Annotated in this window: 38 protein-coding genes, 2 pseudogenes and 1 riboswitch; of the genes and pseudogenes, 26 read left to right on the top strand and 14 right to left on the bottom strand. The window is 74.0% G+C overall.

Going from position 1 to position 48,185, the window contains the following annotated elements; translation table 11 throughout:
• Positions 1–169: 169 nt before the first annotated feature.
• Positions 170–1,111: an RNA polymerase sigma-70 factor gene (locus I3F58_RS22425; protein WP_308355051.1), complete on the bottom strand. Its 942-nt coding sequence runs from the start codon at positions 1,109–1,111 to the stop codon at positions 170–172.
• Positions 1,112–1,217: 106 nt separating this feature from the next.
• Positions 1,218–3,575: a chitinase C-terminal domain-containing protein gene (locus tag I3F58_RS22420; protein WP_240110455.1), complete on the bottom strand. Its 2,358-nt coding sequence runs from the start codon at positions 3,573–3,575 to the stop codon at positions 1,218–1,220.
• Between the two features lie 288 nt (positions 3,576–3,863).
• A riboswitch (FMN riboswitch) is annotated at positions 3,864–3,994 on the top strand.
• 170 nt (positions 3,995–4,164) lie between these two features.
• Here I3F58_RS22420 and ribD point away from each other — a divergent pair.
• From ribD to I3F58_RS22370, 10 genes are all read left to right on the top strand, one after another.
• Complete coding sequence (gene ribD / locus I3F58_RS22415; protein ID WP_240110454.1) at positions 4,165–5,265, top strand: bifunctional diaminohydroxyphosphoribosylaminopyrimidine deaminase/5-amino-6-(5-phosphoribosylamino)uracil reductase RibD; 1,101 nt, start codon at positions 4,165–4,167, stop codon at positions 5,263–5,265.
• Complete coding sequence (locus I3F58_RS22410; RefSeq protein WP_240110453.1) at positions 5,266–5,868, top strand: riboflavin synthase; 603 nt, start codon at positions 5,266–5,268, stop codon at positions 5,866–5,868.
• A 2-nt stretch (positions 5,869–5,870) separates the two neighbouring features.
• Positions 5,871–6,518, top strand: a complete 648-nt coding sequence (locus tag I3F58_RS22405) for a nicotinamide mononucleotide transporter family protein (protein WP_275678817.1) — start codon at positions 5,871–5,873, stop codon at positions 6,516–6,518.
• Complete coding sequence (locus tag I3F58_RS22400) at positions 6,515–7,861, top strand: bifunctional 3,4-dihydroxy-2-butanone-4-phosphate synthase/GTP cyclohydrolase II (RefSeq protein ID WP_240110451.1); 1,347 nt, start codon at positions 6,515–6,517, stop codon at positions 7,859–7,861. The genes I3F58_RS22405 and I3F58_RS22400 overlap by 4 nt, the downstream gene beginning before the upstream one ends.
• 52 nt (positions 7,862–7,913) lie before the next feature.
• Positions 7,914–8,399 (top strand): 6,7-dimethyl-8-ribityllumazine synthase, encoded by a 486-nt coding sequence (gene ribH, locus I3F58_RS22395; RefSeq protein WP_240110450.1) that lies wholly within the window; start codon positions 7,914–7,916, stop codon positions 8,397–8,399.
• Between the two features lie 101 nt (positions 8,400–8,500).
• Complete coding sequence (locus I3F58_RS22390; RefSeq protein WP_240110449.1) at positions 8,501–8,773, top strand: phosphoribosyl-ATP diphosphatase; 273 nt, start codon at positions 8,501–8,503, stop codon at positions 8,771–8,773.
• A 47-nt stretch (positions 8,774–8,820) separates the two neighbouring features.
• A complete protein-coding gene (gene hisG, locus I3F58_RS22385; protein ID WP_240110448.1) occupies positions 8,821–9,669 on the top strand; it encodes an ATP phosphoribosyltransferase in 849 nt (282 codons plus the stop codon).
• Positions 9,670–9,687: 18 nt separating this feature from the next.
• On the top strand, positions 9,688–10,158 hold the full coding sequence (locus tag I3F58_RS22380; RefSeq protein WP_240110447.1) for a PH domain-containing protein: 471 nt from the start codon (positions 9,688–9,690) through the stop codon (positions 10,156–10,158).
• A 275-nt stretch (positions 10,159–10,433) separates the two neighbouring features.
• Complete coding sequence (locus I3F58_RS22375) at positions 10,434–11,819, top strand: hemolysin family protein (RefSeq protein ID WP_240110446.1); 1,386 nt, start codon at positions 10,434–10,436, stop codon at positions 11,817–11,819.
• Positions 11,816–12,853 (top strand): hemolysin family protein, encoded by a 1,038-nt coding sequence (locus tag I3F58_RS22370; RefSeq protein WP_240110445.1) that lies wholly within the window; start codon positions 11,816–11,818, stop codon positions 12,851–12,853. Before I3F58_RS22375 ends, I3F58_RS22370 begins: the two co-directional genes overlap by 4 nt.
• 214 nt (positions 12,854–13,067) lie before the next feature.
• Here the strand turns inward: I3F58_RS22370 and I3F58_RS22365 are convergent, their stop codons facing one another.
• Entirely contained in the window at positions 13,068–15,023 is a 1,956-nt protein-coding gene (locus tag I3F58_RS22365; protein WP_240110444.1) for an AAA family ATPase, read from the bottom strand.
• Between the two features lie 433 nt (positions 15,024–15,456).
• The gene (locus I3F58_RS22360; protein ID WP_240110458.1) at positions 15,457–16,065 is read right to left on the bottom strand and encodes a uridine kinase; all 609 of its coding nucleotides are present in this window, start codon (positions 16,063–16,065) and stop codon (positions 15,457–15,459) included.
• A gap of 203 nt (positions 16,066–16,268) precedes the next feature.
• On the opposite strand from I3F58_RS22360, the gene I3F58_RS22355 reads away from it, so the two are divergent.
• On the top strand, positions 16,269–17,645 hold the full coding sequence (locus tag I3F58_RS22355) for a C39 family peptidase (RefSeq protein ID WP_240110443.1): 1,377 nt from the start codon (positions 16,269–16,271) through the stop codon (positions 17,643–17,645).
• 209 nt (positions 17,646–17,854) lie between these two features.
• On the top strand, positions 17,855–19,030 hold the full coding sequence (locus tag I3F58_RS22350) for an acyl-CoA dehydrogenase family protein (protein ID WP_240110442.1): 1,176 nt from the start codon (positions 17,855–17,857) through the stop codon (positions 19,028–19,030).
• A gap of 555 nt (positions 19,031–19,585) precedes the next feature.
• Here I3F58_RS22350 and I3F58_RS22345 read toward each other — a convergent pair.
• A complete protein-coding gene (locus tag I3F58_RS22345; RefSeq protein ID WP_240110441.1) occupies positions 19,586–19,969 on the bottom strand; it encodes a hypothetical protein in 384 nt (127 codons plus the stop codon).
• A gap of 202 nt (positions 19,970–20,171) precedes the next feature.
• Here I3F58_RS22345 and I3F58_RS22340 point away from each other — a divergent pair, with 202 nt between their 5' ends.
• The 4 genes from I3F58_RS22340 (at position 20,172) to fxsA (ending at position 24,248) form a co-directional block, all read left to right on the top strand.
• A complete protein-coding gene (locus I3F58_RS22340; RefSeq protein WP_240110440.1) occupies positions 20,172–20,612 on the top strand; it encodes an Lrp/AsnC family transcriptional regulator in 441 nt (146 codons plus the stop codon).
• 95 nt (positions 20,613–20,707) lie between these two features.
• Positions 20,708–22,339: an amidohydrolase gene (locus I3F58_RS22335; protein ID WP_240110439.1), complete on the top strand. Its 1,632-nt coding sequence runs from the start codon at positions 20,708–20,710 to the stop codon at positions 22,337–22,339.
• A gap of 555 nt (positions 22,340–22,894) precedes the next feature.
• On the top strand, positions 22,895–23,665 hold the full coding sequence (locus I3F58_RS22330) for a polyprenol monophosphomannose synthase (protein ID WP_240110438.1): 771 nt from the start codon (positions 22,895–22,897) through the stop codon (positions 23,663–23,665).
• A 46-nt stretch (positions 23,666–23,711) separates the two neighbouring features.
• The gene (fxsA, locus tag I3F58_RS22325) at positions 23,712–24,248 is read left to right on the top strand and encodes an FxsA family membrane protein (RefSeq protein WP_240110437.1); all 537 of its coding nucleotides are present in this window, start codon (positions 23,712–23,714) and stop codon (positions 24,246–24,248) included.
• Positions 24,249–24,440: 192 nt separating this feature from the next.
• On the opposite strand, the gene I3F58_RS22320 is transcribed toward fxsA, so the two are convergent.
• The 4 genes from I3F58_RS22320 to I3F58_RS22305 form a co-directional block, all read right to left on the bottom strand.
• The gene (locus tag I3F58_RS22320) at positions 24,441–24,815 is read right to left on the bottom strand and encodes an RNA polymerase-binding protein RbpA (RefSeq protein WP_030677841.1); all 375 of its coding nucleotides are present in this window, start codon (positions 24,813–24,815) and stop codon (positions 24,441–24,443) included.
• A 319-nt stretch (positions 24,816–25,134) separates the two neighbouring features.
• A complete protein-coding gene (locus I3F58_RS22315) occupies positions 25,135–26,502 on the bottom strand; it encodes an MFS transporter (RefSeq protein ID WP_240110436.1) in 1,368 nt (455 codons plus the stop codon).
• A 40-nt stretch (positions 26,503–26,542) separates the two neighbouring features.
• Positions 26,543–27,334 (bottom strand): glycerophosphodiester phosphodiesterase family protein, encoded by a 792-nt coding sequence (locus I3F58_RS22310; protein WP_240110435.1) that lies wholly within the window; start codon positions 27,332–27,334, stop codon positions 26,543–26,545.
• A complete protein-coding gene (locus tag I3F58_RS22305; RefSeq protein WP_240110434.1) occupies positions 27,331–28,008 on the bottom strand; it encodes a YitT family protein in 678 nt (225 codons plus the stop codon). Before I3F58_RS22305 ends, I3F58_RS22310 begins: the two co-directional genes overlap by 4 nt.
• 101 nt (positions 28,009–28,109) lie before the next feature.
• Between I3F58_RS22305 and I3F58_RS22300 the strand changes: the two genes are divergently transcribed.
• Positions 28,110–29,615 (top strand): PLP-dependent aminotransferase family protein, encoded by a 1,506-nt coding sequence (locus I3F58_RS22300; RefSeq protein ID WP_240110433.1) that lies wholly within the window; start codon positions 28,110–28,112, stop codon positions 29,613–29,615.
• A gap of 136 nt (positions 29,616–29,751) precedes the next feature.
• On the opposite strand, the gene I3F58_RS22295 is transcribed toward I3F58_RS22300, so the two are convergent.
• Together I3F58_RS22295 and I3F58_RS22290 are read right to left on the bottom strand one after the other, a co-directional pair.
• Positions 29,752–31,329, bottom strand: coding sequence for an ATP-binding protein (locus I3F58_RS22295; protein ID WP_240110432.1), 1,578 nt, complete (start codon positions 31,327–31,329; stop codon positions 29,752–29,754).
• A gap of 76 nt (positions 31,330–31,405) precedes the next feature.
• Positions 31,406–31,600, bottom strand: coding sequence for a hypothetical protein (locus tag I3F58_RS22290; RefSeq protein ID WP_240110431.1), 195 nt, complete (start codon positions 31,598–31,600; stop codon positions 31,406–31,408).
• 296 nt (positions 31,601–31,896) lie between these two features.
• Between I3F58_RS22290 and I3F58_RS22285 the strand changes: the two genes are divergently transcribed.
• The 6 genes and pseudogenes from I3F58_RS22285 (at position 31,897) to I3F58_RS22260 (ending at position 41,200) form a co-directional block, all read left to right on the top strand.
• Positions 31,897–32,301: an ankyrin repeat domain-containing protein gene (locus tag I3F58_RS22285; RefSeq protein WP_240110430.1), complete on the top strand. Its 405-nt coding sequence runs from the start codon at positions 31,897–31,899 to the stop codon at positions 32,299–32,301.
• Positions 32,302–32,567: 266 nt separating this feature from the next.
• On the top strand, positions 32,568–33,989 hold the full coding sequence (locus I3F58_RS22280) for a HEAT repeat domain-containing protein (protein WP_240110429.1): 1,422 nt from the start codon (positions 32,568–32,570) through the stop codon (positions 33,987–33,989).
• Between the two features lie 311 nt (positions 33,990–34,300).
• Entirely contained in the window at positions 34,301–35,428 is a 1,128-nt protein-coding gene (locus tag I3F58_RS22275) for a glycosyltransferase family 1 protein (protein ID WP_240110428.1), read from the top strand.
• A pseudogene (locus I3F58_RS22270) lies at positions 35,425–36,558 on the top strand (glycosyltransferase); the annotation flags it as partial. The gene I3F58_RS22275 and the pseudogene I3F58_RS22270, both read left to right, overlap by 4 nt.
• Positions 36,550–37,575, top strand: coding sequence for a GDSL-type esterase/lipase family protein (locus I3F58_RS22265; RefSeq protein ID WP_308355053.1), 1,026 nt, complete (start codon positions 36,550–36,552; stop codon positions 37,573–37,575). The pseudogene I3F58_RS22270 and the gene I3F58_RS22265, both read left to right, overlap by 9 nt.
• 16 nt (positions 37,576–37,591) lie before the next feature.
• Entirely contained in the window at positions 37,592–41,200 is a 3,609-nt protein-coding gene (locus I3F58_RS22260; protein ID WP_240110427.1) for a hydantoinase B/oxoprolinase family protein, read from the top strand.
• A 57-nt stretch (positions 41,201–41,257) separates the two neighbouring features.
• On the opposite strand, the gene I3F58_RS22255 is transcribed toward I3F58_RS22260, so the two are convergent.
• The 3 genes from I3F58_RS22255 to I3F58_RS22245 all read right to left on the bottom strand — a co-directional run bounded on the left by I3F58_RS22255 (position 41,258) and on the right by I3F58_RS22245 (position 43,579).
• Positions 41,258–42,121, bottom strand: a complete 864-nt coding sequence (locus I3F58_RS22255) for a biotin-dependent carboxyltransferase family protein (protein ID WP_240110426.1) — start codon at positions 42,119–42,121, stop codon at positions 41,258–41,260.
• 73 nt (positions 42,122–42,194) lie between these two features.
• On the bottom strand, positions 42,195–42,812 hold the full coding sequence (gene pxpB / locus I3F58_RS22250; protein ID WP_240110425.1) for a 5-oxoprolinase subunit PxpB: 618 nt from the start codon (positions 42,810–42,812) through the stop codon (positions 42,195–42,197).
• Positions 42,809–43,579, bottom strand: a complete 771-nt coding sequence (locus tag I3F58_RS22245) for a LamB/YcsF family protein (RefSeq protein ID WP_240110456.1) — start codon at positions 43,577–43,579, stop codon at positions 42,809–42,811. Before I3F58_RS22245 ends, pxpB begins: the two co-directional genes overlap by 4 nt.
• Before the next feature lie 137 nt (positions 43,580–43,716).
• On the opposite strand from I3F58_RS22245, the gene I3F58_RS22240 reads away from it, so the two are divergent.
• The 3 genes and pseudogenes from I3F58_RS22240 to I3F58_RS22230 form a co-directional block, all read left to right on the top strand.
• A complete protein-coding gene (locus tag I3F58_RS22240) occupies positions 43,717–45,270 on the top strand; it encodes a hypothetical protein (protein ID WP_240110424.1) in 1,554 nt (517 codons plus the stop codon).
• A gap of 214 nt (positions 45,271–45,484) precedes the next feature.
• Positions 45,485–46,423, top strand: coding sequence for a hypothetical protein (locus I3F58_RS22235; RefSeq protein ID WP_240110423.1), 939 nt, complete (start codon positions 45,485–45,487; stop codon positions 46,421–46,423).
• A gap of 65 nt (positions 46,424–46,488) precedes the next feature.
• Positions 46,489–48,185: pseudogene (locus I3F58_RS22230) on the top strand (hypothetical protein); the annotation flags it as partial.

Genomic DNA, 48,185 nt, shown 5'->3' with positions numbered 1-48,185 from the left:
GTCGCCGCGAAGGGGACGTATCCGCGGGCGGCGAGGCCCACTGCGGCGGCGACGAGCTGCTGTTCCGACGTGCCGCCCGGGCGTGCCCGCGCCGCCCGTCACCGGTGCCGCGCCCACAGTCCGCTCCCTCCGCCACGTCCGGGTGCCCCCGGCGGGCGCCCGCCACCGGTTACGGGCCGACGGGTGCCCCCGAAGGTGACCACCCCTGCCCGCCCTCTGTGAGCTGCCGTTCCACGAACGCCAGCTTGGCCGGGCTCAGGACCGACCGGATCACCGCGATGGCCCCGCCCCGTACCTCGAAGGACGCGGTCGCGACCAGTGTGTCGCCCGCCCGGGCGACCAGCGCCGGAGCGCCGTTGATCTCCACGACGTCGAGCCGCATCGAGGCCACGGCCCGCACCGAGGGGCCCGTGAGGAACCGCAGCACCTTGTCCCGGCCCTCGATGGGCCGCAGGGCCGCCCGGACGGCGCCCCCGCCGTCGCTGCAGAAGGTCACGTCGGCGGTCAGCAGCTTCTCCAGGCCGGCCAGATCGCCCTCCTGGGACGCCGTGATGAAGGACTTGACCAGCTCCCGCAGCCGCGCCTCCTCCACCTCCGCCCGCAGCCGGTTCTCCGGCGCCGCGATCCGCGCGGCGGCCCGGCGGTACAGCTGGCGGCTGTTGGCCTCGCTGACGTCCAGTACCCCGGCGATCTCCCGGTGGCTGTACGCGAAGGCCTCGCGCAGCACGTACACCGCCCGCTCCGTCGGGGTGAGCCGCTCCAGCAGCACCAGCAGCGCGGTCGACACCGCGTCCCGCTGCTCGGCGGACTCCAGGGGGCCGAGCGCCCCGCTCTCCGTGACCACCGGCTCCGGCAGCCAGGGGCCCGTGTACCGCTCGCGCTGGGCGCGGGCCGAGGTGAGCCGGTTCAGGCAGAGGTTGGTGATCACCTTGGCCAGCCAGGCACCCGGGCGGTCGATGCCGTCCCGGTCGGCGCCGTTCCAGCGCAGGAAGGCGTCCTGCACCACGTCCTCGGCCTCCTCGGCCGAGCCCAGCATGCGGTAGGCCAGCCCGAACATGCGCGGGCGGTGGCTCTCGAACTCGTCGACGGTCTCGGTCGCTCTCGCTGTCACACCGTCAGCCTGCCACGGCCGCCCTCCCGGGCACGCGGGAGACCCGGTGGCGGGCAAGGGCCGTTCTTCACCGCCACCGGGTCTCGTCCTGAAGGTGCGTCAGATGTCAGCAGGCACCCAGATCCTGCCAGACACCCCACTCACCGGTCGTGCCGGGCTCGTCGCCCCGGGTCCACCACTTCGCCTTCCACTGGTGGGAGTTGTGGGAGACGGTGTCGCCGCCGTTGTAGACGTCGCCCGCGGCCCACGCGGGAGCGGTGCACGTCCCGGGCGTGTCCGTCTGGGTCGGCGTCGGGCTCGGAGTCGTACCGGTCTCGGTGGGCGTCGGCGTCGGGGTGGTCTGCGAGCCGGGATCCACCACCGTCGTCCCGCGCGCCAGGTCGCCGGCCAGGGCGTAGGTCCTGCCGCCGAAGCTCACCGTCCAGTTCGACGGGGTCGAGGTCGGCAGGTAGTACACGAAGTCCAGCTCCACCGAGGCGCCCGGCGCCAGCGTCTGCCAGGCCGGCAGCTTCAGCGAAACCCGGTGGTAGTCGCCCTTCAGGCCGCCGACGTTGTCGCCGGTGTGGTCGCTGCGGACGATCTTCGCGCCGAAGCCGGACTGGTCCTTGGCGTTGGCCGGAGCGGAGGTGCCGTAGTCGAACTGGAACTCCGTACCGCCCGGCAGGGTCGCCGTCGTGTTGTTGGTGATCTTCAGCTTGGGGCTGATCGGGTAGTTGGAGTCACCGAGGGGGAAGGCCCCGAAGTCCACGCCGATGTCGACCGCCTCGGACGGCAGGTCGGTGGTGGCACGCTCGGCGCCGTACGGGGCGGCCGACTTGAACGTGTCGTACATGACCGTGGTGAGCGTGTCGCCCTGCTCGTACTGGCCCTTGGCCGCGTTCCAGTCGTAGTCGCCCGCCAGCTCCCACACCATGGTGCCGCCGATGCCCCGGTCGGCGACGTAGTCGGCCTTGGCCTTCACCGACTGCTCGTCCTCGGTCGACAGGAAGACCTTCTTCTGGGCGTTCCACAGCCAGGGCGCGACCAGGGCGGAGCTGTACTTGCGCTCGTAGCTGCCGGTGAGCCGCGTGTCCGCCGGGAAGCCGTAGTCCGCGAGGTAGTCGCCGACGACGCCCTTCTCCAGGTTCTTGGCGTGCCACATCGGGTTGGAGCCCGCCGGGGACTCCTTGCCTTCGTCGTCCTTGTCGTGCCACAGGTTGTCGATGCCGACGGCGCCGTCACCGCACTTGGTCAGGCCGGACCCCGCCGGGCAGTCGGTGGTGGCCGCCTTGCCCCACAGGCCGTCGGTGCCGCCCTGCACGTTCTTGAAGCCGCGTGTGTAGTACGGCAGGCCGATGTTGATACGGCCGGCCGGCATCGAGGTGCGGAAGTAGTGGTACGCCCAGTCGGCGTTGAGGTAGCCGATCCCGCCGTACTGCGAGGTCGTGTAGACCCCGGCGGCGGCCAGCTCGCCGTCCTTGCCGTCGTCGAACAGCGAGGCGTTCGGGCCGACGTACTCGTTCCAGGCGCCGTGCAGGTCGTACGACATGATGTTGACGTAGTCCAGGTACTTCTGCTGCTGGTACGTCTCCATGCCGCGCAGGAGGTAGCCGGAGGAGGGGGCGGCGACGGTCAGCATGTAGTGCCTGCCGTCGGCGGCGCCCGCCCGGTCGAGCTTCTCGCGCAGGGTCTTCATCAGCGCCGAGTAGCCCTTGACCAGGCCCGCGCGGCGCGGGTTGGAGATCGACCAGTCGAGCGGGTTGCCCGCGTCCTTCATCGTCGTCGCGTACTCGTAGTCGATGTCGACGCCGTTGAAGCCGTACGTCCGGATGAACTCGACCGCCGAGTCGGCGAACGTGTCGATCCCGGCCTGGTTGACGGAGCCGTCCGCGTGGGTGGCCATGGAGTAGAAGCCGCCGGACGCGACCCGGTCGCCGTTGTCGTCGAAGTAGCCGCCGGTCTCGGCCCACCCGCCGACCGAGATCAGCGTCTTGACGTCGGGGTGCTGCTTCTTGAACTTGTTCAGCAGGTTGAAGTGGCCCTTGTAGGGGAGGGCCGGGTCCATCTCGGCGCCGGGGACGCCGGGCCAGGTCATCCCCGTGGCCGCGTTGTCCGGGCTGTCGGAGCCGACGGAGATCTTGTTGTTCCCGTCCACGTGCGCGAACGCGTAGTTGATGTGGGTGATCTTGTCCCACGGGATGTCGGAGGCGAGGTAGGCGGGCGTCCCGTCCTTGCCCGTCCGCCAGCCGGTGAAGTAGCCGATGACGCGGCGCTGGTGGTCGTCGCCCATCTTCTCGCGGCCCTCGGCGTCGTACACCGAGCAGTACGGGACGTCGACGCCGGGCGTCTTGTGGAGGCCGTCGGGGCGGCAGTTCTCATGATCGGCGGCGTGCGAGACGCCACCCGAGAGCGAGCTGAGCAGCAGTCCGGCGACGGCGGCGCCGGATGCGAGCAGCGAGGCTCTCGCACGGGGGGATGACAGCACGGTCGGCTCCTCCTGGTGGAGTCGGGCTTCACACAACATGCGGCTTCTGGCAGGGGGTTGGTGGTGCCGGGCCCGGGGTGTGCGCACACCGGAGGGCCGCCTCCGCGGAGAGGTGACGCAGACACTAAGAGGACTAGACCAGAGCGTCAATAGGTCTGGACCAATCGAATACGGTGATCGCTTCGAGGCCGGGCTCCGCCGCATTCCGGCTGTCGCTGTGAGTCACCCCACAGTGGATCACCCGTTTGGCCGGCGTGCCCTCATGGCACACTTGCCCTGTATCAGCAGCAGCGCACTCCGGGGTCGGTGCAATTCCGAACCGGCGGTTAAAGTCCGCGACCCGGCCGCAGCCAGTGGCCGGTTGACCAGGTGAAACTCCTGGACCGACGGTGAAAGTCCGGATGGGAGGCAGTGCGCGGCGGGCGAACCCCGGCAGGGTGCGTCGGCCGTCTGCCGGTCGCCGGGCACGCCTGCTCCGGCATCCGGCCGGACGTCTTACCGGCCATTCCTGTACGAAGGTGCCGTACCGCTTCTTCTGTCGTCATCGACAGTGCCCCGGAGTCCGTGCCCGATGAGGCAGGAGGACCCGGTGGCCACCGCAGCCGACGTGAACGCCATGCGCCGAGCCGTCATGCTCGCCGCCCGCGGACTCGGCTCCACCCGCCCCAACCCCGTCGTCGGCTGCGTGATCCTGGACGCCTCAGGACACGAGGTCGGCGCCGGACACCACGAGCGCGCCGGAGGCCCGCACGCCGAGGTGCACGCCCTGCGCCGGGCCGGTGTCCTGGCCCGCGGCGGCACCGCGTACGTCACCCTGGAACCCTGCAACCACACCGGCCGTACCGGGCCCTGCGCCCAGGCGCTCATCGAAGCCGGAGTCACCCGCGTGGTCTACGCCGTCGCGGACCCGAACCCGCAGGCCGAGGGCGGCGCCGACACCCTGCGCGCCGCCGGGGTGACCGTCGAGCGGGGACTCCTGGCCGAGGAGGCCGAGGCGGGCAACGCGGCCTGGCTCACCTCCGTACGGCTGCGGCGTCCCTGGGTCCGCTGGAAGTACGCGGCCACACTCGACGGCCGGACCGCCGCCGCCGACGGCACCAGCCGCTGGATCACCTCCGCCGAGTCCCGCGCGGACGTACACCGGCTGCGCGCCGAGGCCGACGCCGTGCTCGTCGGCTCCGGCACCGCACGCGCCGACGACCCCCATCTGGCGGTACGCGGCATCGAGGGGGCCCTTCAGCCGCTGCGGGTCGTCGTCGACACCGAGGCCGCCGCGGTGAAACCGGGCGCCCGGGTCCTCGACGGCACCGCGCCCACCCTGATCGCCGTGGCCGAGGACGCCGACGCCGGCCACCTGGACGGTCTGGACGTCGTACGGCTGCCCAGGGCGGACCGCGGGCGTGGCCTCGCCGTCCCGGCCCTGCTGGCCGCCCTGCACGCCCGGGACGTCCGCTCGGTGCTCCTCGAGGGCGGCGCCACCCTCGCCGGGGCCTTCGCCGCCGAGGGCGCGCTCGACGAGGTCGTCGGCTACCTCGCCCCCGTCCTCCTCGGCGCGGGACCCGCCGCCCTCGGGGACGCCGGGATCACCACCATCGGCGAGGCGCTCCGCCTCGACGTGACCGACACCACCCGCATCGGCCCGGACCTGCGGATCACGGCCCGGCCCACCACCACCCACAAGGAGCACTGAGTGTTCACCGGAATCGTCGAAGAACTGGGTGAGGTCACCGCCGTCGAGACCCTCGACGACGCCTGCCGCTTCCGCGTCCGCGGGCCCGTCGTCACCGAGGGCGCGCGGCACGGTGACTCCATCGCCGTCAACGGCGTCTGCCTCACCGTCGTCGAGCACGAGGGCGACGAGTTCACCGCCGATGTGATGGCCGAGACCCTCAAGCGCTCCAGCCTCGGCGCCCTCACCGTCGGCTCCCGCGTCAACCTGGAACGCCCGATGGCGGCGGACGGCCGCTTCGGCGGGCACATCGTCCAGGGCCATGTCGACGGCACCGGCGCCGTCGTCTCGCGGACGCCCTCCGAGAACTGGGAGATCGTCAAGGTCTCCCTGCCCGCCGGACTCGCCCGCTACGTCGTCGAGAAGGGCTCCATCACCGTCGACGGCGTCAGCCTCACCGTCGTCGAGGCGGGTGCCGACCACTTCACCGTCAGCCTCATCCCCACCACCCTCGCCCTCACCACCCTCGGCGTGAAGCAGCCCGGCGACCCGGTGAACCTGGAGGTCGACGTGATCGCCAAGTACGTCGAGCGGATGCTCGGCACCGGCGGGGAGACACGGTGAGCATGTTCGACTCCCTCAACTCCGTGGCCTTCACGGCCTTCGGGCAGGACATCAAGTGGTCCGACATGACCGGCAACGTCATCGGACTGCTCGCCCTCGCCCTCGGCTGGCGCCGCTCCCTGTGGACCTGGCCGGCCCAGCTCCTCTCCGGCGCCGTCCTCGTCGCCGCCTACGCCTCCGCCCAGCTCGGCGGCGGCGTCGGCAAGCAGCTCCTGGTCATCGCGGTCGCCGCCTGGGGCTGGCGCCAGTGGAGCCTCGGCAGGCGGCGGGCCCAGGACGGCTCGCTCGCCGTGCGGTTCGCCACCTGGAAGGAGCGCGGACTGCTGCTCGGCGGCGCCGCCCTCGGCACCCTGGCCGTCGGCGGGCTGTTCACCCTGTACCCGTCGCTGTCCTGGAGCCCGTGGGCCGACGCGTACATCTTCGTCGGCACCCTCGTCGCGATGGTCGCCCAGGCCCGCGGACTGGTCGAGTTCTGGTTCGCATGGCTGCTCGTCGACCTGGTCGGCGTGCCGCTCGCCTTCAACAGCGGCCTCGCCTTCTCCGGACTCGTCTACGTCATCTACGGCGCACTCGTCCTGTGGGGCATGCGCGACTGGTGGCTGCGCTCCCGCACCGCCCCCGCCCCGGCTCTGGAAGGAGCACCGGCATGACCACCGCCCCCGAGCTCACCGCCCTCCCCGCGTGGGAGCCGGCCGACCTCGCCCTCGACCCCGTCGAGCAGGCCATCCGCGACATCGCCGCCGGACGCCCCGTCGTGGTCGTCGACGACGAGGACCGGGAGAACGAGGGCGACCTCGTCGTCGCGGCCGAGAAGGCCACCCCCGAGATCGTCGCCTTCATGATGAGCGAGTGCCGCGGCCTCATCTGCGCCCCCATGGAGGGCGCCGAACTCGACCGCCTCCAGATGCCGCAGATGGTCGGAGAGAACACCGAGTCGATGAAGACCGCCTTCACCGTCTCCGTCGACGCGACGGCGGCCCACGGGGTCACCACAGGCATCTCGGGCCCCGACCGCGCCACCACCCTCCAGCTCCTGGCGAGCGGTACCGCCCAGCCCTCCGACTTCGTCCGCCCCGGCCACATCTTCCCGCTGCGCGCACGCCCCGGCGGCGTCCTCGTCCGAAACGGCCACACCGAGGCCGCCGTCGACCTGGCCCGCCTCGCGGGGCTGCGGCCGGCCGGCGCCATCGTCGAGATCGCCGGCGCCGACGGCATCATGCTGAGGCTGCCCGAGCTGGTCCCGTTCGCCCGCAAGCACGGGCTGACGATCATCTCCATCGAGGACCTCATCGCCTACCGCCGGGCCACGGAGGCCCCCGAGACCCCCGGGCAGGCCGACGAGGCGGGCCTGGACACCTCCGCCCCGGCCGTACGGCGGGAGGCGGAGGTCACGCTGCCCACCGCGCACGGCGACTTCACCGCGTACGGCTACCGCTCCGCCGACGGCGTCGAGCACATCGCACTCGTCCACGGCGACCTGGGCGACGGCCGGGACATCGTCGTCCGCGTCCACTCCGAGTGCCTCACCGGCGACGTCTTCCACTCCCTGCGCTGCGACTGCGGGCCTCAGCTGCACGCCGCCATGGACCGGATCACCCAGGCCGGGCGCGGTGTCGTCGTCTACCTGCGCGGGCACGAGGGGCGCGGCATCGGACTGCTGCCCAAACTCCGCGCGTACGAACTCCAGGAGCGCGGCCGGGACACCCTGGACGCCAACCTGGAACTCGGCCTCCCCGCCGACGCCCGCGACTACGCCGCCGGCGCCGAGATGCTCACGGATCTGGGTGTGCGCAGCGTCCGGCTGCTGACCAACAACCCGGACAAGACCTCGGCCCTCGCCCGGCACGGCATCACAGTGACCGGCCGCGAGCCGATGCCCGTCCAGGCCGGCGAGCACAACCTGCGCTATCTGCGCACCAAGCGCGACCGCATGGGACACGACCTGCCCTGGCTCGACGAGCAGGCCGGTGTCTCCCCCTGCGCCAGCCAGTAGGACCCGTCCCCCCCTCCCCCGACCCATCAGCAGCACAGCACCGAGGAGCAACGTGAGCGGCAAGGGCGCACCCGAACTGACCGTGAAGAACGCCGGAGACCTCCGGGTCGCCGTGATCGCGGCCCAGTGGCACGACACGATCATGGACGGCCTGGTCGGCGGGGCCCTGCGCGCCCTGCACGAGCTGGGCATCGACGAGCCGACCGTCCTGCGCGTCCCCGGGAGCTTCGAGCTTCCCGTCGTCGCCAAGACCCTCGCCGGGCGCGGCTACGACGCGGTGGTCGCCCTCGGCGTCGTCATCCGCGGCGGCACCCCGCACTTCGACTACGTGTGCCAGGGCGTCACCCAGGGCCTCGTCCAGGTCTCCGTCGACACGGGCGTCCCCGTCGGCTTCGGCGTCCTCACCTGCGACACCGAGGAGCAGGCCCTGGACCGCGCCGGACTCGACGGCTCCCACGAGGACAAGGGCCACGAGGCGGTCACCGCCGCGGTCGCCACCGCCATGACGCTGCGCACGGTCAGCGAACCCTGGCGCTGAGCCCCGTACGGGCGGGCCGGCCGCCGTGCGGGCCGGGCGGCGTCCCAACGGCCGGACGCGCTGCACGGGCGGCGCCGCCCACCCCGTACCCTTGGACCATCATGGCGAACAAAACCTTCGAAGAGCTCTTCACCGAGCTGGAGCTCAAGGCCAGGACCGGCGACCCCGCCACCTCCCGTACCGCCGAACTGGTGGACAAGGGGGTGCATGCCATCGGCAAGAAGGTCGTCGAAGAGGCCGCCGAAGTGTGGATGGCCGCCGAATACGAGGGCAAGGAAGCCGCAGCCGAGGAGATCTCGCAGCTGCTGTACCACGTACAGGTGATGATGGTCGCCCGCGGGATCTCCCTCGACGACGTCTACGCCCACCTCTGAGCCCCGCCCCCTCCCGCACCGTACTCCTAGCAAAGGAAGCCCATCCCATGCTGCGCATCGCCGTTCCCAACAAGGGTTCTCTGTCCGGACCTGCGTCGGCGATGCTCCATGAGGCCGGCTACAAGCAGCGCAAGGAGTCCAAGGAGCTGGTGCTGGTCGACCCGGACAACGAGGTCGAGTTCTTCTACCTCCGCCCCCGGGACATCGCGATCTACGTGGCCTCCGGCAAGCTCGACATCGGCATCACCGGCCGCGACCTGCTGCTGGACTCCGGCGCCAATGCCGAGGAGATCCTGGAGCTGGGCTTCGCCCGCTCCACCTTCCGCTACGCCACCCGGCCCGGCACGGCGAGCGGCCCCGCCGACTTCTCCGGCATGACCATCGCCACCTCGTACGAGGGCATCGTCGCCAAGCACCTGGCCGACCACGGGATCGACGCCTCCGTCGTGCACCTGGACGGCGCCGTCGAGACGGCCATCCAGCTCGGCGTCGCCCAGGTCATCGCGGACGTCGTCGAGACCGGCACCTCGCTGCGCAACGCGGGCCTGGAGGTCATCGGGGAGCCCATCCTCACCTCCGAGGCGGTCGTCGTCCGCCGCACCGGAGCCCCCGCCGGCGACCCCGAGGTGGAGCGCTTCCTTCGCCGCCTCCAGGGCGTCCTGGTGGCCCGCAGCTACGTGATGATGGACTACGACTGCCGCGCCGAGCACTTGGAGCAGGCCGTCGCCCTCACCCCCGGCCTCGAGTCGCCGACCATCTCCCCGCTGCACAACGAGGGCTGGGTCGCGGTGCGGGCCATGGTCCCCGCCAGGGACGCCCAGCGCATCATGGACGACCTCTACGCCCTGGGCGCCCGCGCCATCCTCACCACGGCCATCCACGCCTGCCGCCTCTGAACCGGAAGTGCATGTTCCATGACTGACGCGGCCCCCGCGACCCCCCACGCCCCGCCCGCTCTCCCGGTCACCTTCCGGCCACGGCGCTCCCGGGCGGTGCTGCTCACCACCGGCGCGGCCCTCTTCGCCGTCATCACGGTCATCGCGCTGATGCTGGAGCGGCTGAGCCCGGGGGAGCGGGTCAGCTTCGTCTTCACGGCTGCGCTGTTCGCCGGGGTGCTCGTCCTCCTCAGCCGCCCCAGGATCGTGGCGGACGAGGAGGGCGTGACGGTCGTGAACCTCACCCGGACCCGCCGTCTGGCCTGGCCGGAGATCCTCCGTGTCAACCTCCGGGTCGGGGACCCGTGGGTGTTCCTGGACCTCAGCGACGGCACCAGTCTGCCCGCGCTCGGCATCCAGCCGGGCATCGGCAAGGCCCAGGCCATCCGCGACGCGCAGGCCCTGCGCGTGCTGGCCGAGGCCCGGGGCACAGGCGCCGACGAGCACTGACGCGCCGGGGCGTTCCGGGCGGACTTCGACGCGGTCTCCCCGGGACCCTTGAGCCCTGTCGTCGCGTGGCTACTCTTGTCGCGGCGGCGCCGAGCGCGCCCCGCCCCGCACACACGGCGGCGGTCCGGCCCCTGCGGACCGGACCGCACCCGCCCGGAACCGTCCGGGCGGCAGCCGGCGGGGCACCTGCGACCCGAGGAGTGACTCCCTCCAGCAATGGACGGCTCGTCCTGTAGTACCTGCGCCGCCCCCTTGGCACCCGAGGAGGCGGCGGCATGACCATCGCTCTCCTGCTGCTCTGCGCGGCCTTCCTCCTGATCCTCGCCAACGGCTTTTTCGTGGCCGCCGAGTTCGGCCTCGTCACGGTCGAGCGGGCGGACGCCGAACGCGCCGCCGCGGAGGGCGACCGGCGCGCCCGCACCGTCGTGAAGTCCCTGCGCGAGCTGTCGTTCCAGCTCTCCGGCACCCAGCTGGGCATCACACTCACCTCGCTCGTCGTCGGCATGCTCGCGGAACCGGCCCTCGCCCGGCTGCTCAGCGCGCCGCTCTCCGCGACCGGCGTGCCCGCAGGAGCGGTGCCCGGCATCGCCGTGGTCACCGGCATGCTGGCCGCCTCCGCGCTCCAGATGGTGATCGGTGAACTGGTGCCGAAGAACTGGGCGGTGTCCCGGCCGCTCCAGGTGGCCCGGTTCGTCGCCGGCCCGCAGTACGCCTTCTCCGCCCTCTTCCGGCCGGTGATCGCCCTGCTGAACGGGGTGGCCAACCGGCTCGTACGGCTCTTCGGAGTCGAGCCCACCGAAGAACTGGCCTCCGCCCGAACCCCCGCCGAACTGGTCTCCCTCGTCCGGCACTCCGCCCGGGCCGGAGCCCTCGAACAGGACACCGCGGACCTGTTCGTGCGCACCCTCTCCCTCGGCGGGCTGACCGCGCAGCACGTGATGACCCCGCGGGTGAAGGTCAGCGCGCTCCAGGCCGACGCCACGGCGGCGGACGTCCTCAACCTCACCCGCGCCACCGGCCTGTCCCGCTTCCCCGTGTACCGCGAGCGCATCGACGAGATCGTCGGCATGGTCCACCTGAAGGACGCACTCGCGGTGCGCGCCGAGAAGCGCCTGCACACGCGCGTGGGCCGGATCGCGGTGCCGCCGCTGCTCGTCCCCGAGACCCTCCAGGCCCAGGAGCTGCTGGAACGGCTGCGCAGCGAGCAGCCGATAGCCGTGGTCGTCGACGAGTACGGCGGCACGGCGGGCGTGGTGACCCTGGAGGACATCGTCGAGGAACTGGTGGGCGAGGTGCGCGACGAGCACGACACGCCGACCGGGGAGCCCGCCGGACCGGCCGCGGTCGCCCCCGAGGACGGGCTCCCCGCCTGGGAGGCGGACGGCAGCTGCCGGGTCCACGAACTGAAGCGGATAGGCCTGGAGGTGCCCGAGGGCCCGTACGAGACGCTGGCCGGACTGGTCGCGGACCTCCTGGGCCGTATCCCGGCGGCGGGCGACCGCGCCGAACTGCCGGGCTGGCGGCTGTCCGTACGGCAGGTGGACCGCTACCGGGCGGAGCGGGTGCGGCTGGTGCGGATGACGGACCCGGCGGCCGCCGCGGAGCCGGATGCGGCGGGGGACCCGGCGGTGTCCGAGGTGGCGGAGGCGACGGCCCGGTGAGCGCGCTCCAACTTCTCTTCGCGGGCCTTCTCGTCCTCGGGAACGGCTTCTTCGTCGGCGCGGAGTTCGCCCTGGTGTCGGTGCGCCGCAGCCAGATCGAGCAGCAGGACTCCAAACGCGCCCGGAAGGTCCTGTACGGGCTGGAGAACCTGCCGCAGATGATGGCGGCGGCCCAGTTCGGCATCACGGTGTGCTCGCTGACGCTGGGGGCGGTGGCCGAGCCGACGGTGGCGCGGCTGCTGGAGCCGGTGTTCCACGCGATCCATGTGCCCGAGGGGCTCATCCACCCCCTCGGTTACGTCATCGCACTGGCCGCGGTCGTCTTCCTCCACCTGGTGGTGGGCGAGATGGTGCCCAAGAACCTCGCCATGGCGGCGCCCGAGAAGACCGCGCTGTGGCTCAGCCCCGCGCTGGTGGGCTTCGCGCGCCTGTGCCGTCCGGTGACCCGGGCGCTGGGTGCGGCGGCGCACACCGTGCTGAAGGGCTTCGGGGTGGAACCCAGGGACGAGGTCGAGGCGGTGTTCACCAGCGAGCAGCTCAACCGCCTGGTGGAGGACGCCGGCCAGGCCGGTCTGCTGGCCCCCGCCGAGCAGGAACGGCTGGAGGACGCGCTCGAACTGGGCACCCGGCCGGTACGGGACGTGGTGATCCCGTGCGGCGTGCTGGTGACGGTGGCGCCGTCGGTGACCCCGGCACAGGTCGAGGAGCTGACGGTGCGCACCGGCTACTCCCGCTTTCCCGTGCGGGCCGAGGGCGGGGGCACCTTTCTGGGCTTCCTGCATGTCAAGGACGTCCTGGACCTGGAGGACCCGGACCGGGCGGTGCCGCAGCACGTGTGGCGTCCCATGGCCACGCTGCGGGCGGAAACCCCCCTGGACGAAGCCCTCACGGTCCTGCGCCGCGCGGCCACGCACCTGGCCCAGGTGGCCGACGCGTCGGGCCGCGTGCTCGGCCTGGTGGCCCTGGAGGACGTCCTGGAGGTTCTGGTGGGCGAGGTCCGCGACCCGTCCCACCGGGGGGTGCCCGCGCGGTAGCGCAGGGGACCGGCCGCCGGGTCCTCCGGAGAAGCGGGTTCCCGGGCGGCACTCCCGCTGCCGGCGGTCGCCCCTGCCCAGGCCGAAGCCGGGAACTCGGGGGAGAAGCCGCGTACATGGGAGGGGGCACCGCAGGAGCGGTCCGGACGCCCGGCGCCCGGACCGCACGCCGTGTGCGCCGCGCCCCCGCTGCCGGGGTGACCGGTGCCCTCCCTCAGTACGCCGGCGGTGGGGGTTCCTGGGGCCCCGGTCCCGGGCCCTGGGGGGTGCTCGGTCCGCGGCCCGACAGGACCTCGCCGTAGGCCTGCATCAGGTCCGGGAGCCGGAGGGTCGCGAGGTCCTCGCGCGTGGGCGTGCCGGTGTACCCGGACAGCCGCAGGTCCCGGTACGCGCAGGACTTCTCGTACAGGGTGCGGAGGAACCGCCCGTTCCCCAGCTCGTCGATCCAGCCCTGGTCCACCACGTGACCGCTGATCGACCGCAGCTCCTCCAGCGCCTCGGCGTCCCACCCGTCCCCGTTCGCCCCTGCCAGGACCTCCCCGATCGCGGTGAGTTCGAGCGGCCGGTACGACGGGAAGTCCACCCGCGTCGTGAAGCGCGACGACAGCCCGGGGTTGGCCGCCAGCAGCCGGTCCATGCCCTCCGGGTACCCGGCGAGGATCACCACCAGGTGGTCACGGTTGTCCTCGGCCCGCTTGAGGAGGACCTGAAGCGCCTCGTCCCCGTACGCGTCACCCTTGCTGTAGCCGGAGTTGGACAGCGCGTACGCCTCGTCGACGAACAGCACCCCGCCCAGCGCCGAGTCGATCAGCTCGTTCGCCTTGACGGCCGTCTGGCCCAGGAACTCGCCGACCAGGTCGGCCCGTTGGGCCTCCACCAGATGATCGCCGCCGAGCAGTCCCAGGGCGTAGAAGACCCTGCCCAGAATGCGGGCGACCGTGGTCTTCCCGGTGCCCGAGGGGCCGGAGAAGACAAAGTGACGTTTCGGCGGCTGCACCGGCAGCCCCTGGCCCGCGCGGAGCCTCGCCATCTCCAACTGCGCCGACAGTGCCCTCACCTGACGCTTGACCGGCTCCAGGCCCACCATCCGCTCCAGCTCGGACAGCGCCTCCGCGAGCAGCGCCGGGTCGGTCGGGCTCGCCGGGAACGGAGGCGGCGCCGGGCGCCCGGGCCCGCTCTTCTCCCGCACCCCGCCCGCCGGGGGCGGCGGAACCGCGCCTGCGCCCCCGGATCCGGCGGGCGCCCCGGGCGCCCCCGCCCCGGGTGCGTCCCCGCCCGCACCCCCGCCGTCCTGCCCCTGGCTCTCCGCCCCGGGGTCCAGCAGATCCGACCCGGCGGCCTCCGCCCCCGCGCCCGCCAGGGACACCGCGGCCAGGTCGCCCACCTCTTCGGGTGAGCCCTCGAAACCGTCGTACTCCGCGATCGCCGCGAGCCGTGCCGCCGTGTCCATGAACGCCGGGTCCACCCGGTGCACCGCCCGGTACAGCGGCAGCGCCGCGGCCGTGCGGCCCGTGCCCTCGTGTGCCCGTGCCAGCCAGTAGCGCAGCTCCTTGCGCTGCGGCTGCTCGCTGCGGCACCGCATGAGCGCCGCCGACAGCAGCGGCTCGGCCTGCCCGTACATCTCCAGACGCACCCGCGCCATCCCGCCGAACAGGCCCGCCTCGATGCCCAGCAGCGGGTCGTCGACCAGCGGCTCTGTGTGCCGGACGAGCTGCTCCCAGTCCTTGACGAGGTACGCCCGGCACGCGTGCAGGAACCGCACCTGCGGGTCCGTGTCGACCGGCGGCAGCTCCGCGAGTGCCCGGTCCAGCTCCGGGACGTGCCGGCCGTCCAGCCAGTGCGAGGCGTGCGCCAGCAGCAGATCACGCGGGCTCTCCAGCACCGGCTGCACCCACCAGCCCAGCCAGTACCAGGAGTTGAGCGTCCGCCGGTGCCGGGTCCGCTGCTCGCCGAACCGGTCCCGGTGGTGGTACATCCGCAGGAGCGCCGTGGCGGTGTCGATCCGCAGCGCGTGCAGCCCGAGCCAGGCGTCGGCCATCCCGGGATCGACGCGCACGGCCGCACGGAACTCCTCCTCGGCCTGCGGATACGCCCCCATCGTGTAGGCGTCCACGCCGCGCAGCCAGGCGAGGTCGGCCGGGGCCTGTGTGCCCTGCGTGCCGAAATCCATCGGGTCCCCCACAAGCCGTGTGCCCGTAGCCGCCGGGCGGATGCCCGCCGGAAGCCGTCCCAGGCGTTCCCGATCGCCTTGCAGTGAACGGGTCTTGACCGCACCGGGGTGCATCGTACCCGCGCGGGAGGACAGCGACTAAGGGCGCACCGAGCGCCCCGGGCGCGCACGCGGGCGCGGGCGCATACGGGGGCACGGCGGTGACGCAGGGTGAGTGAGAGAGGTGCGAGCGGCGATCGCGAGGCGGTCGACGTGGGGTGAGAGGCAGAACGAAGCCCCCGATCACGGGGGAACAACCGGGGGCTTCGCGTCTGCGGCGGCTCCGAAAAGCCGCACATTGAGAACGTAAGACCTGTACGGCCCGCCGGTCAAGCGAAGTGGAGGCAGCCTGAGCGGCTGAATTCCGACTGTCCGGTACGAAAATCAAGCATCATCACAAAGAGTGATGATCCGGCTCCGGGTCGACGGCTGAGGGACGCCTCGGCAGCCACACGTACCCCTCATGGCACTCCCGTATCAGGGTGTCGGCGTGGGGGAACGACGGATCACGGGCGAAATGGCGGGTCTCCGCCACTGTCCATCCCTCCCAGAACGCCGCCTGTGCCACACCGTCCCGGTTCCGGCCGCGCCGCCAGGAGTCCTCCGGTGCCCGCTCCATCCAGAGCAGACGTGCCAGGTGGGGGCGGAGTGCCCGGCGTCCGGCGCCGACCCCCTCGACGAGCACGACCGGTGCGGGCGGCAGCCGCCTGGGTGGGCCGAAGCGGCGCGCGGTCCAGTCGTACGGGCGGTACCCGGCCACCTCGCCGCGGCTCAGCGGCCCGAGAACCTCCGCGCGCAGCCGGGCCGTCCAGGCGAACAGCTCCTCGTGGCAGGCGATGTCGTCGAGGTGCAGGACCGGTGCCCCGCCCAGGGTCTCCGCGAGCCGTGCGGCGAACGTGGACTTCCCGGAGCCCGCGTGCCCGTCCACGCCCACCAGCCTCACCGGGCCGCACGACGGTGCCGCGGCCCGCACCTCGTGCGCGAGGGCGGCAAGATCGTTCACCTGTGCGAAACGCCCCATGGGGTCACCCTACCGACCCGCCCGCGCCGGTCCCCACGGCAGCCAGGCGCCCCTGGGCCCGGCCCGCCCGGCCCGGCGTGTACACGCCGCTCCCCGGCGGTCCTACGGGGCGGCTCCGCTTCGTGGTCCACTCGTGCTGTCCGCCCCGTCGTCCGTCGATCGCCCGTCTCCACCGGGGGTTCCGCATGTCCCGTACGCCTCGCTCCGCGTCCCGGCGCACCGTCCTCGGCGCCGCCCTGGGCGCCGTCGGCACCGCCGCCCTCCCGGGGGCGCCGGCCGGCGCCGCCCCGCTCAAAGATCCGTCCGCCGGGGCGCCGGCCGACGCCGGCGCCCCGACCGTCGACAACCGGTTCTGGACCTCGGCCGCCGACTGGTGCTCCGGCACCGCCGTCGGAGTGCGGGCGGTCGCGGGGCTGCGCCCCGGGCTGGTCCTCGACACCCCTGCCGGGTGTGTCGACCGCGCCGACCCGCACACCGGGCGCACGGCGTCCTGGGAGTACGCCACCTGGACCTCGCCCCGGCACGTCCCCGTGGCCCCGGCCACCGAGCTGATCCCCTCCTGGAACGCCCACACGCCCCCCGGTACCTGGATCGCCGTCGAGCTGTCCGGCCGCTATTCCGACGGCACCGACACCCCCTGGTACGTGATGGGCCACTGGGCCTCGGGAGACGGCGACATCCGCCGCACCTCCGTGGACGGCCAGAGCGACGGCCGCAGCAGCGTCTGGACCGACACCCTGGGCGTCAGGGACCCGGCGAGCGGCCTGCGGATGACGTCTTACCGGCTGCGGCTCACCCTCCACCGGACGCCCGGCGCCACCCGCACGCCCACCGTGTGGCGGGTGGGTGCGATGTCCTCGGACCTCCCCGACCGCTTCGGCGTACCCGCGGCCCCGCACCGCGTCACCCGCGAACTGGAGGTGCCGCGCTACTCGCAGAACATCCACATCGGCCGCTATCCCGAGTACGACGACGGGGGAGAGGCCTGGTGCAGCCCCGCCTCCTCCCAGATGATCGTCGAGTACTGGGGCCGGCGCCCCACCCCCGCCCAACTCGCCTGGGTGCGGCCCGGGTACACCGACCCCCAGGTCTGCCACGCCGCCCGCTCCACCTACGACCACCAGTACAAGGGCTGTGGCAACTGGCCCTTCAACGCCGCCTATGCCGCCACGTACGAGGGTCTCCAGGGAGTCGTCACCCGGCTCCGCTCGCTGGCGGACGCGGAGACACTCGTCGAGTCCGGTATCCCGCTGATCACCTCGCAGTCGTTCCTGGAGGGGGAGCTCACCGGCGCGGGCTACGGCACCGCGGGGCACCTGATGACGGTCATCGGCTTCACCTCCGACGGCGACGTGATCGCCAATGACCCGAACGCCCCGGACAACGCCGCCGTCCGCCGGGTCTACCGCCGCCGCGAGTTCGAGAACGTCTGGCTGCGCACCAGGCGCCACAACGCCACGGGCGCCGTCATCTCCGGCACCGGCGGTGTCTGCTACCTGTTCTGGCCCGTGGACGCCACATCGGAGCAGCGCCGTGCGCTGGCCGGGGTGGGTGTCCGCTGAGCCCTCTCCGGGTCGCGGCGGCGAGCAGGTGAACGATCGTTATCGACGTACGCCACTCGATCGGGCATACTCATGCCGCCACAGCCGCTGATCTGCCGCTTTCCGTGATCCGGACCGGGCAGCATCGGCGCTTGCAGTGAGACCCGGCGGAGCCGCCCCGACCCTTGGGTGTTCCGTCGAAGCGCCCGAAATGGGAGGAGAGCGCCGATATGTCCGACCGTGCCCCGCAGCCGGTGGAACGACAGCTGCCCACCGAGGAGTCCAGGGACCTCATCAACCTGGTCCGTGACATCGTCCAGCGAGAGGTCACCCCCCGGGCCGCGGACGGGGAGGCGGAGAGCCGCTTCCCGCGGGAGACCTTCTCGCTGCTCTCCGAATCGGGTCTGCTCGGCCTGCCGTACGACTCCGCCCACGGCGGCGGAGACCAGCCCTACGAGGTGTACCTCCAGGTCCTGGAGGAGCTGGCCGCCGCCCGCCTCACGGTCGGCCTCGGTGTCAGCGTCCACAGTCTGGCCTGCCACGCCCTCGCCGGGTACGGCACCAAGGAGCAGCAGGCGGAGCACCTGCCCGCGATGCTCGGCGGAGGCCTGCTCGGCGGCTACTGCCTGTCGGAGCCCGCCGCCGGCTCGGACGCGGCCTCCCTCCGCACCAGGGCCGTGCGCGACGGCGACGACTGGATCATCACCGGAACCAAGGCCTGGATCACCCACGGCGGCATCGCTGACTTCTACACGGTCATGGCCAGGACCGGCGAGGAGGGACCGCGCGGCATCACCGCGTTCCTGGTGCCCGGCGACGCCGAGGGGCTGTCCGCCGCCGCGCCCGAGAAGAAGATGGGCATGAAGGGCTCTCCCACCGCCCAACTGCACTTCGACGGAGTCCGCGTCCCCGACTCCCGCCGCATCGGCGAGGAGGGCCAGGGCTTCTCCATCGCCCTGTCCGCCCTGGACGGCGGCCGTCTCGGTATCTCCGCCTGTGCCATCGGCGTCGCCCAGGCCGCCCTGGACGAGGCCACGGCCTACGCCCAGGACCGGCGTCAGTTCGGGCGGCCCGTCTCCGACTTCCAGGGGCTGCGCTTCATGCTGGCCGACATGGCCACCCAGGTCGAGGCCGGGCGGTCCCTCTATCTCGCCGCCGCCCGGCTGCGGGACGCGGGCCGGCCGTACTCACGCCAGGCGGCCATGGCCAAGCTGTTCTGCACGGACGCCGCGATGAAGGTCACCACGGACGCCGTCCAGGTCCTCGGCGGATACGGCTACACCGCCGACTTCCCCGTCGAGCGCTACATGCGTGAGGCGAAGGTGCTCCAGATCGTGGAGGGCACCAACCAGATCCAGCGCGTCGTCATCGCCCGTCACCTGGTCGGCCCGGAGAGCCGGGCCTGACCTCCCCCGGGCGTGTCCACACCGGGCCCGCCGTGAGCCGGGCCCACTCCTGGTCGCGGCGGCCCGGCAGGGTCCGGCCCGAGCTGGCCCAGTGCCGGAGCAGGTCGCGGTAGATCGGCGGATCGGCGGGCGGAGGCGATTCGGCACGCCCGGCGCCCGCGGCCGCGCCCGGAAGCATCAGCCGGCCCCGGACATAGCCGCTCGTCGCGGGCGACGGAGGCGCCGGGTGCGGTGCGTGCGGCGAGGTCATACCCGGCCAACGCGGAGGTGTGCGCCGGGTCACCGCCGACGGCGATAGGCCGCCAGTTCGCGCCCTGCCCGCCGACGCGTGTCCCGGGCGCCGCCGACGGCTGCTGATTCGGCGTCAGTGGACGTCAACGGCACCGGACGCCGTGTCCGGCCCGCCGCCCGCGCCGGGACGGGCCGGACGTGTGACGCCGGGCGGTATCACCCGTACGGCCGCGCCGGTAGGGATATCCGCGTATCCGCTCGTCAGGTCACGACCCGCCGTCCCGGACACGCGGAGGCGTGCCGGGGCGACGGGGGCGGTGGGGCTCAGGCCGCGCGGCGCAGCTCCGGAGAGCGGCGCATCCGCGGCACCTTGATCGGCCGGGAGCCGGGGCCGCCCACATGCGAGAACGGCTGCCTCCGCCAGTCGAGACTCTGAGGGAGCGTCAACAGCGTCGCCAGCTCCTGCTCCTGGGCGTCCGGCGCCTCGTCGGGGGTTCGCGCGTCGGAGAGCGGCCGGCCCGACCCGGCGCACACCGCCAGGACGAACGGGTTCCACGGCGTGGGACACAGCGCGTGCTCCGGGAGGGCCTCCTCGTCCGCGAGCAGCACGATCGACTGGGCGCAGTCCGGGCATACCACCCGGAACATGTCGAAAGCGTCGTAGGAGTCGAGCTCTTCGGGCTCGACGGAATCAACAGGCTCCTGCATGGAGAATCTCCCCCTTGGATGGGCCGATCAGGCTTACGGCCCCGACCACCCGAAGCAATTCCCAACCGGCTCCGCAGGTAACCGTCCGGTCTCGATCCCTGGCGACCATGCGCCTGTGGTCTTCGTCACATGCCGTCCACAGGTGCCCTCACGTTGTGCCTCCGACTGTTCCGGAGGCCGTCCGGGGCAATAGGTTGACCGCATGGAGGAGCTGGATCGTCAGATCGTCGAGTTGCTCGTCAGGGACGGGCGCATGAGCTACACCGACCTGGGCAAGGCCACCGGCCTGTCCACCTCGGCGGTGCATCAGCGCGTCCGCCGCCTCGAACAGCGCGGCGTCATCCGCGGCTACGCCGCCGTCGTCGACCCCGAGGCCGTCGGGCTGCCCCTGACCGCCTTCATCTCGGTCAAACCCTTCGATCCCAGCGCCCCGGACGACACCCCTGACCGGCTCGCGGACATCCCCGAGATCGAGGCCTGCCACAGCGTCGCGGGCGACGAGAACTACATCCTGAAGGTACGCGTCGCCACGCCGCTGGAGCTGGAGCACCTGCTCAGCCGCATCCGCTCCGCGTCAGGTGTCTCCACACGGACGACGGTCGTCCTGTCCACCCCGTACGAGGCCCGTCCGCCCCGCATCTGACGGGGACCGCCGCCCGGCGGAGGGCGGGCGCAGCCGACCGGCCCCCGGCAGGGTCCACCGCTCGGGCCGCCCGCCCCGCTGTCTACGCTGGTCACATGACCGAGCGAGAACCCCGCACCGCCCTCCTCCGCGGTGGAGACGTCCACACCCCCGCCGACCCCTTCGCCACTGCGATGGTCGTCGAGCGCGGTCACATCGCGTGGGTGGGATCCGAAGGCGCCGCCGACGCCTTCGCCTCCGGTGTGGACGAGGTGATCGACCTCGAAGGCGCCCTGGTCACCCCCGCGTTCACCGACGCCCATGTGCACACCACCGCCACCGGACTCGCCCTGACCGGCCTCGACCTGTCGCCCGCCGCCACCCTGGGCCAGGCGCTCGCGCTCGTACGGGACTTCGCCGCCGCGCGCCCTGCCGACCGGGTCCTGCTCGGCCACGGCTGGGACGCCGCCCGCTGGCCCGAGGGCCGCCCCCCGTCCCGTACCGAACTCGACGAGGCCACCGGCGGGCGTCCGCTGTACCTGCCCCGGGTCGACGTGCACTCGGCGGTCGTGACCACCGCGCTGCTCGACCTCGTCCCCGGCGTGACCGGCCTCGCCGGATACCGCCCCGACGCGCCCCTCACCGGCGCCGCCCACCACGCCGTACGGGCTGCCGCACATGCAGCGGTCACGCCCGCGCAGCGCGGCGAGGCGCAGCGTGCGGCTCTCCGCCGGGCGGCCTCGCTGGGTATCGGCACCGTCCACGAGTGCGCCGGGCCGGAGATCTCCGACGAGGAGGACTTCACGTCCCTGCTGGCCCTGGCCGCCGACGAGGAGCGGCCCGGACCCCGGGTCGTCGGCTACTGGGCCGAGCCGGTCACGGGTGAGCGGGACGCCCGCCGTGTCCGCGAGCTGGGCGCGCTCGGCGCCGCGGGAGACCTGTTCGTCGACGGTTCCCTCGGCTCCCACACCGCCTGCCTCCACGAGCCCTACGCCGACGCCCCGCACACGGGCACCGCCCACCTCGACAAGGCCGCCGTCGCCGCGCATGTCACGGCCTGCACCGAGGCCGGGCTCCAGGCCGGCTTCCACGCCATCGGGGACGCCGCCCTGAGCGCTGTGGCCGACGGCGTCCGCGCCGCCGCGGAGACCCTGGGGCCGCACCGTGTCCGCGCCGCCCGGCACCGCGTCGAGCATGCCGAGATGCTCACTCCCGAGACCATCGCCGCGTTCGCGGAACTCGGTCTCACCGCCTCCGTGCAGCCCGCCTTCGACGCGGCCTGGGGCGGCGAGGACGGCATGTACGCCCAGCGCCTCGGTACCGAGCGGGCCCGCACCCTCAATCCGTACGCGGCCCTTCTGCGCTCCGGTGTGCCGCTCGCACTCGGCTCCGACAGCCCCGTGACCCGGCTCGACCCCTGGGGCACGGTCCGCGCCGCCGCCTTCCACCGCACCCCCGAGCACCGGGTCTCCGTGCGGGCCGCGTTCACCGCCCACACCCGGGGCGGCTGGCGGGCCACCGGCCGCGACGACGCCGGGGTCCTGGTGCCCGGCGCCCCTGCCGACTACGCCGTCTGGCGTACCGGCGACCTGGTGGTCCAGGCCCCGGACGACCGGGTGGCCCGCTGGTCCACCGACCCCCGCTCCGGCACCCCCGGCCTGCCCGACCTGAGCCCCGGCGCCCCGCTGCCGGTCTGCCTCCGCACGGTGGTGGGCGGCCGGACCGTGTTCGTCCGACCGAACGAGTGAGAAACGCGTGACTTCGGCGCCGTCCGGGCGGGGTTCGATCGCCGTACAGCCTCCCGCAGGCCCCCGCTAACCTGCGGATCTTCGTCGCTGACCTGGTGCTTCGTCCAATCGTCGCAGGTGAGGCGGGTGTTGACAGAGAGCGGTCGGCGGCGGGTAGGTTCGGCCGGGTCCACCACGGACGACCGACCGGCGGGGTCCCCACAGCCGCCGGGCGCGCCGCTGGATCGCGGGGTGGTGTGCCGCACCGGCGCACCACCGCTGGGAGCCAGGTTCAGCGCCCGTGCCGCGCGGCGGGGGAGTGGCCGCCCCGGAAGGGCGTCCCCCTGCCCGCTGCCGGGCCGGGGCGGGTGCGACCCGGGTGGGGCCCGGAGGTTCAGTAGACAACGGCTCTAGGACGACCCGCAGCCAGCGGGCCCCGGGTCGGCCCGAAGGACACCGGGCCCCAGAACGGCCACGCGTTCCCGCCCGGCGGGCGGCCGGAAAACCCCTCAGCCGATCGCACGGCCCGCGTCCTCGCTATGGTGGGGCTCTGCGTACAGGACGTAAGGGGCAGTAGTGAACGACGGTGGCCAGAGGCGGTACGGCCCGCTCGGTACGGCCTTGGTGATCATCCCGACCTACAACGAGGCGGAGAACATCAAGGCGATCGTCTCGCGGGTGCGGGCCTCCGTGCCTGAGGCGGAGATCCTCATCGCCGACGACAACAGTCCCGACGGCACGGGCAAGCTCGCGGACGAGCTGGCCGCCGAGGACGGCCATGTCCACGTCCTGCACCGTAAGGGCAAGGAGGGGCTCGGCGCCGCGTATCTGGCCGGCTTCCGCTGGGGCGTCGAGCGCGGCTACGGCGTGCTGGTCGAGATGGACGCCGACGGCTCCCACCGCCCGGAGGAGCTGCCCCGCCTGCTCACCGCCCTGAAGAGCGCCGATCTGGTGCTGGGCTCCCGCTGGGTGCCGGGCGGGCGGGTGGTGAACTGGCCGAAGTCCCGCGAGTTCCTCTCCCGCGGCGGCAGCACGTACTCGCGGCTGCTGCTGGGCGTCCCGATCCGTGACGTCACCGGCGGTTTCCGGGCGTTCCGCCGCGAGACGCTGGAGGGCCTGGGCCTGGACGACGTGGCCTCCCAGGGCTACTGCTTCCAGGTGGACCTGGCCCGGCGGGCGATCGCCGCCGGCTTTCATGTGATCGAGGTGCCCATCACCTTCGTCGAGCGGGAGCACGGCGACTCGAAGATGAGCCGCGACATCGTGGTCGAGGCACTGTGGCGGGTCACCGCGTGGGGCGTGGGAGCGCGGGCGAACCAGCTGCTGGGCCGTGGGAAGACCCCCTGACGGGGGCCTTACGCCGTCCTGCGAAGCGGCCAGGCACACTGGAGGCATGACGACTGGTGCCCCGCCTCCGCTCGCCCGCAAGCGCTCACGTGTCCGTACCTACGCCCCGCTGGGCATCGCCGCCTGGCTGGTGCTGGAGATCTGGCTGCTGACGCTGCTCGGCGACGCCGCGGGCGGCCTGACCGTGCTGGCGGTGCTGGTGGCGGGGGCGGTGCTCGGCGGTGCCGTGGTCAAGCACGCGGGACGGCGTGCGTTCACGGTCCTGACGCAGACCATGCAGCGCCTCTCCGAGGGCGCCGCGCCACCCGACCGGGCCGGCCGGGGCAACGGCTTCCTGATGCTCGGCGGCGTGCTGCTGATGCTCCCGGGCCTGATCTCCGACGCGGTGGGCCTGCTCCTCCTGATCCCCCCGGTCCGCCGGGCCCTGAGCACCTCCGTGGAACGCACCCTGGAATCCCGCATGGGCCCCGCCTTCCAGCAGGCCCGCGTCCACGACCCGAACGGCAAGGTGGTCCAGGGCGAGGTCGTCCGGGACGACCCCCCGGGCCGGGACGACACGCCCCGGACTCCCCTGAACCCCTGACGCCTGAGCACAGAACACCTGCTGTGCACCCGTTCCGCCGGAGCGCGGTGCGGGTGCACACGTGGGGAACGGCGCCGTGGCCGCAGAAACCTGTGCCCGACCCGCACCCCGGGCATGCCGAAAGCCGCGGGGGCGGTACGCATGACACGTACCGCCCCCGCGGCTTCAACAGGCGCGCCCCGCGCTACGCGGTCACGCCGACTTCCTGCTGTCTCGCGGATGCACCGCGATGTTCATCGCACCGGACCGCAGGACCGCCAGCCGCTCGGCCAGCACTTCCTCCAGCTCCTCGCGGGTGCGGCGCTCCATGAGCATGTCCCAGTGCGTACGCGCGGGCTTCGCCTTCTTCTCCTCGGGTCCGTCCCCGTCCACCAGGAGCGCCTGGGCCCCGCAGACCTTGCACTCCCACTCCGGCGGGATCTCCGCCTCGACCGAGAACGGCATCTCGAACCGATGCCCCTTCTCGCATGCGTACTCCACCGCCTGGCGCGGGGCCAAGTCGATGCCGCGGTCGGTCTCGTAGCTGGTCACCACGAGGCGCGTGCCGCGAAGAGCTCGCTCACTCATGAATCGTGCCTCCCGGGCTTGTCGCCCACAGGACAGGTGTCGCTGTCGTCGTCATCCGGTCAACGTCCGGTCGGCGGTAAAGATTCCCGATGTGGGTAATGCGTCGCCCGTCGTGCCGCCCCTTTTTGTACCCACCATTGCCCGCTTTGTCACATCTGACAGAAGATGTCACCCAGCGTTTTCGTCGTATGACCACGCAGTAACGGTCCTCCTGGCAGGCCAAACGCGTACACTACCGCCCTTTCGCTTCCGCGTCTAAATCAGGCCGCGTTTCCGCCTGGATTTCCTCCCTTCTCGAACACCGCAAAGTCTGAATTGATCAGATTCGAGCCGGTACGGGATTCCCCGCAGCCGCCACCGCCCGCCGCACCGGTACCCGCGCCAGCAGCACGAAGCCCAGCGCGAAGAACGCGATCAGCGACACGATCGCGTCCCGGTAGCTGCCCGTCAGCTGGTACGCCAGCCCGAACACCAGCGGCCCGAGCCAACTCAGACCCCGGTCGCTCATCTCGTAGGCCGAGAAGTACTCCGCCTCCTTGCCGCGCGGGACCAGATGCGAGAACAGCGAGCGCGACAGCGCCTGGCTGCCGCCCAGCACCAGCCCGATCGCCGCCGCCAGGACGAAGAACCACACCGGCGCGCCGGCCGGCAGGAAGTACCCCGCAGCCAGGATCAGCGTCCACACGGCGAGCGACCCCAGGATCGTCCGCTTCGCCCCGTACGACACGGCCAGCCGGCCCATCGCCAGCGCCCCGACCACCGCCAGGATCTGCACCAGCAGCACCGCCACGATCAGGGTGGTCTGTTCGAGACCCAGCTCCTCCGCGCCGTAGACCGACGCCTGCGAGATCACCGTCTGGATGCCGTCGTTGTAGACCAGGTACGCCAGGAGGAACGAGAGCGTCAACGGATGACGCCGCATGTCCCGCAGTGTCGACACCAGCTGTCGCCACCCGGAGCCGACGGCACCCTCGCCGCCGCCCCTCTGCGTCACCCGCCGGTCCCGCAGCCGCCGCAGCGGTATGAGCGTGAACGCGCCCCACCACACACCGGCCGACGCCAGGCAGATCCGGACCGCGTCCCCCTCCGACAGCCCGAACGACGCGTGGCTGCCGTACAGCACCAGGTCCAGGACCAGGACCAGCGCACCCGCCACGTAGCCGAACGCCCAGCCCCGCGACGACACCGCGTCCCGCTCGTCGGGCTCCGCGATCTGCGGCAGATAGGCGTTGTACAGCACCATCGACACGGCCAGCGAGGCGTTCGCCACGATCAGCAGCAGCGCGCCCAGCAGATAGCGGTCGCCCGCCAGGAAGAACATCCCCGCCGTCGCGGCCGCCCCCAGGTACGCCGACGCGGCCAGCAGCGGCTTCTTCCGCCCCGTGCGGTCCGCCCAGGCACCCGCGAGCGGCATCACCAGCACTGCGAGCACGATCGACAGCGACACCGAGTACGCGAACACCGAGCCCGCCCGGACCGGCACGCCCAGCGGGTGCACGAACCCCTCCGCGTCCGCCGCCGCCTTCGCGACCGACGTCAGATACGGCCCGAGGAACACCGTCAGCACGCTCGTCGAATAGACCGAGCAGGCGAAGTCGTAGAAATACCATCCGCGCTGCTCGCGTCTGCGGTCCGGGGGCGGCGCGTCGGACGCGTCCGGCCCCCGGTCGGCGGTCTCGGCGGTCACCCGCGCCCCCTCGTCGTAGGAGTCCCCGTGGGAACCGTCATCAGACCCACGCCCCCCGGTCGCTGAGCACCGTCCGCAGCGTCTCCAGGTGGTCGGTCATGATGCCATCGACCCCCAGGTCGAGCAGAGCGTTCATGCGTTGCGGTTCGTTCACGGTCCACACGTGCACCTGCAGCCCGCGCGCGTGCGCCTCCCGGACGAACCGCCGGTCCACGACCCGCACCCCGCCCTGGGTCTCCGGCACCTGCGCCGCCACCGCGCCCGCCCGCAGCGCCGCCGGGATCCCGTACGAGCGCAGCCGCAGCGCCAGCACGCCCCGCACCCCGTACGAGGTGGCCAGCCGCTCCCCGGCGAGGCGCCGCGCCCGCGCCACCCGCCCCTCGCTGAACGAGCCGACGCAGACCCGGTCCCAGCTGTTCGTCCTGCGGATCAGCTCCACCAGCGGGACCAGCGCCGACTCGGCCTTCAGGTCCACGTTCCAGCGGGCCTCGGGGAACTCCTCCAGCAGCTCCTCGAACAGCGGCAGCGGCTCCCGCCCCGCGACCCGGGCCTGCCGCACCGCGCTCCACGGCAGCCGCGCTATCCGGCCCCGGGCGTCGGTCACCCGGTCCAGCGTCGGGTCGTGGAACGCCACCAGACGCCCGTCGGCCGTGGTGTGCACATCGGTCTCGAAGTAGCGGTACCCGGCCCCCGCGGCCCGCCGGAACGCGGCGGCGGTGTTCTCCAGCCCGTCCGCCGTCCCGCCCCGGTGGGCGAAGGGGATGGGGGAGGGGTGAGCGAGGTACGGATGGTGCCGGGGGCGGCCCGAGCGGGGGCGCGGAATCGGTGTCACCGCGGCAGTATGACCCGCCGAGGTGGCCTGGAGTCGACCCCCGCGTCGCCGCCGTCCGGCCCCGGGACGGCGAAAAGGCGGAGGAAAACCTGGGCGAGCGGCCCGATGGCCAGTGCGTACAGGACCGTGCCGACCCCGAGCGAGCCGCCCAGCAGGAAGCCGGTCACGACCAGGGCCACCTCGACGCAGGTCCGTACCAGGCGGATCGAGCGCCCGGTCACCCGGTGCAGTCCGGTCATCAGCCCGTCTCGCGGCCCCGGACCGAACCGGGCGGCGATGTACAGGCCGGTGGCGGCGCCGTTCAGGACGATCCCCGAGGTCATGGTGACGGCCTGGAGCGGCAGTCCCCGCGCGTCCGGCAGGACGGCCAGGGCGGCGTCCATGGCCACCCCGATCACCAGCACGTTCGACACCGTGCCCAGGCCGGGCCGCTGACGCAGCGGGATCCACGCCAGCATCACGAGCGCTCCGACGATGATCAGGACCGTGCCTATCGACAGGCCGGTGTGCTCGGCCAGTCCCTCGTGCAGCACGTTCCACGGATCGAGACCGAGCCCGCTGCGGACCATGAGCGCCGAACTCACGCCGTACAGCACGAGTCCCGCGTAGAGCTGGAAGAGACGGCGGCCGAGACGACGGCTCTCGGTGGCCGTGGGCCTGACGGCGTTGGACACGACATACCCCCCTGGGTGGCGGTTTTGGACTGGCCTGTGCCACTCTCTGGCAAGAGGTCAGACGCCGAGTACGGCCAATCTGAGGAAGGTGGACTGATTTCATGGCTCAGTGGACCTCGGCGGTGGGTGCCGCCCAGCTGGCCCGGCAGCTCACCGCCCAGCAGCCCCGTCCGGCCGGCCCCGGCACGCGCAGGCCCCCGGCGTACCGTGCCCTGGCCGACGGCATCCGGCTCCTGGTGCTGGAGGGCCGGGTCCCGGTCGCCGCCCGGCTGCCCGCCGAGCGGGAGCTCGCGCTCGCCCTCTCCGTCAGCCGGACCACGGTCGCCGCCGCCTACGAGGCGCTGCGCGGCGAGGGCTTCCTGGAGTCCCGGCGCGGCGCCGGGAGCTGGACCAGCGTGCCCGCGGGCAACCCGCTGCCCGCGCGCGGCCTGGAGCCGCTGCCCCCGGAGTCGCTCGGCTCCATGATCGACCTGGGCTGCGCGGCGCTGCCCGCCCCCGAGCCCTGGCTCACCCGGGCCTTCCAGGGCGCCCTGGAGGAACTCCCTCCGTACGCCCACACGCACGGCGACTACCCGGCGGGCCTGCCCGCGCTGCGGCAGATGCTGGCGGAGCGGTACACCGCGCGCGGCATCCCGACGATGCCCGAGCAGATCATGGTCACCACCGGCGCGATGGGAGCCATGGACGCCATCTGCCACCTGTTCGCCGGTCGCGGCGAGCGGATCGCCGTCGAGTCCCCCTCCTACGCGAACATCCTCCAGCTCATGCGTGAGGCCGGCGCCCGGCTGGTGCCCGTCGCCATGGCGCCCGGCCTGGCCGGATGGGACCTCGGGCGCTGGCGGCAGGTGCTGCGCGACGCGGCGCCCCGGCTCGGGTACGTCGTCGCGGACTTCCACAACCCGACCGGCGCGCTCGCCGGCGACGACCAGCGCCGCGCCCTGGTGGACGCGGCGCGCTCGGCGGGCACGGTCCTCGTCGTGGACGAGACCATGTCCGAGCTGTGGCTGGAGGACGGCCTGGAGATGCCGCGCCCTGTCTGCTCCTTCGACCCCGCGGGCAGCACCGTCCTGACCGTCGGGTCCGCCAGCAAGGCCTTCTGGGCGGGCATGCGCATCGGCTGGGTGCGGGCCGCGCCCGACGTCATCCGCTCCCTGGTCGCCGCCCGCGCCTACGCCGACCTCGGCACGCCCGTGCTGGAGCAGCTCGCGGTGGCCTGGCTGCTGGGCGGCGGGGGCTGGGAGGAGGCGGTCGCCTTCCGCCGCGGCCAGGCCCGCGAGAACCGGGACGCCCTGGTGGCGGCGGTGCGGCGGTCGCTGCCCGACTGGGAGTTCGAGGTGCCGCGGGGCGGGCTGACCCTGTGGGTGCGCACCGGCGGCCTGTCCGGCTCCAGGCTGGCCGAGGCCGGCGAACGCGCCGGGGTGCGTGTCCCGTCGGGCCCGCGGTTCGGGGTGGACGGCGCGTTCGAGGGGTACGTACGGCTGCCGTTCACGGTGGGCGGCGCGGTGGCGGACGAGGCGGCGGCCCGGCTGGCGGCGGCGGCGCGCATGGTCCGGGCGGGCACCAGTGCGGGGCCGGTGGCCCAGGAGCCGCGCACGTTCGTGGCCTGAGCGCGCTCGGTCCGTCGGGCGCTTGAGGGCGGGCCCCTCCCGCGCTGCAGGAGCGGGGGAGGGGCTCGCCCGAGGCGCGACACGGGGCCCGGGCGAGTCCAGGTCCGGACCGGGAGGGACGGGACAGGGGCGGCCGTCAGGCCGACGCGCCGGGGTCCACCGGGGCCAGCGCCTTGACCGGCGGCAGGTTCTCCTGGGTGTGGTGCTCGGGCAGCAGCGCCAGCACCGCCTGCCGATGGGCCTCCACCGCGGTGTCGTCGTACGGGTCGGGCGTCGCCGGCACCTGGAGCCGCAGCACCGCCCCCGCCCCCAGCCGCGCGTACCCCCGCCCCGGTGGGACGTCCGGCGGAAGGGTCGTCCTGGCCGCCGCGCCCAGCACCGCCGCCACATGATCGGGCGGCGCCCAGCCGAGCGTCACGCGCGCCCGCGTCTGGGACCGCACCGTCTCGCTCAGCGCCCCGACGGTGTCGAACTGCTCCGCCACGACCACCGTCACATGCGCCGCGCGCCCATGGCGCAGCGGCACCCGCAGAAGCTCCTGCGGGTCCGGCCGCCCCTCGGCCGCCGCCAGGTCGCCCAGCACACTCAGCCGGTCCACCAGTACCCACAGCGGGCGCCGCGCCGCGCTCGGCACCGGTTCACCCGCCTCACGCGCGCGATGGGCCGCCGCCAGCCTCCGTTCCGTCTCGTGCGCCGCCCACTCCAGGGCCCGCAGTGCCCCCGGCAGCCCGCACTCGACGGCCACCACCCCCTCACGCCCGGCCAGACACACGTACTCACCGGCCCCTCCGCCCTCCACCACCAGCACATCCCCCGCGTGCTGGAGCGCCTGCAGCGCGACCGACCGCAGCAGCGTGCTGGTCCCGCTCCCCGGCTGGCCCACCACCAGCAGGTGCGGTTCCGTCGACCGGGGCCCGGTCCGCCACACCACCGGGGGTGCGTCCCGCGACCCGGAACCCCCGCTCCCGTCCCGTACCGGCACGGTCCGCTGCACCGACTGCTCGTCCGTGAAGCCCAGCACCGTCTCACCCGGCACGGTCACGAACCGCTGCGCCGCGATCGACGTCGGCAGCGCGGGCAGCACCCGCACCGCGAGTTCGTTGCCCTCCTCGTCCCAGTCGAACAGGTACTCCCGGCCACGCCCCGACTTGGCGTGCAGCACCTGCTCCACGCGGGCCCGGGCCTCCGGCTCCCCGTCCGGGAAGTACGCCGGGTAGGCGATGCGCAGCCGGGTGAGCCGCCCGTCACCGTCGAACACGAAGTCGCTGAACACCCCGCTCCACGCGCCCCCGTGCGCGTAGCGCGGGCTCGGGTCCTCGGGGACCGAGAAATACGGCACCAGCGCCTCGTACAGCGCCCGCAGCCGCTCCGTCTCGGCCTCGTCGGGGCCCGTCTTCACCACGGGGCGCTCCCGCCCCTTCCACGCCGCCACGGCCATCACCGCCATGAGCGCGAGCAGCGGCCCGTACGGCATGAGTGCCACGCCCAGAACGCATACGGCCGCCAGGAGCAGCGTGGGACCGCGCCGCTCCTTGGGGGTCGCCGCCCATCTGGCGCGGCCGGCCGCTGCGAGCTTCCGCAGCCCCCGGCCGATGGTGATCAGCGGGTGCAGGACGTCCGTGGCGCCGTCACCGGCCGAGCGCACGAGCTCTCGGCCACGGGCGAGCGGGACGCTGCCGCTGGTCAGGATGCGGGGGAGTGCTCGCCGGGCCACGTCGTCTCCTGGTACGTGTCGCTGCTGCGGGTCGTGGAGGGGAGGGAGGGGGAGGAGCGCCGGTGTGGAGTCGGCGTCAGAAGCTGATGCCGCCCAGCAGGCTCGCCAGGCTCTGGCCGCCCGCCGTGATGCTCGGGGCGATGGCCGTACCGGCGAGGTAGAAGCCGAAGAGGGCGCAGACGATGGCGTGGGAGGCCTTGAGCCCGTCTCTCTTGAAGAAGAGGAAGACGATGATGCCGAGCAGTACCACGCCGGAGATCGACAGGATCATGAGCGGTTCTCCTGGTTGAAGGGACAGTCACCATGAGTCATTCCAGGCTCACGGGAGGTATCTAAATAGCAAAAGGTGCGAATGGGTGAAAAATCGTTGTTTTCACTCGACCAGCGCACGTCGGCGTCCGGTCGCGGGCATGCCGCAGGCCTCCGGAGGGCACCTCGAACACGGCTCGCGCGGGCAGTACCCTGTCGGTTCACTCGTACGGCTGACCTCGGCAGATGTCCGGCTCATCCGCCGTACGGGGCCGTGGACAGCAGGACAGAAGCAGACAGAAGGAAGGTGGCCCGCGCATGAGCGGCACGAGCGATCAGACGCCCGACCCCGAGGTCGTCGCCCTCGCCTCCAGGCTCTTCGACCTCGCCCGCGCCGGTGAGGCCGAGGCTCTCGCCGCCTACGCCGACGCGGGCGCCCCCGTGGACCTCGCCAACGAGCAGGGCCACACGCTCGTCATGCTCGCCGCCTACCACGGCCATGCCGAGACCGTCTCCGCCCTCCTTGCGCGCGGGGCCGACCCGGACCGGGCCAACGACCGCGGCCAGACCCCGCTCGCCGGAGCCGTCTTCAAGGGCGAGGGCGCCGTGATCCGCGCCCTCCTCGCCGGCGGCGCCGATCCGGAAGCCGGCGCTCCGTCAGCTGTGGATACGGCGCGGATGTTTGGGAAGACAGACCTCCTGGAGCTGTTCGCAGCCCGGTGAACCGGGCCCGTACGGGGCATGGACACCCGGTGCACACAGCGCCGTAAATGTGGTCGCGGCGGCGAAACCGCTGGGTCATCATGACGACGACGAGGCCCACCAGTGGTCACGCGGAGAAGAAGGACGAGGCAAGGAAAATGGTCGACACCAGGCAGAAGACGACGGGCGGCTCCTCATGTTGCTGCGTGGCCTAGCCGGCCACCCCATCCCGGCCATCCCGCCAGTGGACCCCGGCTACGTCGACAGCTTGATGTGAGGCATTTTCCATGTTCGAACCAGTCATAGCGCCGAGCGGCACCCTGCTCGGCCTACTCCAGAGGGGACGCGGCGACGGCACGCTGCACGCGCTCGCCGCCCCCCGCGCCGAAGCCCTCGCGGCCCTCGACCACTGCGTCCTGAACGACCCTCGCCGCGACTGGCAGGTCGAGAACCGCTCCCTCTACTACGCCCGCCTCTACCTGGACCTGCACGGCGGTCTGGAGGCGGTCGAGGCCCACCTCCTCGGGCCCGAGGACCAGCTGGATCCCGAGGAGTCACGGACCGGGCTCGCCCTGGCCGTCCTGGGCCACCTCGCCTCGTACGGCCGCCGCGACGCGCTCCTGCTGCTGCGCCGCTACGCCGCGACCGGAGCGAACTGGACCTGGGCGCTCGACGAGCTGGCCCTGCGCGACGAGGACACCGCCCTGCGCGCCCTGGCCGACCTCGTGCTGGCCCGGTTCCCCGCGACCGCCGAGGGCGACGCCGAACTGACCGCCGCGGTGCGCGACGCGTTCGAGCCGCGCCCCTGGCGGCTGTGGGCCGAGGACCCCCGCGAGGCGGTCGGTGCCCGGGTGCGCGCCGCCGTGGAACGCGGCTCCTTCGACCGGTGGCAGCGCCAGATGCGACCCAGCGGGCCCCGCCCGGGCTGGAGCGTCCAGGCCGTCTTCGACTGGGCCCAGCAGGGCCTGGAGGAGCGTGGCGCGCTCCTGCACGGTCCCGCCGCCCGCTGCCTCACGGCCGTGGCGGGCCCCGACGACCGTCCACTGATCCTGGAGGCCGCCGGCAGTGGAGCCGACGGCGCCCGCTGCGCCGCGCTGCACTACCTGGCCGAGGCGCGCGACCCCGCCGTGCTCGACCTGATCGAGGCTGCCGCGAGCAGCCCCTCCCCCGTCGTGGCCGACGCCGCCGTCAGCGCCTTCGAGCGCATGTGCGGCGAGGCCGCCGTCGACCGCGCCCGCGGCTGGGTCCACCGGCCCGACGCCCTCGGCAGCTCCGCAGGCGGCGTTCTCGCCTCCCGGGGCGGCACCCAGGACTCCCCCCTCGTCCTCGGCGCCCTCCGGCAGGCCGTACGCACCGACGGCCCCGACGCGGCCTCCCTCTACCCCCTCGTCGACGGCGCCGGGCGCCTCGGCATCAGCTGCGCCGCGCCCGTCCTGCGGCACATCTACCGCGAGACCGCCTCCTCCGAGCTGCGCGGCCGCACCGCCCGCGCGCTCGCCGCGACAGACCCCTCGTTCCCGACCGGCTTCGCCGTCGAGTGCCTCTGGGACTGCGAGGAGACCACCCGCGAGATCGCCGCCCTGCACGCCGAGACCGGAGACGTACGCGTCGCGGAACGCCTGCGCCGCCTGGCCGCCGACCCGGCCGAGGAGGACGAGGTGCAGACGGCGGTCCGCAGCAGGATCGACCCGCAGCGGCCGACCGTCTGAGGGCACACGACGGCGGCACCGCGGACGAAGGGCCGAGGGCGAGGGGCGGTCCCCGCGCACGGCGATCCCGTGCCGACGGCGGCCCGCACGCGTACGGCGCTCCCGCCCGCGGATGATCAGGCACGCGGGCGACGCCGCTCGCCCGCCGGCCTTCGCGCGGGTGGCCCGGGGCCCGCGGCGGCTCACGCGCACAGGGCGCCGCGGGCACCGGCGCCCTGCGACCCCGGGCGGGCCCAAACGCTCATGGGACGTTCCCCGAGGCGACAGATCCATGTCGGCGGAGGCTCGCCGGGCGCGGCGACAACACCGGTATGCGCGTCGTCATCGTCACCGAGTCCTTCCCGCCCGATGTCAACGGTGTGGCCCACTGCGCCCTCCAGACCGCCCGGCACCTCACCGCCCGGGGACACGAGCCGCTCGTGATCGCCCCCGCGGGCCCCGAGACCGCCGACGCGGAACCGGCGCCCTGCCCGGTGGTCCGCGTCCCCGCCGTGCCACTGCCCGGGTACCCCCAGGTCCGGGTCGCGCTGCCCAGCAGGCGCGTGGGCGCCGCGATCGCCGCGCACCGCCCCGACCTCGTCCACCTGGCGAGCCCCTTCGTGCTGGGGGTGCGCGGCATGGCGGCGGCCACCCGGCTGGGCCTGCCCGCCGTCGCCGTGTACCAGACCGACCTCGGCGGCTACGCCCGCACCTACCTGGGCGCGGGCGAGGCCGCCGCCTGGCGTCGCATGCGGGCCGTGCACAGCGCCGCCGACCGGACCCTCGCCCCCTCGACGGCCGCCGCCCGGGACCTCGCCGCCCACGGTGTGCCGCGCGTCCGGTTGTGGCCGCGGGGTGTCGACACCGACCGCTTCCGGCCCGACCGCCGCGACGATGCGCTGCGCCGCGCCCTCGCACCCGGCGGGGAGCTGCTGGTCGGGTACGTGGGGCGCCTCGCGCCGGAGAAGCGCGTCGAGCTGCTGGCCGGGGTGTGCGGGCTGCCCGGCGTACGGGTGGTGATCGTCGGGGACGGCCCCAGCGAGGCGGGGCTGCGCACGGCCCTCCCCGGGGCGGTGTTCCTGGGCCGGCGCACGGGGGACGACCTGGCGCGGATCTTCGCCTCGCTCGACGTGTTCGCTCACACCGGTCCGTACGAGACGTTCTGCCAGACCGTTCAGGAGGCCATGGCCGGCGGACTTCCTGTGGTCGCCCCCGCCGCGGGCGGCCCGCTCGACCTGGTGCGGCACGGAACCACCGGCCTGCTGGTACCGCCCCACGACCCGTCCGCCCTCCGCGCCGCCGTCGCGGCCCTCGCCGCCGACCCGCCCTGCCGCACGGCGTACGGCGCGGCGGCCCGGGCCTCCGTGGCGGGCCGCACCTGGACGGCGATCGGCGACCGCCTGCTCGGCCACTACGCCGAAGTGCTGGACGCCCGCGCCGGCGAGGTGGTGGCGGCGTGAGAGACGGGCTGCGGATCGTGCGGCTGGCGAACTTCGTGAGCCCCGCCTCCGGCGGGCTGCGGACCGCCCTGGGCGAGCTGGGCCGGGGCTATCTCGCGGCAGGGCACGAGCCCGTCCTCGTCGTCCCAGGACCGGACGCGCGTGACGAGATCACCCCCCAGGGACGGGTCGTCACCCTGCCCGGCCCGGAACTGCCCGGCAGCGGCGGCTACCGCGTTCTGACCGGGCGGCGTGAACTGCGGCGGCTCCTGGAGGACCTGGCGCCCGACCGCCTGGAGGTCTCCGACCGCACGACCCTGCGCTGGACGGGCGAGTGGGCCCGCCGTGCGCGCGTACCGGCCGTGATGGTCTCCCACGAGACCGCCGACGGGGTGCTCCGCGCCTGGGGCGTCCCGCCCGCCGCCGCCACGCGCGCGGCGGACCGGCTCAACCGGCGCAGCGCCTGGGCGTACAGCCGGATCGTCTGCACCACCCGCTGGGCGGAACAGGAGTTCGTACGGATCGGCGCGCGCAACATCGTCCGCGCGCCCCTCGGCGTGGACCTGCTCCGCTGCCACCCCTGCCGCCGGGACCCCGCTCTGCGCGCCCGTCACGCGCGCGGGTCGGACGTGCTTCTGCTGCTCTGCTCCCGGCTGTCCGTCGAGAAACGGCCGGGCATGGCGCTGGAGACCCTGGCCGTGCTGCGCGCCCGGGGGCTTCACGCCAGGCTCGTCGTCGCCGGGGACGGTCCGCTGCGCGGCGCCCTGGAGCGCCGGGCGCGCGAACTGCGGCTGCCGGCCGAGTTCCTCGGACACGTCCCGGGACCGGGCGCCGTGGCGGACCTCCAGGCGGCGGCCGACGTGTGCCTGGCGCCCGGGCCCGCCGAGACGTTCGGGCTGGCCGCCCTGGAGGCGATGGCCTGCGGCACGCCCGTCGTGGTGAGCGCCTCGTCCGCGCTGCCGGAGGTCGTGGCCGGGGCGGGCGTGGCCGCGCGGGACACGCCGGACGACTTCGCGGCCGCGGTACGCACCCTGCTCACCCGTCCGGAACCGGAACGCCGCGCGGCGGCCCGCGCCCGGGCGGAGCACTTCTCCTGGCCCCGCTCCGTCGCGGCCTTCCTCGCGGCGCACGACGCCCCGGCCGTGCGGCCCGTCCGGCGTACGAGGACGAACGCCGTGGTTCGGCCGCTCCGCGGACGTCCGGACGGTGAGCCCCCGGTGTCCGCGCGCGGCGGCGCCGGGGAACGACCCCTGCGCTTCGCCGCCCTGGGCGACTCCCTCACCGAAGGTGTGGGCGACCCCGTCGTCACCGGTCCCCGCGGCTGGGCCGCCCTCCTCGCACCCGCCCTCACCCCCCACCCCGTGGAGTTCCGCAATCTCGCCACCAGCGGCGCCCTCGTCCACGATGTGGCGGCCGACCAGACACCCCGCGCCCTCACGTACCGCCCCGACCTCGCCGCCGTCATCGTCGGCGTCAACGACACCCTGCGCAGCTCCTTCGACATCGGCCGCATCACCGCCGACCTCGACCAGGCCTTCCAGCGGCTGTCCCGGCAGGGCGCCGTCCTCCTGACCGCCTGCCTGCCCGACCCGGGTCGCATGCTCCGCCTCCCGGCCCCTCTCGCCCGCCCCCTGGCCCGCCGCCAGCGGGCCGTCAACAGCGTGGTGCACGCCCTGTCCGCCCGCCACGACGCCGTCCACCTGCACCTCGCCGACGCCGGCTGGACCGCGGACTGGTCCCTGTGGAGCGCCGACCGGCTGCACCCGAACGAGCGCGGCCACCGCCTGGTCGCCGCCGGGTTCCACGCCCTGCTGGCCGAGCGGGGCCTGGCGCGGGGCCCCGCCCCCGTACGCGCACCGGACCAGCCGCCGCCCACCCGCGCGCAGACACTGCGCTGGCTGGCCACCGCGGGTACCGCGTGGGTCGCGCGCCGGTGCCGGGACCTGCTGCCCCAGCTGCTGGCCCTGTCCGCCACCGAGGCGGCGCACTGGGCGCGCGGCACCGGTGCCCGCCTCGACGCCCGTGCCCGGCAGCAGACCACCGCCGCCCTCGCCGTTCTGCCGGCGCTGCCCGCCCTGCCCAAGCCCTCCGCCACACCGAGCCCGCCCGTGCCGTCCGCCCTGCCTCGCCCGTCCGCCCCACTGGGCCGCCCGCTCCCGGGGCCGTGAGGGGCACCATGGGGGAATGACCGGACGCTGGGAGTTCTGGATCGACCGCGGCGGCACCTTCACCGACATCGTGGCCCGGCGCCCGGACGGCCGGCTCGCCACCCGCAAGCTCCTGTCGCACGATCCCGACCGGTACCGGGACGCCGCTGTCGCCGGGATCAGGCTCCTCCTCGGGCTCCGCCCCGGAGAGCCCGTCCCCGCCGACCGGATCACCGCCGTCAGGATGGGCACCACCGTCGCCACCAACGCCCTGCTGGAGCGGCGCGGCGAGCCCACCGTCCTGGTCGTCACCGAGGGATTCCGTGACGCCCTGCGCATCGCCTACCAGAACCGCCCGCGCATCTTCGACCGCCGCATCCTCCTCCCCGAAGCCGTGTACGACCGGGTCGTCGAGGTCCCGGAACGGGTCGGCGCGCACGGTGACGTCGTCCGCCCCCTCGACCTCGGCACCGTCACCGCACGCCTCACGGCCGCCCGGGACGACGGGATCACCTCCGCCGCCGTCGTCCTTCTCCACGGCTACCGCCACCCCGACCACGAGCAGCGTGTCGCGGAGGCCGCCCGCGACCTAGGGTTCACCCAGATCAGCTGCTCCCACGAGGTCAGCCCGCTCATCAAGCTGGTCCCGCGCGGGGACACGACCGTGGTCGACGCCTATCTCTCCCCGATCCTGCGCCGCTACGTCGACCAGGTCGCCGCCGAACTCCCCGGTGTGCGCCTGATGTTCATGCAGTCCAACGGCGGGCTCCGCGAGGCGGCGCACTTCCGCGGCAAGGACGCCGTGCTGTCCGGACCGGCCGGCGGCGTCGTCGGCATGGCCCGCACCTCCGGTCAGGCGGGCCACGACCGGGTCATCGGCTTCGACATGGGCGGCACCTCCACCGACGTGTCCCACTACGCGGGCGAGTTCGAGCGGGAGCTGGGCACCCAGGTCGCCGGCGTACGGATGCGCGCCCCCATGATGAGCATCCACACCGTCGCCGCCGGGGGCGGCTCGGTCCTCCACTTCGACGGCAGCCGCTACCGCGTCGGCCCCGACTCGGCGGGCGCCGACCCCGGCCCCGCCTGCTACCGGCGCGGCGGCCCCCTCACCGTCACCGACGCGAACGTGATGCTCGGCCGCATCCAGCCCGCCCACTTCCCCGCCGTGTTCGGCCCGGACGGCGACCGGCCGCTCGACGACGGCACCGTACGGGACCGGTTCACCGCCCTGGCCGACGAGATCCACCGCCGCACCGGCGACCGCCGCACACCCGAGCAGGTCGCGGAGGGCTTCCTGGAGATCGCCGTCCTCAACATGGCCAACGCGGTCAAGAAGATCAGCGTGCAGCGCGGTCACGACGTGACCCGCTACGCCCTCACCAGCTTCGGCGGTGCCGGCGGCCAGCACGCCTGCGCCGTCGCGGACGCCCTGGGCATCCGCACGGTCCTCGTACCGCCGCTCGCCGGGGTCCTCTCCGCCTACGGCATCGGGCTCGCCGACGCCACCGCCATGCGCGAACAGTCGGTCGAGGCCGCACTGGACGACACCTCCCGCGCGCGCGTCGCCGCCCTGTGCGAGGACCTCGCCGCCCGCACCCGGGAGGAGCTGCGCGCCGACGGCGTTCCCGACGGCGCGATCACCACGCAGGCGCGCGTACTGGTGCGCTACGCGGGGACGGACGCGAGCCTGCCCGTCCCCCTGGACACCGCCCCCGCCATGGCGGAGGCCTTCACCGCCGCGCACCGCACCCGTTACGCCTTCACCACGGACAAGCCGCTCGTCGTCGAGGCGGTCTCCGTCGAGGCCGTCGGCCGGGCGGGCCCCCGGCCGCCGGCGACCGGGGGACAGCCGCCCCGCGAAGGCACCCTGCGGCCCCGCGGCGCCGTGCCCGTGTACGTCGGGGGCGCGCGCGCCGACACCCCGCTGTACCGGCGGGAGGACCTGCGCCCCGGTGACACCGTCCCGGGTCCGGCCGTCATCGCGGAGGCGGACGCCACGACGGTCGTCGACCCCGGCTGGCGGGCCGCCGCGACCGACACCGGCCACCTGGCTCTCCGGCGCGTCCGCCCCCGACCCGGCCGCACCGCCGTGGGCACCGACGTCGACCCCGTCCTCCTGGAGGTCTTCAACAACCTCTTCATGGCCATCGCGGAGCAGATGGGCGTGCGGCTGGAGAACACCGCCCAGTCCGTCAACATCAAGGAGCGCCTGGACTTCTCCTGCGCCCTGTTCGACCCCGAGGGCAACCTCATCGCCAACGCCCCTCACATCCCCGTCCACCTCGGATCCATGGGGGAGTCCATCAAGGAGGTCCTGCGCCGCAACGAGGGCACCATGCGCCCGGGCGACGTGTACGCCGTCAACGACCCGTACCACGGCGGCACCCATCTGCCGGACGTGACGGTCGTGACTCCCGTGTACGGCCCCGGGGGAGGCCGCGGAAGCGGGGAGCTGCGCTTCCTGGTCGCGTCCCGGGGCCACCATGCCGAGATCGGCGGGATCACCCCCGGCTCCATGCCCGCCTTCAGCCGGACGATCCACGAGGAGGGCGTCCTCTTCGACAACTGGCTGCTCGTACGGGACGGCCGGTTCCGCGAGGACGAGACCCGCCAGCTGCTCACCACCGCCCCGCACCCCTCCCGCGCTCCGGACACCAACCTGGCCGACCTGCGCGCGCAGATCGCCGCCAACGAGAAGGGCGTCGAGGAACTCCACCACATGGCCGAGGAGTTCGGTCTGGACGTCGTCCACGCCTACATGCGGCACGTACGGGACAACGCCGAGGAGTCCGTGCGCCGCATCGTCGCCACGCTCCGCGACGGTGCGTACCGCTACGAGACGGACGCCGGGGCCGTCATCGAGCTCCGGCTCCGCGTGGACCGCGAACAGCGCACCGCGCTCCTCGACTTCACCGGCACCTCCCCGCAGCAGCCGGGCAACACCAACGCCCCCAGGTCCGTCGTCATGGCCGCCGTTCTGTACGTGTTCCGCACCCTGGTCGCGGACGACATCCCCCTCAACAGCGGCTGCCTCGCGCCGCTGGAGGTGCGCATCCCCGACGGCTGCATGCTGGCCCCCGCCTACCCGGCCGCCACCGTCGCCGGCAACGTGGAGACGTCCCAGGCCGTCACCGGCGCCCTGTACGCCGCGCTGGGCGTCCAGGCGGAGGGCTCCGGCACCATGAACAACGTCACCTTCGGCAACGACCGCGTCCAGTACTACGAGACCGTCGCCAGTGGCTCAGGCGCGGGCGACGGCTTCGACGGCGCCGACGCCGTGCAGACCCACATGACCAACTCCCGCCTCACCGACCCCGAGATCCTGGAGTGGCGCTACCCGGTCCGCGTGGAGTCCTTCGCCGTGCGGGAGGGCAGCGGCGGCCGGGGCCGCTGGCGCGGCGGCCACGGCGTCGTCCGCCGCATCCGCTTCCTGGAGCCCATGACGGTCGCGCTCCTCACCGGACACCGCCGCGTTCCCCCGTACGGAATGTCCGGCGGCGCGCCGGGTGCCCTGGGCGCCGACGCGGTCGAACGCGCCGACGGCACGGTGGACCACCTGTCCGGCGTCGACACGGTGGACGTCGGGCCGGGCGACGTCCTGATGGTCGCCACGCCGGGAGGCGGCGGGTACGGCACCCCGTGAGGAGCGGTGCGCGGGCGGCGGCCCGCCCACGGCCGCGCCGTCCGGGGCGACCCCCGCTCAGCCCACCACGAACCGGACCGCCGTTCCCGGCACCGCCTGAGCCGCCCCCGCCAGGTCCGCCTCACGCACCACGCCCACGACCGGATACCCGCCGGTCGTCGGGTGGTCCGCCAGGAACACCACCGGCCGTCCGTCGGGCGGCACCTGCACCGCGCCCAGCACCATCCCCTCACTGGGCAGCTCCGCCGTCACGGCGCGCTCCAGCGGCGGCCCCTCCGTCCGCAGCCCGATCCGGTTCGACGCCGCCGACACCCGGTACGCGCGCGAGGCGAACGTCCGCAGGGCCCGCTCCGTGAACCACCCGTGCCGGGGCCCGAGCCGCACTCGCAGCACCAGCTCCCCGGGCACCCCCGGCCACGGCGCGCCGTCCCGGCAGGGCACCCCGCCGGGCGCCGCCCCCAGCGGCAGCACCGCCCCGGCGGCCAGCGGCCCGGGGCCGAGCCCGGACAGCAGGTCCGCCGAACGGCTGCCCAGCACCGGCTCGACGGCGACACCTCCCGCGAACGCCACATACGCCCGCAGTCCCCGCACCGCCGTGCCCACCTCCAGGACCGCCCCCGCAGGCACCCGCACGGCCGCGCCCCAGGCCACCGGCCGCCCGTCCACACGCACCGGACACGGCGCGCCGCCCACCGCGACGGTCACCGCGCACCGGGGCCGCACCGCGCACCCGTCGAGCGTCGTCTCCAGCACGGCGGCGTTCTCCGGGTTGCCCACCAGCCGGTTGACCAGCGCGGCGGCACCCGGATCGAGCGCCCCCGACCGCGGCACGCCCAGATGCGCGTGCCCCACCCGGCCGTCCCGGTCCTGCACGGTGGTGAGCGCCCCGCCCCGTACGACGACGAAACCCCGGTCCGTCACGGCCCCTCCCGCACCGGCACGCGAACCCGCTGCGCCGCCACAGCCGTCCGAGCGGCCACGGCCGCCCCGCCCGTCACGGCGCCTCCGCCGCGAACCGCACCCGCGCCCCGGGAGCCAGCAGCGCCGCCGGCACCCGCTCCGGATCCCAGAGCACCACGTCCGTCGTCCCGATCAACTGCCATCCGCCGGGCGACGAGCGCGGGTAGACACCCGTGTACGGCCCCGCCAGCGCCACCGACCCGGCCGGGACCGATGTACGGGGCGTGGCCCGGCGCGGCACCGCGTACCGCTCCGGCAGCCCGGTCAGATACCCGAAGCCCGGCGCGAACCCGCAGAAGGCCACCTCGTACACGGCCCCCGCGTGAATGCGCCCCACCTCCCCGGGGGCCACGCCCCACAGCGCGGCGACCTCCGCCAGGTCCGGCCCGTCGTACCGCACCGGCACCTCCGTCACCGCCTCCGCACGCGCGTGCGGAGGCCCCGGTTCCCACCGCGCGAGCCGCGCGGCCAGAGCCCGTGGCTCCTCCACCCCGTCCAGCAGCACCGTCCGCGCGGCAGGCACCACTTCACGCACGGAGGGCAGCTCCCCGGCCGCCCGCCGCCGCAGCACCTCCGCGTGGAAGGCCCGCGCCTCACCGCCCCCGTCGAACTCCAGCAGCAGCGCCCGCTCACCCACCTCCAGCGCCCTCACGCGAACGCCTCCACCCGCACCCCGGACTCCTCCAGCCGGGCCCGCACCCGCCGCGCCAGCTCCACCGAGCCCGGGGTGTCCCCGTGCAGGCACAGCGACCGCGCCGCCACGGCCACGGACCGGCCGCACTTCGCGGTGACCACCCCGTCCCGGGCCATCGACACCGACCGCTCCACCACCGCCCCCGGGTCGTGCAGCACCGCCCCCTCCCGGCCGCGCGGCACGAGAGCGCCGTCCGCCGTGTACGCGCGGTCCGCGAACGCCTCCGCCACCACCGGCAGCCCCGCCTTCTTCGCGGCGGCGTGCAGCCGTGACCCCGGCAGCCCCAGCACCGGCAGCAGCTCCCCGGCTCCGGCCAGCAGCACCCCGTCGACCACCGCCGACGCCTGCTCCTCGTCGCCCACCACACGGTGGTACAGCGCGCCGTGCGGCTTCACGTATGCCACCCGCGCCCCGGCCGCCCGGGCGAACACCTCCAGTGCGCCTATCTGGTACGCCACCTCCGCGGCCAGCTCGTGCCCCGGAACGTCCATCGCGCGGCGCCCGAAACCCGCCAGGTCGCGGTAGGAGACCTGGGCGCCGATCCGTACCCCGCGCGCAGCCGCCAGCTCGCACACCCGCCGCATCGTGACCGCGTCCCCCGCATGGAAGCCGCAGGCCACGTTGGCGCTGGTCACCACTGCCAGCAGCCGCTCGTCGTCGGTCAGCTCCCAGCGGCCGAATCCCTCACCGAGATCGGCGTTCAGATCGATGGACACTCCGGTCACGTCGGTCACCCGCGGCTCCCCACTCCTCGACGGCGGTTCCGCCCGTCACGGTAGAGGACCGCGCGACGACGCCGCAGCCCGCCCGCAGCACCTCGCCGTTTCGACCGGTGTCAGGGTGAGGACCTACTCTGTGCACCGTGACTTCGCCTGCCCCGACGGAACCGACGGAACTCGTTCCGCCCCAGCTCAGCGCGGGGCCGCGGCCCGCGCAGGGCCCGGCCGCCGACGAAGGGCTGGCGCGGCGTCTGCGCGCGCTCGCCTGCACCGCGCCGCTGCACGATCTGGACGCCCGCAAGGCGAACCTGGCCGGCGAGTTCTCGGTGTACGCCATGGCGGAGGTCGCCCTCGCCGCGATCGACCTCGTCACCCTCCACATGGACTTCGACACGGGCGCCGACCACGAGGAGATCGTCGCCCGGCTGCTGCCCCGCGTCGCCGCCCAGGCCCCGCGCCGCCCGGCCGCCGAGCACGAGCGGGTCGCCCGGTGGGTGCTGGAGAACCTGATCAACGTCGGCAGTGTCGACCGCGGATTCCGCGCCGTGTACGGCACGTTCGGCCCCGACGGCGTCTACGTGCGCCGGGACTACGACTTCAAGCTCCTCGAGGAGGTCCCCGGCTACGGCGGCGGGGTCTACCTCCGCACCACGGACGAAGCCGTCAACGTCCTGGTCGGCGCTCTCGACACCGATGTCACCAGCGCCCAGATCGCTGCCGAGGTCAAGCTGGAGGTGCTGATCAGCCGCGGCCGGCTGGCCGACGCGCAGCTCGCGGCCGAGCAGGCCCGCTACCGCACCGTCCAGTACGCCGAGACGCTCCGCAAGACCCTGGAGGCGACCCGGCGCAACGTCCGGGCCGTCGACTGGCTCAACGCCGTCCCCGAGATGATCGACGAGGCCCTCACCCACGTCGCGGAGCGGTACCGCCACGAGAACGCGATCCTCACCAACATCCGCAAGGCGCGCGACGAGGCCGAGACCGGTTCCGATCCGAGAACGGGCGAGCACAAGCGGCGTGCCGCCGAACTCGTCGACATCGTCAAGGACTGCATCCGCCGCCACACCCAGCTCCAGTCCCGCCTCCTGGAGGCCGGCCCGCTGTTCCGCGCCGAGCAGGACCGCCAGGCCTTCGCCCGCCCTGCCGAGCGCACCGGACTCGACCTCCACGGACAGCTGATCGCCCCCCTGCTGCCGCTCCCCGTGGAGCGGGCGACCCGGGTCACCGACGCGTACTTCGCGCGCGGCACCGGACTGCGCACCCCGGGCGCGGTCCGCATGGGCGACCTGATCGACCTGCTGTTCACCCCGCCCGTGGAACGCGAGCACCTCGGTGCCGAGATGCCCGAACCGGACCTGATCGCCACGCCCGACGACAGCCGGTTCAGCGAGGCACAGCTGGCCATGGCCATGGAGCTGCTGGCGCTGGAACCCGAGGCCCCGCGCCGCCTCTCCGGCCTCCTGGCGGAGGCCCGCCTCAGGGACCCGGACCTGCCCTATCTGGTCGCCCTGCTGGCCGTGCACGCCGCCAGCCCGCCGGTCGGCACCGCCTACCGGCAGGGCGAGGAACGCCTCCTCTTCGCCGTGGACGACGGCACCGAGCTGGACGACCCCGAATTCGGCGGTGCCGACCTCATCGTCGGCACCGCCCTGCTGGACGCCGCCGCCATGTCCGCCGCCCGCACGGACCCCGCATGACGCCCCGCCCGCCGCGGGGCCGCCGCCGTGTCCCGCTCTGGCCGGCCCGCAGACCCACGCCGCACGCCGCCCGCCCGCCGCGGCCCGACAGCCGGCCCCGCCGCCCGCGGTGGGCCGCCGCCCGCGACGCACCGACCCGGCACCGCGGCGCAACGCCCCTCACCTGAGACCGCCCCCCACCGCACTTCGCACCCCGCACCAAGGAGCCCCCGCCGTGAGCGACCACCACGCCGAGCACGCCGACGCGTGGAGCGACCCGGACGCCCCCCGGGCACCCGAGCCCGCCACGCCCGGCGGCGACCCGGTACCCGGCACGCACACAGGCCCGGCCGCCGTCACGCCTGCCGACGCCGCGGACGCCGCCCGCCTCGTGTCCTTCGGCCTGCAGCCCAAGCTGCTGCCCGCCCGCGACGCGGAGTACGCCGAACTGCTCCGCCGCTACCGTGACGACCCCTCCTTCGCCCGCCTCGCCGACGCCGTCGCCACCGGCCTCGGCCTCGTCGTCCTGGAGGTCTCCCCCCGCGCCGGCATGGCCGTCACCGCCGACGAGGACTCGGTGTTCGCCGTCCGCATGGGCGACTACGCCCGCCGGGCCTCCACCGACGCCTCCGACCGGTTCCTGCACGGCCTGGCCCACCTCGCCGTCGCCGCCCTGGCGTTCCCCCGCCCCGAGGACCTGGCCGACGACACGTACATCGGCCGCATCTCGGTGCACGGGGTCGACGCGTTCGTACGCCAGGCCTGCCGTCGGCTGGAGGAGCGCGCGGAGCAGTCCGGCGAGAACACCGACCCGGCCTCGGACGCCCCCGGGCTGGAGGCCGCCTGGCGCGTCTACGCCCGGCGCAGCGCCACGGGAGCCACCAAGGACGCCCGCCGCCTCGCGGGCTCGACCACCGGCATCATCGGCAAGGCCGTCGCCTTCCTGACCGACTCCGGCTTCCTCCAGCGCACCGGCGACGACAACGGCGGCACCTACCGCACCACCGCCCGCTACCAGCTCCAGGTCCGCGACATGGCGGGCAGCGCGGCCATGGCCGAGCTGCTGGAACTGGGCGTCGTCCCCGTGTCCGACGGCTCCGCGACCCTCGTGCCGCCGCCCGAGGGCGACGACCTGGACCTGGTGGCCGACGCGGGCCTCCCGTTCCACGGCTGAGCCACCCCCACCCGCCGTCCGCACGTCTTCCGCAAGACACGAACCACCGACGAGAGTCCGCCGCCATGTACGAGCTGTCCCGGGTCCGCCTCTACTCCATCGGACCCGCCGGTGCCCGCTATGCCGACACTGTGCTGGACCTGCGGGGAGTGGGCGCGCCCGTGCCCCACCCGGCCCCCACCCAGGCGGAGTTCTTCGAGGACGAACCCACCGGCCCGCCCCGCCGTCCGGCTCCTGCGGGCGTGCTGTTCCTGGAGAACGGCGGCGGCAAGTCCGTCCTCCTCAAGCTGATCTTCTCGGTGATGCTGCCCGGCCACCGCAACACCCTCGGCGGTGCCAGCTCGGGCGTCCTGCGCAAGTTCCTCCTGGCCGACGACTGCGGCCATGTCGCCCTGGAGTGGCAGCACACCCTCACCGGCGAACTCGTGGTCGTCGGCAAGGTCAGCGAGTGGCGGGGCCGCCAGGTCTCCAACGACCCCCGCAAGTTCGCCGAGGCCTGGTACTCCTTCCGGCCCGGCCCGGGCCTCAGCCTGGACAGCCTGCCCGTCGCGGAGTCCACCGCCGTACGCCCCGCCGCCGAGGGCGCCTCCGGTGCCCAGGGCCGCCGCCGCACCATGAAGGGCTTCCGCGACGCCCTCATGGAGGCCGGGAAGGCCTATCCGCACCTGGAGGTGTCCTGGGAGGAGATCCACGACCGGTGGAACGAGCACCTCGGTGACCTCGGCCTCGACCCGGAACTCTTCCGCTACCAGCGGGAGATGAACGCCGACGAGGGCGAGGCCGCCGGCCTCTTCGCGGTGAAGAAGGACTCGGACTTCACCGACCTCCTCCTGCGCGCCGTCACCGACACCCGTGACACCGACGGCCTCGCGGACCTCGTCAGCGGTTTCGGCGACAAACTCGGCCGCCGTGCCGAACTCACCGCGGAACGCGACTTCACCGCCGGTTCGGTCGACCTGCTGGGCCGGATCGTCGAGGCCACCGAGGCCCGCGCCCGCGCCCGCGACATCCACACCGGAGCCGAGCGCCGCACCCGTGTCCTCGCCCGCCGTCTCTCCGCCCGGGCCGCCGAGGAACGCGGCCGTGCCGTCGAACTGGCAGAGCAGGTCACCGCCGCCGCCGACACCGTCGACGAGGTCGGGCGGGCCCGCGCCCACAGTTCCCTGATCGCCGCCGAACTCGCCTACCGGCACGCCTCCCTGGCCCTCGCCGCCGCCGAGAAGGGCGCCGCCGCCCAGCGCCGCGAACTCATCGACGCCCGCACCCTGCACTCCGCCTGGCAGGCGGCCGAGGCCGTGCTGCGGCACCGCGCCGCCGCCGACCGATCGGCGCGCGTGGCCGCCGCGATCCGCGAGGCCGAACGGGACGCCGCACCCGCACTGGCCGCTCGCGCCAAGGCCGCGTCCGACCTGATCCGCGCCCTCCAGGACGCCGCCGACGACGGCGCACGGCACGCCGACGAGGAGGAACAGCGCTCCGCCGCCCTCCAGGACGCCGCCGAGACCGCCCACCGCGACGCCACCACCGCCGCCACCGAGGCCCAGCGCGCCCGCAGCGAGGCCGTCCACCTGCGCCAGCGCCTCGACGAGGTGGAGCAGGAGACCGCCGAAGCCGTACGGGCCGGCTGGCTCGACGACACCGCCCCCGATGCCGACCCGGCCCGCGCGGCCCTCGCCGCCAGCGACGCCGCGCAGACCGCCGTCGCCTCCTGGGACACCGCCCGTGAAGCCGCCCGCCGCGCCGCCGAGCGCGCCCGTGAGGC

It is taken from the genome of Streptomyces sp. MUM 203J (genome assembly GCF_022414595.1).
Taxonomy (GTDB): domain Bacteria; phylum Actinomycetota; class Actinomycetes; order Streptomycetales; family Streptomycetaceae; genus Streptomyces.
The sequence above is the reverse complement of the archived record's forward strand: the minus strand, read 5'-3'. Positions and strand labels throughout refer to the sequence as shown.

Bases quoted from the DNA above. Each gene is read 5' to 3' on its own strand.
- I3F58_RS22365 (WP_240110444.1), bottom strand. From the start codon at position 15,023: ATGGATTTCGGCACGCAGGGCACACAGGCCCCGGCCGACCTCGCCTGG.
- I3F58_RS22405 (WP_275678817.1), top strand. From the start codon at position 5,871: ATGTTCGACTCCCTCAACTCCGTGGCCTTCACGGCCTTCGGGCAGGAC.
- I3F58_RS22400 (WP_240110451.1), top strand. From the start codon at position 6,515: ATGACCACCGCCCCCGAGCTCACCGCCCTCCCCGCGTGGGAGCCGGCC.
- fxsA (WP_240110437.1), top strand. From the start codon at position 23,712: ATGACGACTGGTGCCCCGCCTCCGCTCGCCCGCAAGCGCTCACGTGTC.
- I3F58_RS22285 (WP_240110430.1), top strand. From the start codon at position 31,897: ATGAGCGGCACGAGCGATCAGACGCCCGACCCCGAGGTCGTCGCCCTC.
- I3F58_RS22345 (WP_240110441.1), bottom strand. From the start codon at position 19,969: ATGCAGGAGCCTGTTGATTCCGTCGAGCCCGAAGAGCTCGACTCCTAC.
- I3F58_RS22355 (WP_240110443.1), top strand. From the start codon at position 16,269: ATGTCCCGTACGCCTCGCTCCGCGTCCCGGCGCACCGTCCTCGGCGCC.
- I3F58_RS22390 (WP_240110449.1), top strand. From the start codon at position 8,501: ATGGCGAACAAAACCTTCGAAGAGCTCTTCACCGAGCTGGAGCTCAAG.
- I3F58_RS22275 (WP_240110428.1), top strand. From the start codon at position 34,301: ATGCGCGTCGTCATCGTCACCGAGTCCTTCCCGCCCGATGTCAACGGT.
- I3F58_RS22320 (WP_030677841.1), bottom strand. From the start codon at position 24,815: ATGAGTGAGCGAGCTCTTCGCGGCACGCGCCTCGTGGTGACCAGCTAC.
- I3F58_RS22380 (WP_240110447.1), top strand. From the start codon at position 9,688: ATGACTGACGCGGCCCCCGCGACCCCCCACGCCCCGCCCGCTCTCCCG.
- I3F58_RS22260 (WP_240110427.1), top strand. From the start codon at position 37,592: ATGACCGGACGCTGGGAGTTCTGGATCGACCGCGGCGGCACCTTCACC.
- hisG (WP_240110448.1), top strand. From the start codon at position 8,821: ATGCTGCGCATCGCCGTTCCCAACAAGGGTTCTCTGTCCGGACCTGCG.
- I3F58_RS22290 (WP_240110431.1), bottom strand. From the start codon at position 31,600: ATGATCCTGTCGATCTCCGGCGTGGTACTGCTCGGCATCATCGTCTTC.
- I3F58_RS22375 (WP_240110446.1), top strand. From the start codon at position 10,434: ATGACCATCGCTCTCCTGCTGCTCTGCGCGGCCTTCCTCCTGATCCTC.
- I3F58_RS22335 (WP_240110439.1), top strand. From the start codon at position 20,708: ATGACCGAGCGAGAACCCCGCACCGCCCTCCTCCGCGGTGGAGACGTC.
- I3F58_RS22350 (WP_240110442.1), top strand. From the start codon at position 17,855: ATGTCCGACCGTGCCCCGCAGCCGGTGGAACGACAGCTGCCCACCGAG.
- I3F58_RS22300 (WP_240110433.1), top strand. From the start codon at position 28,110: ATGGCTCAGTGGACCTCGGCGGTGGGTGCCGCCCAGCTGGCCCGGCAG.
- I3F58_RS22280 (WP_240110429.1), top strand. From the start codon at position 32,568: ATGTTCGAACCAGTCATAGCGCCGAGCGGCACCCTGCTCGGCCTACTC.
- I3F58_RS22340 (WP_240110440.1), top strand. From the start codon at position 20,172: ATGGAGGAGCTGGATCGTCAGATCGTCGAGTTGCTCGTCAGGGACGGG.